Raw genomic sequence first — 54,335 nt, forward strand, 5'->3', positions numbered from 1 at the left:
AATACGGTCAGCCGAGAGATACCGTTCAACCAGCACCTCGTGGCAGCCATCCGACCCAGCAACCGCGCATGCGACAGATAACTAATACTGGGGCTTCGCATTTCCAGATGACACCTAATGTCCCCTACCTGTCGTACACCGGTTTTGTCAGCTCCGCGGACCACAGACAAACCGCTCATCCGTAGACGTCAGCGGTCATCCGCATCCGTTGACAAAACAAATTTGTCTACAGGCGAAAAAAGTCGGCTCGATTTTCTGGGAGATATGTCATTGTAGAGAGTTCCGGTATCACAGCGATTGCCGTCGCTCCTCCGGAACTCTCTACGGGGACTTGATTAGTCTACGTGCTGTGCACGCAAACGTCAACGAATCCGTCGAGAAACACGCGTTTTTCGGGGACGACGACGATGCCATTCGACTCTCAAAACTACCTCCGCGGACTGAAGCACATCTCGCCGAACGTCGCGTCGTCGGCCGCCTCGGTCCTGCACGCCATCGACCTCAATCAGAACATCGGCCGGCACCACATCACGCTGTCCGGCGACATCTCACAGCCGCTACAGAGAGCCGTTGCCGTTGCGCAGGCAGCCGCACCGCATCTCGCACCACTCGCCGCCTATATGATTCCTCACCTGCCTGGCAGGCCTCGTGCCGGCGCTGAGATGTCGTCGGCGCAGCAGATGTTCCTCGGTGATGCCATCCTGCAGCCGCTGTTCACGCCGAACTCGCCCGAATGGTGCAATGCCCTGGTTATCGATTGCGACGCTCAGACGGCCGTGGAAGCCCTCCAGCACCTCCCCCCGTACGTGAGACCGACCCTGGTCATCGACGCCGCCAGCGGCCGTTGCAGCGCGATTGTGCAGCTAGAGAGTCCGGTCAGGATGACCAACAACAAGCCCGGCGGGCGGAGAGACCCCCGCGGCACGCTCTGGTATGCCGGCGCGCTGATTGCTGCCGCCCTGGATGGCACACTGCTGCCGCACGTGGCGCTCGTGCGGTCACCGTGGGCGCTGCTGAAGAATGTGCCCGGGCATGAGACCGCGCAGGGATTCTCCGACCCGCAGACCGTACCGGTCGACCTGGCGCACAAGACCATCATCGGCACACCAGACATGTTGTTGACCGAAATTGTTCATCAACTGCATCAAACCTACGGCCATCTCGTTCTCCGCTCACAGGAGTCCGGTAAGCGTCGTCCAGGTCCGCAGGAGCCGGCTGCCGAGGGTACCAACCGCGGCCTGTTTGACCGGCTGCGGGCATGGGCATTCGAGCGGCACGAGATGGACGCGGACACCATCGCCGGCCAGGCTGAGGCCATCAATCATTCGTTCGCCTGGCCGCTGCCGCCGGATGAAGTTGCCTCCGTGGCCGCCAACATCACTGTGTTCATGCAGACTCGGTTCATCCCTGGCGAGCCTGCACGCACAGTGAACCGCGGTGTGATGCAGTTGGCCGGCGACACGGAACACACGCTGAGAGAGAAACAAGCGGCCGGGGCGGACTATGCCGCGTACACGAAGCGCCTGCGGACAGAGCGTCGCATTGCTGACATTGTTTACGACTGGAACCCCGCTGACCGCATTACGCAAGCAGGCCTGGCAGCCGCGCTGGAGATGTCGACGAAGACGATGAAGCGGGCCTGGGGAGCCGGGCTGGAGACACTGGTAGACGAGGTTCCGGAGATGCGGGCGGATGAACCTCACTATTTCCGCGGCCGCCGTTGTTCGGCATGGAACCGGATGGCCCAGAATCCACTGCGCGATATCGTTGCCGCCCACAACTCCTGGGCTGACGAGATTGCCGCCTGCGACGCCTTGGCAGCTCAGTGCCAACTGGCCGCCTCGATGGATGAGATTGAGTCGATGCGCGCCGGCTTGCCCAAGGTCAGCTACAAAGAGAATGAGGTCCAAGAAATGCTGCCGGATGCGGTCCGGAAAGCGCGCGGTGCCGTCCACTCGGCATTTCTGAAGCGGCGCCGGGAGTTGCTATCAGCTGACCCCGTGGCTCGCGAGCAGAACCGCGCCGCAGATATCGAGGTGGAGGATTGGGAGCCGACGCCGGCGCAAGAGGACGAGGAGAGCAGGCTGTTCAGCCTCCGGAACTCGATTCGCATGTCGGTGATGCTCGACCAGATGGTGTAACCGTCAACAAATTGGTGACTGAATTCGGAAGTCTGCAGACAGGTTAACAATTTACGATTTTTAAATACCACATGACGCCGGGACAATGCCGGCATAATGCACACATCTGACCGATATTGTCCCGGCGGGGCCGTACCGTCCCGCAATCCGCCATCCTCACAAGTCGACTGCCAGTTCACAATTACAGAGTATGATATCTGAACACACCAGGAATCAGATTTCGTGATTCCGACAACCTGATTCCAAACCCACCAAACCGTCGTACGAACACACGAGGTAACGGGGTTAGATAACGGGTTCATAAATCCTGCTACCGAGTTTCACCTGCCGCCGCGACATACACCACGCAAACAAATAGGCCGGGGATTCCTCCCCAGCCCATCACGTCATCTCAGTCATTCCCGCTATCAGTCGGCGTACTGCAGCTGCATAGCACCCTGTACCGGCGGCACGCGGACTTCGCCGGCGCGATATCTCCGCATCCAAACCTGACACCGCTCGATGGTTTTCACGCTGACCGTGCCGCGCTTCAATCCCGAGAGCCGGGATTTGTGCCCGAGAGCCGCTCTGGAAACGGTAGTCGGCGGGATTCCCGTGTCGTGCCTGAATCGGTTCAACTCATTGCGGAAGCGGGTAACGGGGTGCAGCGAGGCGCCGGCGTTGTCACAGATGGCCTCGAACTCCAGCCAGCTAATTTCATGTCCGTCGGCATCATACAGCTCGGCCGCCACGTCTTCGATTACGTCGCCGTTGCCCCGCAGCACCGACCAAGCCGACGCATACAGCTGCTCATACAGTCCGAGAATCGTCGCACGCGGCACATGATGACGACCGTTCTCCAGAATCTCGTCGGCGAACCTGCGCGCCGCCGGCAATGAGACCTTGGCGACATTCGAAATCAGGAATGCCGTCGCCGCCACATCATCGAGATTCCTGGTTTCGTCCAGCGCCGCTTCCACAGCATCCATGTCGTCGGCATCCTGGCGGCGCGACATCATCTCACCGATGACCCCGGCCAGCGCGACGTCGCACTGCGGCAGCACGAGCTTCATGATGCGTGATGGCGTGCCGACCGCAGGCATCTGCGAGCGCACCGAGGTGTCGGCGGACACGATAGGCACCGAGAATCCGTGATGGCGCGCGACGAATGCCGCCGCGGCTGCACGGGCGCAGCGAGCCACAAGGTCGCGGTCGGGGGTTGGGAAGGAATCATTTGTCATCGCGTTAACTCCTCGTTTCTGATGACGGGTTTCAATGCCAATATTGTAGCAGAAAACGTGCAAATGACGTCGTAATAGTTATCGATTGTGTGTTGTTTTCTACAATGTTGGCTTTGTTGGCGAGGTCAGTATTCCGGGTTCCAGAACTCGTCATCCTGGTCGTTCCGTCCAGCCTGCATCCACTCGTCGACGTCGTCGTATGAGCCACTCAGAATTTCGGACGCGAACTCGCCGGAATACACGTACTCGAACATTCCATGCGTGGTGTCGATTGGCGCGGCCGCATACGTCAGGCCCATCTCTCGGGAGACAGCATACGAGGCGAATGCCCGAGCCCTGCGCTCGATAGATGAATCGATATATTTCGAGCTGCCGTATGTGAATCCGCGGCGCATTTCGGCATCGAGATTCGCAATCAGGTCATCCCGAATCAGTCGCTCCGCTACGTGCCAGATTTCGTGATACGCGGTGTTGTGGAGGTATTCATACGGCTGCATGCACATGCTGACGACGACAATTGGAGGAACTCCCGGTGCTTGCGCCATAGCCAGGCCGTACAATTCCTCAGACCCAATTTTCCACACTGCCGGGACCGTGATGCACCTCGCCCACGGCACGCATCTGCGGACCGCGGAATGCACCAGCATCGTGCTGGCCTCCAGTTTCCAGGTGTAGCGCCACTCTGAAGCATCCGAGCCAGCGCTGTAGACGCCATCTGTGCGCTTCTTCAGAATCATGCTGGCTTGGCTGATATCGAGAAATCTAAGGCGGTTGCCCCCGGCGTGAGTGAGTCGCCCGCAGTTTTCAGGCAACCACATGTGCCAGTGCGGCAGCTGCCCGGTGATGCCAAGATTCGTCAGATGTTGTGCGGGATGGCGATGCCGGGCTTTCCCGATGTCTACCACCGACTGCTGGGCTCCGCGGCTTGGTTTCGTGAACCAGTTTCTCATCATTTCCTCCTGTTGCCCGGGTAGGGTGCTTGATGTCTTTGTTCTCCGTTGATGCTGTGAGATGCTACGCCGCCTGCGCGACCCGCATCGGCCGGAATCCGAACCTGTTCGCCGGCATGTCATTCGCCGGCACGGTGTCGTGCACGCTGTATGAATTCGGCGTGTGCTCGAAATGGTCCAGGCGCGCAATCTCGTCGAACTGCGCCCGGGCTTCGTCGATTCCGGCTCGTGCCGATTTGTCATCGATTCTGCCGGCGTAGCGATGTTCGATGATGATTTCGAGTACCCGGCTGGCATCTGATTTCGTGTAGCGCGGTTCGCTGGACCGCAGGATGCGCAGTGTGAATCCGGTCAGCAGGCTGCGCGGGTCGACGTCCTTGGTGCTGACTAACAGCAGCCAGTCGCCTGAGCACATGCGTGTTTTCTGAATGATATCGGGCATTGTTACCTCCGTTGTTTTTGTTGGCCGGTCCTCCCGGCGTGGTGGTGATGATGCCGGCGGAGTGGTTACCGCCGGCATCGGGTTCAGTTCAGATGATGGGCGAGGCCGCCTTCGTCAGAATTTTCATTGTAAAAGACAACGTCGTTTCCGAAAGTCCGCAGACATACGGCGCCATCTTCGGAATCGAGAATGTCTGACAGCGCCATCCATTCACTCCGGTCCAAGATGAGCTCCCCGCCCACCAAGCCGTGTCCTGCCTGCAGATTCTCCAGCTTTCGTACGGCTGAAGACAGGGCATCGGAGATGTCGGGGTCGAAGAATCCGAGCAGCTGAAGGTCCAGCGCCGCCGGTCGAGAAGTGGTGTTCATGGTGGTCATTGTCGTATCTCCTGTTGGCCGGTCCGTGCCGGCGGTTGCGAAAGCATCGTTGCTTCCTTGATTTCAATATACTCGATTTCAAGCAAGATAGTTCAAAGAGAATGCGACTTTTCGTAGTTTGCATGAAATGTTGACGCTGACATGCATGTATTTGTCGGATTCCGGCTTTCATATTAACATCGATGTTAACATGACGACCTTTCGGTCGAGCGTTCGCATTGCAAATACCGGCACCTGCGGACTATGATGTGCCCACAGGACGCGCCACCATGATTGACAAAACCGCCATCAAAGCCATCCAGCATTACATCACCATCTCCGGCGACGCGGCCTACACACTACAAGAATTGCGCGATATCGCCGGCGCCGACGCCAAGCCGGCCATCGACACGCTGATTCGCCGCCAGGTCCTGGGTCGCCTGGGCCAGGGACTGTATGTGCCGATGAAGCCGGGCGTGTTTCGACCCGGGCCCGTGCCGGCATTCGCATTCGAGCAATCCTGCGCCTGCGTGCTCAGGAAAATGGGAATCGAGTTCCGGCCGGGCCGCGCCATCAGGGATTACAATGCCGGCAGGTCGACACAGGTGCCGGCTCGCGTGATTTTTGAGGTCCGGGGCATCCGGATGCCGCAGATGCAGTTCGGCAAGCAGGTGCTGCTATACGACAACAAAATGTACTCGAAAGCCAAGCTACAGCGCTTTGCGGCTGTTGACCCGTGGCCATGCGATGGTGAACTGTCGGCCGACCAGGCGACCCAGCGGCTGCGTGATTACATGCGTGCGGTGCCGGACAGCATCTATCTGCGTGCTGATTTCGAACGCCTGGCCGCGACCCAGACCTCGGCCGCCATCAGGGCCATCACCGCTGCCAACCTGGTCGCCGAAATCGGCAACGGCATCTACGCGCGGCTGGAATCCTCGGCCGACGGATATCAGCTCGCGGCCGGCGGTCTGTATCGAACCGCCGCCCGCGCACTGGACCGGCTCGATATTGAATGGCGGCCAGGGTTGGCGTGGCGGCGATATCAGTCAGGCGTCGGGCCGAAGCCGCCGGTGCCGTGTTTCGAGGTCCGTGGTCGGAGGCGTCCAAGGCTGCAGTATGCCGGGGTCGCGGTGGAATACGATAATGAGGGAATGACGGCGGCGGAGCTAAGGGTGGTCGGCAGGGAGGACCCGTGGCCGGGAAATGGGTGGCCGGCGAGATGACGAGCTCCAGAAATCGATTCTGAGCGTGGTCGAAGGCTTTTCAGGTCATCTGGGACCTTGGGCGGCTATCGGCGCTGTACAGGCCTGTATGGCGATTTGGCGGCATATGAGCCGGGAGGCGGTATCAGGGCACCGCATTTCATCCCGACGTTGGGCTCGATGACGGCATCCTGACCGCCCGGAGCGGCGCGTATGTCAGTTATTTCTTACATCGCGCGGCTTCAAATGCCGCTTCCAGGCACCTGAGCACGCCAAGTGCCGGTATCGGCGTCCTGTGTGAGCTCGACGGCGAGACGGGGATTGAAATCTGGGTTCTCCAGCTTGGCGCCTTTCATCTCGTAGCCCGCCGGATTTCCCAGCAGCAGGCAGCCGCCGGGGTCCCGAACTTGGTGCGAGACATGGGTGTGACCGGAAATCCAGAGCGCCGGCTGCAGGGCAATCAGGTCATCAAGATTCGAGGCGAATCCTGCAGTAACCGGGTCTCGCAGGTATTGCGGTGCCACGCAGCGCAGAGATGGCTGATGGTGTGTCAGCACCACGGTCGGGCCGGCGTGCGGGGTCTGCAGTTGGCTCTCGATGAACTCGCGACTGGTGCTGTGTCGACGAGCCGTCTCGCCCGGGGTCAGTCGGTCCCGCCAGTCGACGGGGTCGGCTCGCCGGATGAGCCTGTAATCGTTCAAGCTGCGCTCAACGATTCCGGAATCTACGCGAGCATTGCCGAAAATCGCAAAATCCGTCCACAGCGTCGCGCCGACGATGCGCACGTCGGTGCCGCGGACGGTGACGATGACCGCGTCATCTTCCAGCACATGAATTCGAGATTCCGGCGTCGATAGCTCATCGGCTTGCCTGCGCATTGCTGCGATGCCGTCGTCGATGGATTTTTTGGTGCCGTAATGCTCGTGATTGCCGCCGATGATGACGATGTCCGGGCTCGCGAACAGGCGGCGGGCCTGGGCGACCGCTTTCGAGGCCTTATCGGTGTCGCCGGCGATGACCACGATGTCGGCCCAGGATTGATTGTCCTCGAATCCGCGGTGTGAGGGGCCGAATTCGAGGTGCAGGTCTGATGTGACTTGGAGCGTGACGGGTTGCGAGGACATGGTGGTATCGTATCAAAAACGCGACTCGCGTTCTATAGTCAGCAGATTCACGAAATCGATAGTCAGCCGACACTCTCCGCCGCCAGATACCCTGCCACCCGCTCCAGCCCCGCCGGCTCCATCATCACGTCCAGGGCCGACATCCCTGCGAAAGCCTCATTTTCCCGCCGCACCCACGCATATCCCCGCGCTGGCTCAGAGAACGTCATCCGCAGCGACCGGTGAATCGATAACAGCAAGCCGAGCGACCGCGCGTCGACCGGCTGCAGCTCGACCCGGCCAGCACGCCATTCCGCCAGCGTGTCCATCCCGACCCCGAGGACCGTGCACTGCTGTGAATCCGACAACTGCCAGCGTTCCAGCAGTGCCAGCACGGCTCTCACCGCGGCCGCAGATTCGGCGTCGGTCGGCTTGGTGGTGCTGGCGGCGGGTGTGCTCATGGCGGCATGATAGCCGAGGCGGCGATGAGAACAGAAGGGGAATCTGTAAGGGGCGGCCTGGCGGCTAGACGGTTGTGATTGCTGAGTTATACGCAAAATGGCCAGTTTGGGTATAACTGCGAACTGGCGCTGGCGTGTGTTACCAAATGGCCGGTTTGGTAACACGGGTGGAGGCTGGGATGGCTGAGGCGTTCTCGTAGATTCGTATACCCGTCCGGGCATATTTTGCGATATACCCGTTCGGACTTAGGATTGAGAGGCGAGCGTGGCCGAATTTCGGACGATGATGGAGCTTGGCATGCTGCTGAGAGAGGCGCGGCGCTCGAAAAAGCTGACACAGACTCACCTCGCACAGCGCCTGCGGTCGACGCAAAAATGGATTTCTGCCATCGAAAACGGCAAGGAGTCCGCAGAAATTGGCCCGGTTCTCAGACTTGCTCGCGAGCTCGGGTTAACGCTGGCGTGCTCTGGCGACGGCATCATCGAGCGCTATGTGAATCACGCTTTGCCGCCTGTGCCGCCGGTCGATGTTGAGTCGCTGCTGAGTGAATGCGGGATGGAGATGGGTAGTGATGACTGAGCGTGAGCGCAACGGCGGGGACGATGTGCCGGCGGAGCCGCTGGTGGCAGGTGGTGACCAGGCGGCGGATGAGACGCTGGAAGCTGAGCTGGAGCGTGCTCTGCGGGAGAACGAGGCGGCGTTCAGGGAGCTGGCGCGGCGGTAAATCGGCCTAGCGCTCATACTCCTTGCCGCCGGTCGAGAGGTCGTAAAGCACTTTACTGTAGGGCAGGCGCAGTAAAATCGGATTCGTCTTTACAATTGCGGCAAGGACCACTCCCCGGCAGAACAGCGAAACACCAGCTTTCGAGCGGTCGCAAACCGCGTCAGCGCTATCGATGAAATTCAGATTTGCACTCCGACGCCAGATAACAACAGTCCGGCCGTCTGGTACGGAGCCAATCGGCTGGACCACGATTATCCCGAGCTGGGTGTAGGCCGCGACCAGCAGGGTTAGGACAATGATACCAATGATGACCAGCTTAGCTGGATTTCCCTTTCTGGGAGATTCACTGGAAGCGGTCCTATCAGAGTCGGTCATCGATTCCTGACCCTAAAAGGACTCGATAAAAATGCTACCGGCTAAAAATGCTTTGCCCCGGGCGACATGCCGTGAGGCAGAGGTGGCACCGGGGCTTACGAAGCTAAAATAGCTTGTACGAACCATTGGTTCAATCCTGCAGGTGGTACAAAATTCGTGCCCAGGAAAATACGACGGAAAATTTTACCAGTGGGATTTACCCCCGAACGCCTGCAGGCCCTCGAAGATACGCTGTCATCGACGAGACTCGCTCATTGGCAGGATTTGGTACCCAATCAGAGTCTGCAGCAGTGGCGCGCTCGGGCGCAGATAAGGATTCCTGCCGGTCGTGAAGCGGCAGTTTTGCTGCATCAGTGGAACACAGCTCTGTCGATGGCCTTCATGGCTTCCCTACAGATTTTCGAGCTGGCGCTGCGAAACAAAATTCATGCAGCGATGACCCATCATGCCGGCCGACCCGATTGGTGGCATCCGGCGGCGCAGCACCTGGAGCCTGATAACGCCAGACAGCTTGAGAAGGCGATTGATAAACTGGCTCAGGTCAAAAAGAAACCAACGACAGACCGAATCGTCGCCGAGCTAACGCTGGGATTCTGGGTATCTCTCACCGGACCTGGATATGACAACTCACGGGTGCCCAACCTTCTCTATTGGCGAAATTGTCTCAGTCGGCTTTTCACCCCGTCACTCCAAAAACCGCTGGACAGAGCGGCAGTAAACGCTGACCTGAACCGCATTCGGCGCTTACGAAATAACGTGGCGCATCATGAGCCCATCGTTACCAAGGACCTTAAAGGTGAGTATGCTAACATTCTAAGGTTCGCACGCCTTCTGTGTCCGGAAACCGCGGCCTGGATGGACGAGACGAGTCTCGTTCCCGGCCTCCTGAACGCCGACTGGCTCAGCGTCCTGGCCTGCTCGGGCAAGATGATAGGTCGCAATCCGTAGCGACGACGCAGCCGCTGATTGAGCACCTATATATAGGTACCGCCTCCCCGCCAGCGCCTCCCCTGCCCTGCCGCAGCACCCATACACGACCCCGCATACCCGGCTTGGCACCAGCCGCCGGATGCATCAAAATGATGCCTACAGCCCACGCCTCGTTGACTGAATCAACAAAGCGCGGGCTGTGACAGTTTCAACGAATGCGCGGTCTAAGTCACTGAGATAGCTGCACATAACGATTGGCGTCGGGGCTCTCCCAGGCAGCGGATTTTGATTCCGCCATGCGGAGGTTCGAATCCTCCCGCCCCAGCCAGATCGCCCGGTTCCGGGCGCCGGGCAGGGTGATCAGACCGCCTTCTTGAGGTTCGGGCTCGCCTTGAAGCGGACCGTCTTGCCCGCCTTCACCTTCACCGGCTCGCCGGTGCGCGGGTTGAGCGCCTTGCGGGCCTTGGTCTTCTTGACCGTGAAGGTGCCAAAGGACGGCAGCGTGAATCCGCCTTCCTTCTTCAGCTCACGCACGATGGCAGCAATCAGGTCGGTGGCAGCCTGGTTGGCTGCGACGCCGGTGCAGTCGATCGAATCTTGGATCACGGCAGCAATGAATGCCTTGCTCATCGTTTGATGTCACTCCTGTGGAAGATGCCCTGCGTCGCGACTCGGTCATGCCCGTCCCGGCGAAGGTCTGATGCCTGCTTAGCGGGTTGACGCAGGCTTCGCTACAGTCTTTGTGCACTGCAGCGCGAGAAAATGCTGACGAGCCCGGCAAAGTATCGGCCGCTTGCCAAAGACCGCGCTGCCGCTTCATCTGTTGGCCGACATGAGCCGCAACGTCGTCCTTTACGCCCAGTACCATCCGCATGGACACCTGCTGCCGCATGCGCGGGCGTCAATCTCGGCCCTGCTCGACGCCGGCTGCATCGTTCATGCCGGCTGCGCGGCCGATGCCGTGACTGGTGTTCCGGCCGATCGGGAAGCCCGGGGTGAGCTCGAGCGACGCGGCGCGGTGTTTCACCAAAGACGCAACGCAGGACTTGATTTCGGCTCCTGGCAGGAGCTGTTGCGGCTCGGCTGCGCGCGGGGGGCGGGACGTGTGCTGCTGGTCAATGACAGCACGCTCGGGCCGTTGCGGCCGATCGCACCGATCCTGGATGCGATGCGTCCCCACCCCGCCTGGGGCATGGTGGCCTCACGACAGATCAGGCCACATCTGCAATCATGGTTCGTGTGCCTCGATGCGGCCCTGCTCGAGACGACGCCGCTGACGCGGATCTTCGCTCAGGATTTCGCGTCGATGAGCCGCGAGGAAATCATCCTGCATGGCGAGATCGGTCTGTCGGCCGCCCTCGAGGCGGCACGCGTGACACCAGCCGCGCGCTGGACGGGAGGGCGCCGACATCTCGGTCGGTTGATGCCGCCGACCAATCCGGCCCATGTCGACTGGAGGCGGATGCTGCGCAGGGTGCCGTTCGTCAAGATCGAGCTGCTGCGCGACGATCCCTCGCATCTGGCACCCCCCGCCGCGTGGCATCGCGTGCTGCGTGCGTTCGACTATCCGCTGGAATGGGCAGAGGCGGCGATCGCCGCCGTACCGGCGCGGCGCCAGCCGGTTCGACTGAACTGGCGCGGGCGGGCGGTCCATCGCCTGCTGCGCTGACGGGCGCGCGCATGGCCGATCCTGCCGCAGCCCACCGTGGCCGCGTTCAGTTGCCGCCGTTCACCAGCGTGAAGGACGTGGCATCGAGGCTGGTGACGCCGGTGAAGGTGATGGTGGTGTTGTCCGACAGCGTGATCGTCGTGCCCGACGAAGAGTGTGTCTGCGAGGCAAGCGCCTGCGCCACGGCCCCGCCGCCATAGCCCTTCAGAAAGACGTGATTTCCGGCCGAACTGCCGAAATCGGTGATCAGGTCACGCACGCCGCCGCCGACTTGGCCGGCGGTGAAGATGAAGTTGTTGGCCCCGGCCCCGCCGGTGACGGTGGCCGAGCCCGACTGGAACACGAAGGTGTCGGCGCCGGCCCCACCGACCAGGCTCGCGCTGCCCGAGCCGGTGGCGAACGCCACGCCGGCGAGCGCGGTGCCGGCATCGACCGTCTCGGAACCGCCGCCGAGAGCGACGAGATTGCCGGCGGTGGCCGTGGTGTAGGTGATCGAGGCGCCGGCGGCGCCGAAGATGGCCGCCGTGCCGCTCGCCCCGCCATCGACGGTCGTGGCACCGCTGCCGGAGATGAAGTTCAGACGTGACGCACCGCTGGCGATCAGCTTCTCGTTGCCGGTACCGCCATAGACGGTGATCGTCGCATTGACGGCAGTGATGGTGTCATTGCCGTCGCCGCCGGTGACCGTCGACGGGCCGGACAGGGTGTAGCTGCCGCCATAGCCGGTCATCAGCACCGTCGATGCGCCGGACGCCCCGACATATTGCGTGTTGACGCCCAGATCGTAGAAGGCCGTGCTGCCGCTGCCGCCATAGACCTGCACCGAGGACCCGCGGCTTGCCACCACTGCGTTCCCGGAGCCGCCCATGAGCGTGTCGCTGCTGCCGCTGAGGAACACCGTATCGTTGCCGGTGCCCAGGCTGACCCTGTTGGAGCCCCCGCCGGGATAGAGGACGTCGTTGCCGGACCCTGCAGCGATGTTGTCGTTGCCGTTGCCCGTGGCGACCTGCCAGTCGCCGCCGCCGACGGTGGGCGCGAAGAAACTGTTGTCGCCGCCGCCGGCGATGAACACGCCGCCCGTCGAGGCGGTGACCAGCGAGGTCCCGCCCTGCCCGGCCATGACGGTGACGGGATGATCCGGCATCAGGGTGACCTGGGCGGTATTGTTCGAGATGAAGACGTTCGAAGTGCCCGAGGCGACGGAATAGGCACCGGTGACGCTGGGCGCGAAGAGATTGTTGCCGCGCAGGTTGTTGATCGCCGTCGCATAGTCGAGCGCCAGCGCGAGATTGGCGGTCCCCACGACGGTCACCGGCAATGTCGTGCCGGAGGCGCCCGTGACCGTGATGATCGCCATGACCTGTCCTTTTGACAGAATTCAGCCTGCGCCATGACCGGGACCGACGGCAGATGAGGCCGATCCCGCTATGGCGGTCTTTGCCGTTAACCCTTTGTTAACGACCTGGCAAGAGCTTTCGTTCAAGTAACGGTCGAGAAGTCTTGAAGAAAAATCACAAGAGGGCAACTTATCTTTATTTTGGGACGTTCCGGACGCAACTGACCGGACCCCATGCCGGTCAAACACACCAGGTCCGCGAACGCTGCGTCAGACAGCCGTCGCGAGCGAGGGTTGTTGCCGTAACGCAACGGGGCGTGCCACCTTGCACGAAGATCGCCTGGAGGATCGCCATGAGGTCGTTTCATTCCGGACTTACCGCGATGCTCATCGTGGCCGCCGCCGCGCAGGCTGTCGTCGTCGGTGCGGCGCAGGCGGCGGACGATCCGCTGGCTCCGCTGGGCCTCGGCGCGAGACCGGTGCTGCCGACGCCGACGCCGGTGACGGAAACATTGTGGGGGGTGGAGATCACCGACCGCCACCGAGGCTTCGAGAGCCTGTCGCCGCCGGTGGTGGCCTGGATGAAGGACGAGGGCGGCTATACGAGACGTGTGCTCGACGCGATCGGCCCGCTCGCCGAACTGCGCCAGCGCGTGGCGGCCTTCACCGCCAGCTTCGGACTGGTGAAGGACTATGCGAGCGAGGGCGGGCGCGGCTTCTATCTGGAGCGCCGGCCCGGGTCGGACAATTTCGACCTCATGGTGCGCGATGGCGCCGGCGCCCATGCGCTAGTGGACATGACCGCCCTGCGCGCCGCCGCCGGCGACAGGCCAATGGCCATCAACTATTTTCTCGCCTCTCCCGATGGCAACCGTGTGGCCGTCGGCATCTCAGAAGGCGGATCGGAAGCAGCGTCGCTGTCGGTGTACGACACGGCGAGCGGCAGACGCATCGGCGGTCCGATCGACCGGGCACAGTTCGGCCCGACATCGTGGAGCGCGGATTCCGCCACGCTCTATTTCATCCGCCTGAAGGCGCTCGAGCCTTCGGATGCGCCGACGGAGAAATATCGCGACCCGATGCTGCAGTTCTGGTCGCAGGGCACGGCACCGGTCGCGCTTTACGGCTCGAAGGCGAATCGTGGACCGAAGTTCGGCCCTGACGAGACGCCCGTGCTGCTGGCATCGCCCGACCCGGCCGCGAAAGTGGCACTCCTGCTGTCGCAGAACGGGGTGCAGAACGAGATCAAGGCCTGGACAGCTCCCGTCAGCGCGATCGGGAGAGCGGATGCGCACTGGACGAGGCTGCTCGACCGCGCCGACGGCGTGACCACCAGCGACATGCGCGGCTCGACGCTGTTTCTGCTGTCGCACAAGGGCGCGCCGACCTTCCAGGTGCTTCAGGTCGAGGCCGGAGCGCCGCTGTCGTCGGCGACCGTACTGGTCCGTGCACGACCCGACAGGGTGATCGAGAGCCTGCATGCCGCCTCGGACGCGCTCTACGTCACCACTCTGGACGGGGTGTATTCGCATCTGCTGCGTATCCCGACCGGCAGCACGACGATCGAGGAGATCGCGCTGCCGATGCGAGGCCACATCGCCGAGTTCTTCGCCGATCCGCGCCAGCCGGGAGCGACGTTCTCGCTCGAGAACATGATCACCCCCACCACCACCTACCACTTCGATCCCGCGGCGAAGAGCTTCACCGACCTGCATCTCGGCACCGCCGGCGCCTTCGATCCGGCCGCCTTTACCGTCAGCGATCTCAAGGCACGCGCGCATGACGGGGCGGAGGTGCCGTTCAGCGTGGTCCAGCCGAGGGATCCGAGCGGGCCGCGCACGATGATCATCGAGGCCTATGGCTCCTATGGAATTTCGGAGCTGGCGGATTTCTCCGGACGGCGCGCGGTGGCGATGAAGGAAGGCATTTCGTATGGCGTCTGCCACGTGCGCGGCGGCGGCGAGCTGGGCGAGGCGTGGCGTCTGGGCGGCAAGGACTCGCACAAGCCCAACACCTGGCGCGACCTGATCGCCTGCGCCGACGATGCGGTGGCGCGCGGGCTGACGACACCCGACCGGCTGTTCATCATCGGCGGGTCGGCCGGCGGCATCACCATGGGCCGCGCGATGGAGGAGCGGCCGAAACTCTTCGCCGGCGTGCTCGACATGGTGCCGGCGGCCAACACGCTGCGGTCGGAATTCAGCCCCAACGGACCCGACAACATCCCGGAATTCGGCACCATTACCAGCAAGCAGGGCTTCGCGAATCTCTACGAGATGGACTCGGTGGTGCATGTGCGCAAAGGCACGGCCTATCCGGCGATCCTGATCTCAACCGGCCTGAACGATCCGCGCGTCGCTCCCTGGATCCCGGCCAAGTTCGCCGCCAGCCTGATCGAGGCAGGCGGGCCGAACCCGGTCCTGCTGCGTGTCGACACACAGGCCGGTCACGGCATGGGCTCGACACGCGCGCAGGGCGACCTGCTGGCCGCCGACAGCATCGCCTTCGTGTTCTGGCGCGCGGGCCGTCCCGGCTGGCGCCCGCAGGCGCGATGACAGGGTGAAGTTTGCGAACGGTTCTCAAGTATTGCCGCGCGATTGACCGGTTGCAAAGCCGGGCGTAGGAAACCGTAAAGACGGCTAATCAATCGGCCGACGGACGTCATTTTGGGAGGCGTGCAGCGAGATGAGCGACGGCAGGGAAGCGCTATACATCACGCGGTCCAGCGATGGCGCGCTCGTCCGCAGGCCGATGTCTCCGCATCTCCAGGTGTACAAGCTGCCCCTGGCCGGCAAGCTGTCGATCTCCAATCGCATGGCCAGCGTGGCACTGTCCTTCGGCACGCTGCTGATGGTGGTGTGGCTCGTGGCGGCGGCCTCCAGCCCCTACGCCTTCGCCCTGGTGCAGTGGTTCATCGGCTCGCCGCTCGGCCTGCTGCTGGTGTTCGGCTGGTCGGTCGCACTGTGCTATCATTTCTTCGCCGGGCTGCGGCATCTGTTCTGGGATGCCGGTGTCGGCTACTCGATCCCGGCGATCCACCGCGGCAACTGGGTGACCATCGCGCTGACGCTGCTCTCGGTGGCGGCGATCTGGCTGAGCGTGTTCGTGCTCTGGCCGACGCATGTCGCGCCCAACACACCGGGCCCGCAGGCCGAGGCACCCGCCCCGAACCCGGCTCCGGCCCAGTAACGCGCAGCGGCAGGAAAGCATCACGATGAGCACCGACAAGCTGCATATCTCCACCATGCGCAGCCAGCTCGGCCGCGCCCGCGGCCTCGGCTCGGGCAAGGCCGGCACCGTCGAACACTGGAAGATCGAGCGGCTGACGGCGATCGGGCTGATCCCGCTGTCGATCTGGTTCGTGGTCTCGATGCTGCGCCTGCTCGGCGCGCCGCAGTTCATCGTCGTGCTGTGGGTCTCGGAGCCATGGAACACGGTGCTGCTGCTGGCACTGGTGGCGCTGACGTTCCACCACATGCAGCTCGGGCTGCAGGTGGTGATCGACGACTACGTGCACGGCCGCTTCACGCATTTCGCCGCCACCCTCGTCAACAAGGGGGCGGCAATCCTGCTCGGACTGTTCGCGGCGGTCGCGATCCTGAAGATGGCGTTCCTCGGCCCCGCCGTGGCCGCCGCCGTCGCCCACGCGCTGTCGGCACAGTGAAGGCCTGATCGAGAATGAACGCCATCACCCTCCCCTCCTCGCGCGCCTACCAGATCGTCGATCACGCCTATGACGTGGTGGTGGTGGGTGCGGGCGGATCCGGCCTGCGCGCCACCCTCGGCATGGTCGCAGCCGGCCTCAAGACCGCCTGCGTGACCAAGGTGTTTCCCACCCGCAGCCATACCGTCGCCGCCCAGGGCGGCATCGGCGCCTCGCTCGGCAACATGGCCGAGGACAACTGGCGCTGGCACATGTACGACACCGTCAAGGGCTCCGACTGGCTCGGCGACCAGGACGCGATCGAATACATGTGCCGCGAGGCGGTGCCGGCGATCCATGAGCTGGAGCATTTCGGGGTGCCGTTCTCGCGCACCGAGGCCGGCAAGATCTACCAGCGGCCGTTCGGCGGCCACATGAGCAACTATGGCGAGAAGCCGGTGCCGCGCGCCTGTGCGGCCGCCGACCGCACAGGCCATGCGATCCTGCATACGCTGTATCAGCAGAGCCTCAAGCACAACGCCGAGTTCTTCGTCGAATACTACGCGCTCGACCTGCTGATGGACGAGTCCGGCGCCTGCCGCGGGGTGATGGCGTGGAACCTCGAGGACGGCACCATGCACCGGTTCCGGGCGCATACGGTGGTGCTGGCGACGGGCGGCTATGGGCGCGCCTATCTGTCCTGCACCTCGGCCCACACCTGCACCGGCGATGGCGGCGGCATGGCGATGCGCGCCGGCATCCCGACCCAGGACATGGAGTTCGTGCAGTTCCATCCCACGGGGATCTTCCCCGCCGGCTGCCTGCTGACCGAGGGCTGCCGTGGCGAGGGCGGGTATCTGACCAATTCCGAGGGCGAGCGGTTCATGGAGCGCTATGCGCCCACCGCCAAGGACCTCGCCTCGCGCGACGTCGTCTCCCGCTCGATGACCATCGAGATCAATGAAGGCCGTGGCTGTGGCTCCAAGAAGGACCACATCATGATGCATCTCGAGCATCTGGGTGCGGACCTGCTGCACGAGCGGCTGCCGGGCATTTCCGAGACCGCGCGGGTGTTCGCCGGCGTGGACGTGACCAAGGAGCCGGTGCCGGTGCTGCCGACCGTGCATTACAACATGGGCGGCATTCCCACGAACTACCATGGCGAGGTGATCCGCCCGACCGCCGACAACCCCGATGCGATCGTGCCGGGGCTGATGGCGGTGGGTGAGGCGGCCTGCGTGTCGGTGCACGGGGCCAACCGTCTCGGCACCAACTCGCTGCTCGACCTCGTGGTGTTCGGTCGCGCCGCAGCCCACCGGGCCGCGGACGTGGTCAAGCCCGGCACGCCGGTGCCGCCGCTGCCGGATCGCGCCGGCGAGGCCAGCCTCGACCGTCTCGACCGACTGCGCCACGCCTCGGGCGGCACGCGGGTCAGCGAGCTGCGCGATCGTCTCCAGCGCACCATGCAGAGCCACGCGGCGGTATTCCGCACCACCGACAGCCTCAACGAGGGTGTCGCGAAGATCGAGCAGCTCTGGACCGGTCTGCACGATGTGTCGATTTCGGACCGTTCGCTGATATGGAACTCGGACCTGATGGAAGGTCTGGAGTTCGACAACCTGATCGCCAATGGCACGGTGACGATGGTCAGCGCCGCGGCGCGCCAGGAAAGCCGCGGCGCGCATGCGCAGGACGATTTCCCGGACCGCGACGACGCGAACTGGATGAAGCACAGCGTGTCCGCGCTTGGCGACGAGGGCCGCGTGGAACTCACCTACCGGCCGGTGCATCTCTACACCCTGACCGACGAGGTCGAGGTGTTTCCGCCCAAGAAACGCGTCTATTGAGACCAGGGGAGCGGTATCATGGTTGAATTCACCCTCCCGCGCGGCAGCAAGGTCGGCAAGGGACGTCATTTCCCCGCACCGAAAGGTGCGAAGCGGACCAAGGTGTTCGAGATCTATCGCTGGAGCCCGGACGACGACAAGAATCCGGTGCTCGACACCTACGAGATCGATCTCGACCATGTCGGACCGATGGTGCTGGACGCGCTGATCCACATCAAGAACGACATCGACCCGACGCTGACCTTCCGCCGCTCCTGCCGCGAGGGCATCTGCGGGTCGTGCGCGATGAACATCGACGGCACCAACACGCTGGCGTGCCTCAAGCCGACCGATGAGATCAGCGGCCGTGCGAAGGTCTATCCGCTGCCGCACATGCCGGTGGTCAAGGATCTGGTGCCGGATCTCAACGGTGCGTATGCGCAGTTGCGTTCGATCGAGCCGTGGCTGCAATCCGACACGCCGCCACCGCCGGATGGCGAGCGGTTGCAGAGCATCGAGGAGCGCCGCAAGCTGGACGGGATGTGGGAGTGCATCCTGTGCTTCTGCTGCACCACCTCCTGCCCGTCCTACTGGTGGAACGGCGACCGCTATCTCGGCCCGGCGACGTTGCTGGCCGCCTATCGCTTCATTGCCGACAGCCGCGACGAGGAGGCCGGCGCGCGTCTCGACGCGCTGGAGGATCCGCTGAAGCTGTATGCGTGCCGCACGATCATGAACTGCACGCAGACCTGCCCGAAGGGCCTCAATCCGGCCGAGGCGATTGGGAAGATCAAGCAGATGCAGCTCGAACGCAAAGGCTGAGCCCCGAGGCGCCGTAAATCCGCCGTGGCGGCCACCCGACGGCGATCGCCTGCGCTTCGGTGCTCACGGCCATCAAGGCCGCTCCGCTCCGATGCTCGACGATCACCGCCGGGCGGTGCCGCTTCGCGTCACCTCTGACTCGCCACAACGGATTTCCGACACCTCAGCCCAGTGCTGCGAAGCAAACCGTTCAAAGTCTTTTTGCTTCTTTTTCTTCAGAAAAAGAAGGTATGAGCGCTGCCATGTTTGCCGGCGACCTGCGTATCGATCCGTCCGTCCCTGCCCGTCGACGGGCCTGGCGGGACAGTCTGTTCGTCGATCATGCGATCTTCCGCCTCGTCTGGACCAATGTCGCCGAAGTGGTGCCGGGGAAGATCTATCGGGCCAATCATCCCACGCCGGCGCGTCTGGCGCGGCTGGCGCGTCGTCTCGGGCTGCGCACGCTGGTCAATCTGCGCGGGCATCGGCAGTGCGGTTCGGATGCGCTGAGCCGGGCGGCGGCGGAGCGGCTGGGGCTGGTGCATATCGACATGGCGTTCGAGAGCCGCGGCGCGCCGCATCGCGAACGCATCCTGCGGTTTGCCGACCACTATCGCAGCCTCGCCTTTCCGATGCTGATGCATTGCAAGTCGGGCGCGGACCGGGCCGGTCTGGCGTCGGGGCTGGTGGTGATGTTCGAAGGCGGCACCGCAGAGGCGGCGCTGTCCCAGCTCTCGTGGCGCTACGGCCATTTCTCGCGCTCGCGCACCGGCATCCTGGACGCGTTCTTCCGCCGCTACCGCGACACCGCCGAGGGCCGGTTGCCGTTTCTGGACTGGGTGGCCACGGAATATGATGAAGCGGCACTCAAACGCGACTTCGTCGCCGCCGGCGGCCTGTCCAACTTCGTCACCGACACCGTCCTGCGCCGCGAGTAGCATAAAGCTCCCGCTGCCGCCGATTGCGTCTGGAATGGTCAGATGGCGCGAGGCTTCCGAACACCGAAGTGGAGCGGCCTGCGGGCCGTGAGCTCCGGCGCGCAGGAAACGCGCGCCAGATGGCCGTTCCAGGCGCAATCCTGCCTAACCGGCGATGCCTTTGACGAGGGCGATCACATGCTGCCGCATGGCCGGATCGGCAATGCGGGCGAAGGAGGCGAGCAACTCGCCGGTTTCGGCAGCCCCTGCGTGCTGGGCGTTGGACGGGCCGCCGAAGGCCTGCTGGCTCTCGGCAAAACCGCGGGTCACGCGCGTGGAGGCAAGAGAGGCAAGCGAGGCCGCGTAGCCGGCACCGTAACGCGCGCCACCGAGCTCGGGGTCGAGATCGTCGTAGAAGAACCCGACCGGGACATCGAGCACGCGAGCGATGTCGAACAGGCGGGAGGCGCTGACCCGATTGACGCCGCGCTCGTATTTCTGGACCTGCTGGAAGGTCAGCCCAAGCGCCTCGCCGAGACGCTCCTGCGACATGCCGAGCAGCATGCGGCGGAGCTTGATGCGATTGCCGACATGAACGTCCACCGCACCCGCGCGCGGGCCACGGCTGTTGCTTTCCTCGCCGCCATTTTCGGAAAGCTGCGCCATCCAAACTCCGATCCATGATGGGGCCATGCGGCGCCGTTCAAGGCTGGCCGGCGATGGTACCGCACAGCCATCAGTTAGATCAGAGTTAACGGCGCAACCATTAGGTTGTCAAGTTTTTGAGACAACTTTCTGAACTGGATTTTGCATCGCTCAACAATCACCCGGTCGGTGTGGGCCGCCGCGGCCGATTCTGACCAGACCGAGGGCGATGCACAGCACGGCAAGACCGAGCGGGATGCGCAGCCCGAACCGCGCGAACAGGGTCGGCGGCAGCGCGGGCGGCAGCGGGGCGACGAGGGTTCCGGCGACACCCCAGCCCAGCCGGGCGGTCTGGCGGCCATAGGCGTCGAACACCGCCGAGATCCCGGTATTGGCGTCCCGGGCCAGCGGCAGGCCCTCCTCGACGGCGCGCATGCGTGCGCTGGCGAGATGCTGGCGCGGACCGGCCGAATCGCCATACCAGGCATCGTTGGTCAGGTTGAGCAGCCAGGCCGGACGATCCCCTGGCTGGGTCACGGCGCCAGGGAAGATGACCTCGTAGCAGACCAGTGGCCCGACCGGCGGAATGCCCGGCAGATCGAGCGTCCGCGGGCCGGGGCCAGCGGCGAAGCCGCCGCCGGGAACGATCTGCACCGGCAACCCGCGCGGCTGATACTCCCCGAACGGGACCAGATGTGCCTTGTCGTAGATGCCGCTCACGTTGCCGTCGGAATCGAGGGCGATCACCGAGTTCCGCGGCCTGTCATGGTCGTCGAAGCGCACCGAACCGATCAGCATCGCCCGCGCCCCGCGTGCTGCCTCCGCGATCATGAAGCGGGCCCGCGAATCGGTGTCCAGCAGGCCGGGGAAGGCGGTCTCAGGCCAGGCCACGATGACCGGGCCATGGACCGCAGGCAGACCGGCCATCGCCCGGCGGGTGAGATCCAGGTAGTGGCGGAAGATGCCGACCATCGCGGTGCGGTCGAGCTTGGCACTCTCACCGATATTGCCCTGCACCAGCACCATGAGCGGCGCGGAGCCGCCGGCCGGCCGCTCGGCGGACAGCCGCCAGGTGCCGGCGCCGGCCCAGAGCAGCCCGACCGCGGCCATCGCGGCCAGGCCGCGCCATCTGAGCAGCGGCAGGCAGGCCAGCAGCACGGTCACGAGGCTGAGGCCGTCAGTGCCGATCCAGGCGGCGGGCTGGATCATGACGTCGCCGGCCCGTCCCGGCCATTCCCATGTGCTGCCGAGCAGGTTCCACGGAAAGCCGGTGAAGATCACGCCGCGGACCAGATCGGCGAGCCCCCAGACCCCGCCGAACACCAGGATGTGGACCAGACCCGATGGCGTGCGCAGGCTGGCGACGGCGAGACAGGGCAGCATGACCGCGATCGCCAGCGGTACCGCCGCCAGCGGCGAGGCGAAGGGCACCAGCCACCAGAACTGGTCGGCGCGCAGCAGGATGGCGTTGGTGAGCCAGTAGAGCCCGGCCGTGTTGAGGCCCATGCCGAACCAGAACCCGCATCGCGCGGCGCGCACCAGTCGGGCGCGCAGGCTCGGCTCGTCCTCGCCCCTGACCAGCAGCAGCAACAGCGGCAGAGCCAGCCCCAGCACCGGCACCGCATGGACCGGCGGCAAAGCAAGGGCGGACACCGCCCCGGCCAGCAGCGCGACCCCATCGGCGCGCCAGCCACGCAGCCGCGCCAGAACGGGCACAGGCGTCATCACGCAGGAGGCCGGTGGTTCAGCCGAGCGCGTCGCGGAGCTGCCGCTCGTAATGACGGTAGTATTTGTCGGTGATGAGGTCGGTCTTGACCACCACGGCGACGTCGGTGGTGTTGAACTGCGGATCCACCACCGCGCCGTCGCCGACGAAACCGCCGAGGCGCAGATAGCCCTTGATCAGCGGCGGCAGGGACTGCATCGCGCGCTGGGCGTCGAAGGTCCCGAACTCGAGCCGGTTCATCTCCACGAACCGGCCCGGAACGGCGCGCAGGCGCAGCCCCGGCGGGGCGAGATGGGCATGGTAGAGGTAGGAGAGCTGCACCGCCAGCGCGTCCGGATCGGTGCCGGGCAGGCTGGCGCAGCCGAACATCACGTCGATGCGGTGGCGGAAGACATAGGCCGCGACCCCGCGCCACATGAGCTGCATCGCCGCGCGGCCGCGATAGGTGGGATCGATGCAGGAGCGGCCGAGCTCGAGGATTTGGCTGGAAAACTCGGTGATCTGGCCGATATCGTATTCGCCGGCGGTGTAGAACCGGCCGACCTGGTCGGCGGCGGATTTGCGCAGCAGCCGATAGGTGCCGACGATCCCCTTCGGGCCGCTGCCGCGCTCGTGGTCGATGACCAGCAGATGATCGGCGACCTCGTCGAACTCGTCGAAATCCCGATGCTGGGCGGCCATCGACCCGCTCGGCTGGGCGCCCATGTCCTCGTAGAACACCTTGTAGCGCAACGCCTGGGCGGCGCGCAGCTCGGCTTTGGAGGCGGCGATGCGGACGCCGAGCTGGCCGACACGCAGCTCGCCGAACCCCGGACCGAGGCCGCCGGTCTCGAGCTCGGGCGCCGGCTCGGCGCCGAGCTCGGCAGGAGGTCGGAACCCGGCTCCCTTGCGCAGCGGCGCGGGCGGAACCCCGATCTTGCGGGTGACGGTCATCTCAACGCGCTCCCGTGATCCGCGGCCCTGAAGCTCGTCCGATGGCGTGCGGTCGGCCGACGCTGTCGGCCTGGGTCGTGGTCGGGTGAGACAGCGTCTTGTTCCTCGTCTGGCTGCCGGAGGCGGCGGTCGGCGGGTCGGCCTGCGTGTCGTCGTCACGATGGTGGGAATGGGGTTCGTCGTCGGCGAGGTCCGCCTGCGCCTGCCCCGCCTTGCGGCCGAACAGTTCGAGGCGATGCGAGACGAGGTCGAAGCCGAGGCGGGCAGCGATCTCGCGCATCAGCGCCTCGGTGCGCCGATCCTCGAACTCGATCACCCTGCCGGTATCGACGTCGATCAGATGGTAGTGCCTGCCGTGCTCCGTCGCTTCGTAGCGGGCACGGCCGCCACCGAAATCACGCCGCTCGAGAATGCCCTTCTCCTCGAACAGGCGCACGGTTCTATACACCGTGGCGATCGAGATATGCGAGTCGAGTTGCGTCGCGCGGCGATACAGCTCCTCGACATCGGGATGGTCCTCGGCCTCGGACAGCACCCGGGCGATGACGCGGCGCTGCCCGGTCATCTTCAGTCCGCGTTCGATACACAGACGCTCGATTCGAGTCGTCTCGCCCCTGCGCTCAGCGATCCGGTCAGCAGCCATGCATGCGGCGTAGCCGATTGGCCGGGCGATTGTCCAATCGGATGCGAAATCGTCGCGCAACTGGGCAGTGCCGTGGCAGGATGCAGCGCATGGACCCGCTGCTCGACCTGACCGCCGAACGCTGCCCGATGACCTTCGTGCGCGTCCGCCTGGCCCTCGATTCGCTGCCCGCGCCGGCGACGCTGCATGTACGGCTGCGCGATCCCCAGGCGGTCGGCAACGTCACCCGCAGCGCCACCGCGCTCGGCTGCACGGTCTCGGCAGCCGCACCGCGGGACGATGGCGACGCCGTCCTGACCATCCGCAAGCCGATCAGCAGCCGGCAGACAGGCTGAGCACCATCACCAGCGCATCGTCTCCATCGGGGTAATAGCGACGGCGACGGCCGACCTCGACGAAGCCGCAGCCCCTGTAGAGCGCGATCGCCGGCCCGTTCCCCGCCGCGACCTCGATGAACAGCCGCGCCGCCCCGGCCGCCAGCGCCCCGGCGGCGGCCTGTCGCAACAGCGCGCCCCCCCTGCCCTGCCGGCGCGCCTCCGGCACCACGCCGAGCGTGAGGATTTCCGCCTCGTCCGCGGCGATTCGGAGCAGGACCAGCCCGGTCTCATCATGCGAGACAACACAACCTGGGGTTGCAATGAGTTTCCGGAGCGAATCCGCGCCCCAGGCCTCGGGAGGCGGAAAGCAGCGCGCATGCAGCCCGGCCAGATGCAGGGCCAGCGCCGCGGGGGTCGTCATGGCGCGCGCGGACCGGGCGCGGTGACCCGCGGCGGATCGACATACAGCGGCAGCGCAACACGTGGCGGCAGCACTCCCGACACGCGCCGCCGGGCCGCGGCCAGGATGTCGGCGGGCGTGGGCGCGCGGGCGCCGACCTCGAGGCTGAACAGGGGGGCGAGCGCCTCGGCCCCGTCACCGGCCAGACGCGCGGGCGCGGCACGGCCGGCCAGGCAGACGGAGGGCGCGGCGAGATCGACACCGAACGGCGCCTCGGCCCCGCACTCGACGAAAGCGCGGCCGCGCCGGGCCATCGTCACCACCCACAATGCCGGGTCGAGATCGATGCCGCAGGCCTCGCCGACACTGACCGCGACCGGCGCAGGCGCGCCACCGGCATGCAGCCCATGCGCCAGCGCCAGCGTCGCGCGCAGCCCGGTGAAGCTGCCCGGCCCGATCACGCAGGCGATGCCGGCAAGCCGGTGCGCGGCCTGTGGCAGGGCCCCGGCGCCCGCCGCGTCGAACAGCGCCGGTAGCAGCGCCGGCAGCGCGGCAGCGCCCCCCGGCCCCGTCCGCTCCACGCCGGCCAGCAGCGCGCCATCGGCGTCCAGAAGCGCCGCGACAGCCCGCGCGCCACTGGCGCCGGAAGCGCCGGACGCAGCATCGAGGACCAGCCAGCATCCCATGCTCACAGCAGCCGGCAGGCCTCGCTCCAGTCGAGCCTCGGCGCGCGCTCGGGCGGCGGCCCGGAGGCGTGTCCCAGGCTGACCAGGAAATGGCTGCGCCACCCCTCGCCGGCGAGGAGCTGCGCATCGACGAGGTGGTTGTCGAACCCGGACATCGGCAGCACGTCCAGCCCGAGCGCGCGGGCGGCGAGGATCAGATACGCCCCCTGGAGGGCGGCATTGCGCTGCGCGGTCTCCTCGGCGAGGACCGGGTCGGCGGCAAACCAGCCGCGCGCATCGCCCTGCGGATACAGTTTCGGCAGATGCTCGTAGAACATCGGATCCCAGGCGACGATCACGGTGACGGGGGCGGTGCGCACGCGCTCGACATTGCCCGGTGACAGCGCGCCAAGAAGGCGCGCGCGTGCGTCCTGGGTGGTAAGGAACATCAGCCGCGCCGGCGCACAGTTGGCCGAGGTGGGGCCGAGCCTGACCGCGTCGTAGAGGCGACGCAGCAGGGCTTCGGGCACGGGCCGGTCGGACCAGGCGCGCGGTGTATGGGCGTCGTCGAACAGCCGCGCCAGCATGGCCTCGGCGTCGGCCGTGATGTCCGCGACCTCGTCGGCCACCGCGCCGGACATGTCAGGCGTCGACCTGCTCGACCGACTGCACCTCGGGAACGTAGTGGCGCAGCATATTCTCCACCCCGTGCTTGAGCGTCGCGCGTGAGGACGGGCAGCCGCTGCACGCGCCCTGCATGGTCAGCCGCACGATGCCGTCGCGGTAGCCGCGGAACACGATGTCGCCACCATCGCCGGCAACCGCCGGGCGCACGCGGGTGTCGAGCAGTTCCTTGATCTGGGCCACGATCTCGGCGTCCTCGGGGGCGATCTCCTCGTCCGCGCCCGCCGGAGCCTCACCATGGAACACCGGCGCACCGGAGACGAAGTGGTCGACCAACGCGCCGATCACCTTGCCGCGCAGCATCGGCCAGTCGGCATCCTCGGTCTTGGTGACGGCAACGAAATCGGCACCCAGATAGACCCGCGCCACCCCATCGATCGCGAACAGCGCCTCGGCCAGCGGACTCGAGTGCGCGGAGTCGGGCGCGTCGTAATCGGCGCTGGCGCTGCCGGCGACGTCGCGGCCGGGCAGGAACTTCAGCGTAGCGGGATTGGGGGTGTCTTCGGTCTGGATGAACATGCTCGGGACTTCCTGTGCGCGGAGCCCTTCATGTGGCAAGCGCGGGGGCGTCGGCAAGGGCGCATCGTCATCGCGACGCGCCCGCGCGTGTCACGAATTGCCACGCGCGCGGCTGCACGGTTGACAGACGCGGCCCGGGCGGGCCTTGCATGGGGCCCGCCCCGCCCGGAGACCGACCCCTTGCGCCGCCTGACGACCCCCGTGCTGCTGCTGCTTGCAGCACTCTGCCCCGCGCCCGCCGCCGAGGCGGCACCGATCGCCTTCGTGCTGAATTCGGCCGATGCGACGATCAGCGAGTTCGACTATCTCACCCGACGCGAGATCCGCCGCCTGCCGGTGCTGCGCGAGCCGCACCATCTCGCCCTGACGCCGGATGGCCAGCACCTGGCGGTCGGCGATACCAGCGGCAACGCGCTGTTCTTCCTCGATCCGGTCACCGGCGAGATGCAGAACCACATCACCATCTCCGATCCATACCAGCTCTTCTTCAGCCCGAACGGCCGGTATCTCACCGTCGCCGGCCTCGCCCGCGACCAGATCGACATCTACGACGCGCACAGCTACCAACTCCTGCACCGGATCGTCGCGAAATCGATGCCGAGCCACGCCAACTACGCGCCCGATTCCTCGGTGGTCTATGTCAGCCTCCAGCAGAGCGGGCGGCTGATGGCGATCGAGACCGCGACCGGTCGGGTGATCTGGAACGTGCCCGTCGGCAGCACACCGGCCGGCGTGCTGTTCCATAATGGGCAGATCCTGGTCGGCGTGATGGGGACCGACTACGTCGCGGTGGCCGATCCGGCCGACGGGCACACGATCCGCCAGATCCATCTCCAGCCGGGGCCACACAACATCTTCCTCGATCCGGGCGGGCGGCATGTCTATGTCACCGCGCGCGTGTCGGGCTATATCGACCAGCTCGACCCGACCACGCTCGCGCTGCAGCACAGTTTCCGCGTCCCCGGCGGCCCGGACGACATCGTCTTCGCCCCGGACGGCAAGATGTGGGCGACGCTGCGCTGGCGCCAGCACGTCGCGGTCATCGATCCGGTCAGCGGCGAGTACACCACCATCGCGACCGGGCGTTCGCCGCACGGCATCTGGCTCAACAACGACATCCCCCGGCACTGATCCCCAATTCCGCGGAGAGACCGAGAATGAGGCGAGCGATGCGTTGCCTGCTGCCGCTGCCCTTTGCGGTCCTGCTGGCGGGATGCGCGGACGGCGTACAGCCCGCCAATGAGGTCGATCGCGCCCACTCGAAACCGCCCGTCTATCCGAAGCAGGAACAGCATGACGGGGTGATGGGCATGTTCGTGGGTTTCTGCAACGTCGCGCCGAGCGGTGCCAGCACCTGCCACCTCGCCTGGGGCTCGAACCCCGCCTTCGCCGAGGCCGGACGTGCGTTCCTCGCCCAGGTGCGTTTCACCGCCGGCACCGGCGATCCGCACCGGCGCATGCAGGTGCGCTTCATCACCCCCGCCCAGCGCCGGCTTGCCGTCGTCACCGCGCCGGACGAGGTGGTGATGCGCGGCAAGGCGGGCAGCGCGCTGGAGACGGTGCGCTACAACTGCCTCGTCGGCCTCGACGCCTTCGTGCATGACTGCGCAGCACCCGTGACCGACACCCCCGATGCGATCGCCCCGGCCCGGATCGCGCTGGCGCATCTGCCGCTGGGCCCGGATTTCGACGGCGAGACCGCCATCGCCCGCCGGCGCGACATCACGGTGAAGATCGTCCCGCCGGGGATGGACGCCGACAATCCGTTCAACTGACCGGGACCGCCAGAACCAGATGACCACCCGACCGACCGGCCGCCTCGCGCGCGGCACAGCCGCCGCCCTGCTCGTGCTGCTCGCCGCCGGATCGTCCGGCGGCTGTGCCGCGCGCGGGGCGGCCGGGGTGACCAACGTGATCCCGATCCCGCTGCGCGAGGGCATCGCGACGGTGGCGCATTTCGCCCCTGACGGGCGCCGGGCGGAGGTGGTGGTGGCCCGCATGCCAGGTGCCGGCGCGCCGTCGCTGATGGCGCTGCTGCCGCGCGAGGGCAGTGGCGCGCGTGATGACGGCTGGGACGTGGTCACCATTGCCGAGCCGACCGGAGGCATCTCAGGCGTGTTCAATCCCGGCCGGGGAGCGGCGGTCTATGCGCGGGCCAAGATCCGCGGCGTGCCGGCCACCCTGCTGCTGGCCGCCCAGCCGGCGGCCGACGACCCGCAGCCCTGGGGCCAGCCGCGCCGGATGGACGTGCTGGTCTACCAGCTCGAGACCGGCGCGCGGTCGGCCTCCTTCACCCTGCTCGACCGTCGCACCAGCACCGCCCGCTACTGCGACGCCGCCGATGCGCTGGCGGCGCAGTTCTCCATCGCCCTGCCAGGCGGCGCCGGGCTGTGCGGCCGCGCTGGCTGATTTGTGATTTCCCCGGCCCGGGGCCTCGCGTGCAAGACTCGAGACGTCGGTCGGGAGCGCATGGGATGCTGGGTCGTCTGATACTGGCGGGTGCAATGGGCGCACTGGCGATGCCGATGGCCACGATCCCCGCGGCCAGGGCGCAGGCGGACCGGCTCGATGCCCAAGCACTGGCCGACGACGCGGGCCAGCAGCTCGCCATCCATTCCTACCCCGGCGGCGGGACCGTCGAGACGATCGAGACCTGCTATGCCTCCGCCCGACGCCCGGACGAGATGAGGAAATGCATCGCGCTCGACGAAGTGTCCGATCTGGCCAACTGGTATATCAACATCAAGCGCGGCGATCGCAGCCATTCGGCGTTCTGGAGCGATGCGGCGCTGGCCGGGCGCATGACACCGGCCCGAGTGACATTCGCCTTCGGCTCGGAGCAGGTCGCCGACGACTGGACGACGCGCTATCTGCTGCTGGCCTATGACCGGGCGGTGCACAGCCCGGCGGCGTTCGGCCCGCTGCACGGCCACATTTTCACCCGTGCTCCGGCGATGTAGTGTCGTCTCTCAGCCGCGCCGGCGTGCTGCGGCTCGAGCCGCTTCCCACGCTGCGTCGCGGGCCGCCTTCTCGGCGCGGACGCGCTCGATCTCGGCGGCGATGCGGGCCTCTTCCTCGGCCTGCATGCGGGCGAGTTCCTCCGCCTCGCGCCGCGCGGTCTCCTCGGCGCGCTGGCGCTTGCGCTCGGCCTCGCGCAGTTCGCGCGCCTCGGCTACGGCGCGACGCTCGGCGGCGATGCGCAGCACTTCCGGATCGTCGGCGGCCGGACGGGCCTTGAATTTCGCCAGCATCGCCTCGCGGGCCGCGGCTGCGGCGGACTGGCGATCGGTATATTTGAAGCCCTTGAAGCCGCTCATCATTATCCTTCAGGCGTAGCAGACGCGCGGCTGACTGCCACGACCGCGCCCGCGGGGCAACCCATACGGACGCGGTCCTGCCATGCGGATCGCCTGGTGTGGTTCATTTCCGGGATGCGAGGATCTGGTCGAGCCGGTCCTGCGCGCCGTCGATGCGCTCGAGATGCGGGTAGCGCAGGCCGCCATGATAATCGAGACTCACCGTGCGGTAGCGCTCGCCCGCCTTGACCAGCAGCGTCAGCGCCTGGCCGGGGGCACCCTTGTCGGGCTTGGCCGCGGTGATCGCCGCCGACAGGCGCTCGGGCGTGTAGGCGACGCCGTTGACCGCCAGCAGCGTCGCGTCGCGCGCCAGCCCCGCCTTCCAGGCCGGGCCGCCCCAGGCGACATCGGTCAGATGGGCATCGTTGTCGAGCCTGAGCCCGATCGAATAGCTGTAATCATGCAGCTTGCGCTCGTCCTGGTATGCCTTGAGGTAAGGCGTGGGGGTCTCGGTGTAGACCAGCTTCCACCCCCCCTGGGCGAGACCGTCGAGCGGCGCGCCGGGGCCGACGCGATCCAGCCGCGCGCGCAGGAACGACGCCCAGTCATAAGGCTGCACGGCATTGAGGGCCGCGACCACGTCCTCGAACTTGTACGGCGCGGTCACGTACGAACCGCTGTCGACGCCGAAGAACCGCGCCGCGAAATCGTCGAGCGAGTGCCTGTCGCCCGACAGCTTGCGGATCAGCGTGTCGGCATCGAGCCAGATGAGCTGGCCTTCGGAATAATAGTCCTCGCTGCGCTGCCACGAGGTCCAGGACAGCGGCGCGCGCTGCGCGATGATCGGATCGTTGGTGGTGTCCTGCACGGGGCGCCACAGCCGGCCGGCACGGTTGTCGTAGGCCGCGGCGACCGCGGCGATGGCGTCGCGGGCCTGGTCGGCGGTGATCAGCCCCGCCCGTGCGGCAAGGACATAGCCCCAGTACTGGGTCTGACCCTCATAGACCCAGAGCAGCGAATCGCGCTCGGGGACGTCGAAGTTCGGCGCCCACAGATCGGCCGGGCGGCGGAACTTGCCGTTCCAGCTATGGGTATACTCATGCGCCAGCAGGTCGCGCATCGGGAAGGTCTTGTCCCACTCGGTGAAATAGCCGGGCGGGCCGGAATTCTCGCTCGACTGGTGGTGCTCGAGGCCGATGCCGCCGAGCTGCTTGGTCAGCGCGAGCAGGAAGTCGTAATGCGCATAGTGGTGGGAACCGAACAGCAGATAGGCCTGTGTGACCAGCGCGCGATGGGCCGCGATCTGGGCCGGGGTGGCATCGAGGCTGTCGGGCGTATCTGCGAACAGGTCGAGACTGACCGGGGCGTTGCTGCCCGAGGGGGTCAGGTCGATCTTGCGGTAGTATCTGCCGGCGAACAGCGGCGAGTCGACCAGGGTGGCGAAATCCACCGTCTGGAAGGCGATCGGGGCGAGGCGCGCCCCGTCATCGCGCTGCGCCTTGAGCGGACGCAGCGCGGTGCCGTAGCCCCAGCCCTCCGGCAGGACCACGCGGGCATCGACCTTGATGTCGCGGGAGAAATAACCGGCCGGATACAGGGCTGTGGCGTTCCATTGCAGGTTCAGCAGGTCGGGCGTCATCACCACCCGGCCCTCCTCCCTGGTGATCGGCGAGAGGAACTGGAATTTCGCCTCCAGGCTCTTCGCGCCTTTCGGCACCGGCACGTGGAAGGCATAGACATCCACCGTGTCGCGCGCCCACGCCAGGGGCTTGCCCTCCGCACTGACCACCAGGCCGCCGAACTGGTCGATCGGGCCGCTCGGCGAGTGATTGCCGGGCAGCCATTTCGGATACAGCAGCACCATGTCGCCGCCCGAGCGGGCGATCTCGTCGGGCACCGGGATGGTCTCGGTGACCGAGAACACATGCCGGTCGAGATCGGTCGCGTTCACCTCCAGCCCGAGCGTGCCGGGATAGGCGATGTCGCGCGGGGCGGGGATCGCGGGCGGCATCGCCAGCGGCTGCGGCAGCGCCTGGCCGGCGGCGGGCGCGGGGACCTGTGCGCGGGCCGCGGCACCGGAGGCGAGGCCGATCAGGCTGACGGAGGCGAGCCATGCGGAAAGGCGGATCGCGGGGCGGGGTCGGCGCATGGTCGGATATCCTGTCTCGGTTCGGCGATGCGACGCCCCCTACGCCGCCCGCGCCGGGCTGACAAGCCATCGCGAGGTTGCAATCAAGCCATGCGCCACACACAGGACCTCACCCTGCCCGTCCCCGCCGTGCTGGCCGTGGTGGTCGCGGGCGACAGGCTGTTGCTGGTGCGTCGGGCGAAGGCGCCGGATGCCGGAAGATGGGGCTTTCCCGGCGGACGGATCGAGCCGGGCGAGACCCTCGCCGATGCCACCGTGCGCGAACTGCGCGAGGAAACCGGGCTCGCCGCACGCGCCGGCGCGGTGCTCGACGCGATCGACGTGATCGGTCCGGGGCATCATTTCGTGCTGGTCGCCCTGCTCTGCACCGAACCTCGCGGCACCGCCTGCGCCGCCGACGATGCGCTGGAGCTCGGCTGGTTCACACCCGACGAGATCGCCGCCCTGCCCGAGGCGGCGCGCAGCGCGGGGGTGCTGGCGCTCGCATGCCGGGCGTTGGAAGCTGCCAGCCGACGCACCAAACAGGGCCCGCTCCGATGACCAGCTATCTCTACGAGACCTATGACGTGTTCACCGACACGCGTTTCGGCGGCAATCCGCTCGCCGTGCTGCCGGATGCGCGCGGGCTCGACACCGCGCTGTGCCAGGCGATCGCCGCCGAATTCAACTACAGCGAGACCACCTTCGTCTTTCCGCCATCCGACCCGGCCAACACCGCCCTTGTGCGCATCTTCACCCCGCACGGCGAACTGCCCTTCGCCGGCCACCCCAATATCGGCACCGCCATCGCGCTGGCCCGCGGCGGGCGCGACCGGGGCGGCGTGCTGCGCTTCGAGGAGGCGGCCGGGCTGGTGGTGCTGGAGGTGATGCGCAACCCGCAGGGCGAGGCGGTGGCGGCTCGGCTGGAGGCACCGCAGAAGCTGCGCACGGGGGCGCACTTCGACACCGCGATCATCGCCCGCGCCGCGGGCCTGGCCACGGCCGACGTGCGCACCGCGCTGCATCCGCCAATTACCGCCGGGGTGGGCGTGGATTTCGTCATCGCCGAGGTCGACGGCGAGGCGCTGACCCGCGCGACGAGCAATGCGGCCGCCCACGCGGCGATCGACCGGCGCTTCCACCTCTGTCTCTACGCCCGCACCGGCGACGCGACCGCGCGCATGCGGATGTTCGCGCCCAATGACGGCATCGCCGAGGATCCGGCCACGGGTTCGGCGGCCGTGGCACTCGCCGCCCTGCTCTGCGAACGAACGCAGGCCGACCGAATCGAGCTGGCGATCAGCCAGGGGGTCGAAATGGGGCGACCGAGCCGGCTGGAGGCGGAGGCGTGGCGCCACGGCGACGAGGTACGCGCAGCCGTGGCGGGAGGCTGCGTCGCGGTGATGCGGGGCGAGCTGGACCTATAGAAAGGACCACAGGGCGCGTGGCCGTCGGCGGCAAGAGCGACAGACGAATTCCGCTTGTGTTGAGAATGATTATCATTCCTACTATTTGGAGTGGATGACGCAGGAGGGAGTGGATGAACGAGGCATCGCCGGCGGGAACGCTGGGGGCTTATGCGACGCGCGAGGCGGAACGCTACGGCATCGAATGCCTGCTCAACTGCGTGCTGCGCGAGGTCGCGCTGCCGCGCGGCGAGGCGCGGCTCGATTATCGCGGCGGCGACCGGCCGGAGGCGCTGCGCACGATGACGGTGCTGCGGATGCGGGTCGGACGGGGGCGCCTGGTGATCGCCGTCGCACAGGCCAGCCGGCTCGGACGCTGCCATTTCGCCTCCGCCCCCTTCCACCGCCCCGGCCCGGGTGCGAGGTGGCAGCCGCTCGGCCTCGATGCGCTCACCCAGGCGCTGGCGCCGCAGATCGCCACACTGGTCGCCGACAGCCGCGACAGTCTCGAGCTGTTCCTCCGGCGCCTGCACGTGCTGCCGGCGCCGCTGCGCTCGTCCGCCGATGCGCTGCGCGATTCCGAGCAGTTCCAGCTCTGGGGCGACGCGATGGACCCCGCCCCCAAGGCGCGCGGCAGGGTCGATCCCACCGCGCTGGCCTATGGCTCGCCGGAAACCGGCTCGGCCCTGCAGTTGCAGTGGTTCGCGGTTGATCCGGGGCTGATCCGCTGGCTCGGGCCGGAGCGCGGCGAGATGCTGGACTGCATCGCCGGCCTGCCTGACCTCTACCCCTGCCATCCCTGGGCGGCAGCGCGCCTGCAGGAAAACCCGGCCTTCCGACAGTTGCTGGCCAGCGGCCGCATCGCCCCCGCCGGCCTGCGCGGGCTGCCGCTCTATCCGACCGGTTCGGTGCGCACGCTGTATCATCCCGCCCTGCCGGCGATGCTGAGGATGTCGGTGCCGGCACGCATCGACGGCGAGAACGGCTGGCAGGCATGGAGCGAGCTCGAACGCAGCGTGCGGCTGTCGCATCTGCTCGGCCGCGTGCTCGACACGTCGGAGGCAGAGCCGGGCGGGCAGACGCTGCTGCTGCTGCGCGAGCCCTCCGCCAGCACGCTCGCCCTCGATTCCCCGGGCGCGGGGCAGGTACTCGCCGACGGGTTCGGCATCGTCTACCCGATGCAGATCCCGGTCGCGCTGCGTGACCGGCTGCGCCCGCGCGTCGCCTCGTCGCTGTTCACCTGGTCGCGCAACGAGCTCGGCCGCCCCGCCTCGATCCGCGCCATCGCGCTGACCGTCGAGAAACTTACCTTGCCGACGACGGAGGCGGCCGTGCTGTGGCTGTCGCGCTATGTCCGGCTGCTGGCGGGCGGGGTGATGCGGGCCTGGCTGGCGCATGGCGTCGCTCTCGCGCCCCGGCTGCCCGACGTGCTGATCGGCAGCGACGCCGTCGGGCTGCCGGCGCGGCTGTGGCTGCGCGGGACGGAGCGGGTGCGCCTGCTGCGCCGTCGCTGGGCGGGCGAATGGCGGCAGGGCCGCGTGCTGTGCGACGAGGAGGAGGGCTGGAGGCACCTGGTCGATGCGCTGCTGGTCGGCAACATCGCCGAGGCGGTCTTCCATCTCGCACTGGCCACCGGCGTCGACGAGGCGGCACTCTGGGGTGTGGTCCGATGCGAGTTCCGGCACCTGCGTGACCGACTTGGTGGCGACCGGCTCGCCGCCCTGTGCGACGGCGAGGCGTGGCCGACACGGCGAAGACTGGGCCCGGGAGAGGTGCTGCTGCCGTCTGCCTTCGTTGGGCTACCGGAAGAAGTGGAAACGTCGCGGGCGTTTGGCTAGGCTGCTGCCGGAACAGGAGATGCCATGGCACGCAGGCCCGACTACACCGCATGGATCGTGCTCGGCACGGTGGCGGGGCTGCTGCTGGTCGGTTTCTTCGTCTTTCCGGCCGTGCAGCACTATGTCGCGCACGAGGACTGCATCGGCCACGGCGCGACGAACTGCGAATAGTGCGTCACGCGCCCCGCCAGCGGAACACCGGGAACGCCCAGCCGCGCGCGATCGCGGTCAGCCGCAGGCCGAGCCCGGCCACCATCGCCGCCACCACGGTGATGTCATGCGGGACGCCGAATCGCAGGGCGCCGAGATAGAGCATGCCCACAGCGAGCGACACCGAGGCATAAATCTCGCTGCGAAACAGCAGCGGCACCTCGTTGCAAAGGATATCGCGCAGCACGCCGCCGAAGCAGCCGGTGATCATGCCACTGACCACCGCGACGGCCACCGACAGCCCCATCGCGCGGGCCAGATCGCAGCCGATCAAGGTAAACACCACCAGCCCGACCGCGTCGAGCAGCAGGAAGGTGCGATGCAGCCGCGCGACATGGCGCGCGATCAGCACCGTACCCAGCGCCGCCCCGCCGGTGAGGAGCAGCAGCGACGGATGCGCCACCCAGGACAGCGGATGCCGGCCGAGCAAAATGTCGCGACACGAACCGCCGCCCAGCGCGGTGATCGAGCCCAGCATGGCGACGCCGAACCAGTCCATGTCGCGACGCCCGGCGGCCAGCGCGGCACTCATCGCCTCGGCGACCAGCGCCATCAGATAGAGGCCGTGGAGCATGCCGGTGTGCGGGGCGCGTCCTCAGCCGGGTGCCCAGCCGGCAAGCTTGTCGGCGACCGCCTGATCCGACATCGAGCGCGCATCGGCCAGCGCGCGGGTATCGTCGGGGTTGAGGATCTTGCCCTCCGGCGTCACCGCGATCACCGCCGGGACGCCCTTGGCCGCACCGCCATACTTGGCTTCGAGGTCCATGTTGCGGTCGTAGCGGCCGACATCGACCTTCACCACGACGAAATGCTGCTCGATCCATGGGGCGAGCGCCGGATTGGCCATCACGCCCGCGAGGATGCGGCAGTCCGGGCACCAGTTGCCCCCGAAATCGATCAGCACGGTCTTATGCTCGGCCTTCGCCCTGGCGAACGCCGTATCGACCGCCTTGTGGGCGTCGGCGGTGGTGTCATACGGCGCGGTGACCGGCTTGCTCTGCCCGGCCGGCACCTGCGGCGCGGTGACCGCGGCGCGCGCGGCCGGGGCGGCGGCGAGGCCGAAAGCGATGATGGAGGCTGCAGCAAGGCGCATAAGGGTATCTCCCGTCACGAGGGCATCGTTCCACGCCTATGTGGCACCGAGGTCCAGGGTCGACAACCGCGACGCAGCGCACCCTTGCCAAGCGGGCCTGCGACGGGCGAGGTGTGCAGCCATGACGCATGTCCTTGCTTCCGAACGCCCGGCCCGCTTCCGTTCCTTCCTGGTGGTGCTGCTGATCGAGCTGTGGGAACGCTTCGGCTATTACGGCATGCAGGCCGTGCTGCTGCTCTACATGGTGCAGCGGCTCGGCTTCCCGGACAGCCGCTCCAGCCTGCTGTGGGGCGCGTTCGCCGCCCTGACCTATGCCTCGCCGGCGATCGGCGGCTGGGTCGGCGACCAGATCCTCGGCTCCAGGCGGACCATGCTCGCCGGTGCGGCGACGCTGATGGTCGGCTACGCGCTGCTGGCCGCACCCCAGAGCGGCACCGGGCAGCTCTATGCCGCGATGGCGGTGATCGCGGTCGGCAACGGGCTGTTCAAGTCCAACGCCTCCAACCTCGTGCGCCGCATCTATGCCGATGACGATGCGCAGCTCGATGCAGCGTTCACGCTCTACTACATGGCGGTCAATGTCGGCTCGACGGTGTCGATCCTGCTCTGCCCGTGGCTGAAGGACGCGTTCGGCTGGCCGGCCGCATTCGGCGTCTGCGCCCTCGGCCTGGCCCTCGGGCTGCTGAACTACGGCCTGATGCATCGCCGCCTCGCCCATATCGGCTCGGAGCCCGACGCACGCCCGCTGTCGGTGCGGCACGTGGGTCTGGTCGCCCTCGGCGCGCTGGCGGCGATGGTGGCGGTCGCCTTCGTGCTGCAGCACCCCGCCGTGGCCCGGGCCTGCGTCTATCTCGCCGGACTGGTCGTGGTGGCCATCTGGGCGATCTTCTTTCGCCGGGCCGCCCCGCGCGAACGCGCCGGGCTCGCGGTGCTCTACATCCTCACCTTCGAGACGATGCTGTATTTCATCTTCTACCAGCAGCAGGCGACCTCGCTGACGCTGTTCGCGCTGCGCAACGTCTCGGGCGACTTCACCCTGTTCGGCACTACGCTGTGGCATTTCTCCGCCGGCCAGTTCCAGGCGCTGAACCCGATCTGGATCATGCTCGCCTCGCCGCCGCTCGCCTGGACCTATACCCGCCTCGCCCGCGGCGGCCACACCGTGACGCTCGCCACCAAGTTCGCCATCGGCATGGCGCTGGTGACCTGCGGGTTCCTGATCTGGTGGCTGTCGTGCCTGTGGAGCCGTACGCCTCTGGTCTCGCCCTGGGTGATGGTCGCCGGGTATGGCGCGATCTCGGTCGGCGAGCTGATGGTCAGCGGGCTCGGCCTCGCCGCCGCCGCCCGCTACGCACCGGCACGGGTCAGCGCCTTCATGATGGGCGCCTATTTCACCGCGGTCGGCATCTCGATGTATCTCGGCTCATGGGTCGCCACCCTCGCCTCGGTGCCGCAGACCGACGTCCCCGATCCGGCCGCCACCCTGCCGATCTATGGCGCGCTGTTCGAGCACCTGTTCTGGTTCGGCGTGGTGTGCACTGCCATCTGTATCGTTCTGCTGCCGCTGACCCGCGTGCTCGACCGCCGCTTCCTGATCCGGCCGGAGGCCGACTTTGCTCCGGCCCCGTTGCCCGACGCCGCCTGATCACCGCATGATCGTCGCATCCGTTCGCCCAAAGGAACCCTCTTCATGACGCCCATCCCCCTCCGCGCCCTGATGCTCGGCAGCCTGCTCGCCACAGCCCCGCTCGCTCACGCCGCCCCGACCGCCGTGCCGGCCGAGGACGCCCCGCTCAAGCTCAAGGCCCTCGCCGTCAGCGGCAATGCGATCGTGCCCACCGAAGAGCTGATGGCGGCGATCCCGTTCCATACCGGCGATACCGTCACCCGCGCCGAGATCGCGCAGGGTGCGGACGATGTCGGCGGCGTCTACAAGAAGCACAATGTCGGTGCCGAGCTCGGCACGAGGGCCACCTATCTCGGCAACACGGTGAAGGTGACCTACGTCATCTCCAACGAAAGCGCGGCACCGCCGCCGACGAAGGCGCAGCTCATCGTCGATTCGGTGTCCATCACCGGCAACAAGCAGGTGCCGAGCGACAAGCTCAACGCGGCCATCAAGCTCCACGCCGGCGCTCCCGTCACCAACGAGGACCTCTCCGCCGACGTCAAGGCGATCCAGCAGGTCTACAAGGACGCCGATGTCGGCATGTCCCTGCAGCCCGACGTCACCTACCCGCAGCCCGGCCACGTCGTCATCGTCTACAAGATCACCGAGAAGTAGTCTCGGCTTGGGGGGCGCTGCCCCCCCTAACCCCCCGGCAGGGGGCTCGGCCCCCTGCACCCGCGAATCATCAGACAGGGGGACAGCGTCCCCGTGTCAGGGCTGCACCTTTGGTGGGCTGTAGTGGCCGGCCGGGTCGATGAGGGTGACGTAGGGACCGGTCCAGTCCGCATCGAAGATGCGCGCCAGGGTCTGCGCCGGTCCGGCACCGTGGATGAGGACCGAGGCATCGACGGTGTTGGCGAAATAGGACCATTCCCAGTTGCCGGTGCCGATCATGGCGTCGGTCTCGTCGGTGACGGCGTATTTGGCATGTTCGACGCGCGCGTAGGGGATGAAGCCGGTGGGGTTCTGCGGAACGGTGGAGAACTTGACAGTGATGTTGGGCATCAGTGCCAGGGATTTGAGATAGGCCTGCATCGGCTCGTGCAGTGCCCAGTCGGCGACGATGATGCGCACCTGAACGCCGCGCGCGGCGGCATCGCGGATCGCGCTGTCGATCTCCGGCCACCAGCCCTTCGCACCGTAGCCCTTGAGGGCACTCAGCGTCATCACCTGGAGGCGGAAGACCGATCTTGCCTTGCCGATCAGCGCCACCAGGCTGGTCTGCTCGTCGCTCAGCGCGGCGGGGGTGAGGCTCGGTGGACTGAAGGCGGGAAAGACCGAGACGGGGCCATCGGCGGCGGCTAGTTCGACCGGATGCAAGGCGGTGACAGGAGCAAAGCCCAGCGCATTGTCCCGGGCGGCAGCGATCTGTGCGTGATCGGGGCGTTTCGCGGCCGCCCAGTCGAAATCGAACGCTGCGGTGAAGGTCTCACCGAACTTCGTGTCGTCGATCGCCGCGCCGACCTCGTGAATCTGCTCGAGGGCCCGCCAGTCCCAGTTCTGGCTGCCGACGAAGACACGGGCATGATCGACAATCATGTATTTGGCGTGCAGCACACCGCCGGTGAGATCGCGCATCGGCAGGATGGCGATCTCCAGGTTGGGGACGCCCTCGAGCAAAGCGAGATTGCCCTTGGTCTCGCGCATGAAGGTCTGGTCGAGCAGGATGCGGACATGCACGCCGGAGCGCGCGCGCTCCGCGATCGCCTTGAGCACCGGCGTCAGCGTCGAGCCGGGATGGTCGGTGATGTAGAAGGCGGCAATGTCGATTGTCCTGCGCGCGCCCGCGATCATCGACATCCAGACCGGCTGCGTGCGCAGCGTGTCGCGCGCGCCGAAGGACGTGCCTTTCGGTACGCTCTCGACGATCTGGAACGCCGGGGCGGCGCTCGCCTGCGCGCAGAGCAGCAGCGAGGCGAGACAGGCCGCCTCAATGCGCATCGACGGCGCCTTCCTTCTGCGACGGCGCCTCGGTGCGGTGGATGAAATCGGCGACGTTGTCGTGCAGCTGCTTCAGCGAGGGCAGGTTCGCATAGACCATGTGGCCGGATTCATACTGCTTGTATTCGATATTGGCCTGCAGGCGCTGCGGCATCGGCAGATGCGACATCTCGAACAGCCCGGCATAGAACGGGGTGGCGAGATCGTAGTAGCCGCCGTTGAGCATCACCTTCATCGTCGGGTTGCCCTTCATCGCCCAGGCGAGATCGGCCATCACGTTGACGGTTCCGGGTTGCGGCTGGCTGGCGGTGGGCGGCTGATGCTTGAAGTCCCAGTCCTTGAACACGTCGATCTCCGGCAGGTACGTCCGGTCCTGGCCGAAATGCAGCGTATTGCGGACATAGGCGTTGAAAGCGGAGACATAGGCGCTGCTGATCGCGTTCGACTGCGGATCGTATTCCACCTCGCGGTCGAGCGGGTCCATCACCGGTCCGGAGAAACGCGTATCCAGCCGCCCGGTCGCGGTCTCGGTATCAATCTGGAGCTCGTGCTCGAACTCGCCGCCATTGACGCGCAGATTGGCGCGCTTGAGATACTCGACCGGCAGACCGGTGAACTCATGCAGCTTCGCGGCAATCGCGTCTTTCTTCGCGGGATCGAGATTCGCACCTGCGAGCAGGGCCTGCGTGTAGTCGCCCATCGCGAAGCTCTCGACCTGCGCAAGGAGATCCTTCAGTGCGATGGTCTGGTTGGGCAGCCGGTGGTGATACCAGGCGGTGGCGGCGTAGGTCGGCAAGGCGAGCGCATAGATGGTGTCGTTGCCGGGATTGTCCTGCGGATCATCATCGTTGAAGTCGAAATTGAGGATCTGCGACAGCAGGATCACGCCGTTGAGATCGATGTTCTTTTCGCTCTGCAGCAGATAGGCGAGTTGCGCCGAGCGGGTGGTGCCGTAGCTTTCACCAAACAGGTATTTGGGCGAGTTCCAGCGATTGTACTGCGACAGGAACGCCTCGATGAAATTGGCGAAGGCATGCGCGTCCTCGTCGGTGCCCCAGAACGCCTTCTTCGCCTCCTTGCCGGAGAGCTGTCCGAAACCGGTGCCGGGCGCGTCGATGAATACCAGGTCGGAGGCGTCGAGCAGGCTTTCGTCGTTGTCGACCAGGCTGTAGGGCGCCGCCGGCGTGTGCGAATGATCGAAGGTGGAGACGCGCTTCGGGCCGAATGCGCCCATATGCAGCCACACCGTCGAGGAACCGGGCCCACCATTGTAGATGAAGGTGATCGGGCGCTTCGAGGCGTCGGCGCCCTTGGCGAAATAGGCGACATAGGACATCGCGGCGAGCGCGTCCTTCCTGTCGTCGCCCTTGCCGTCTCCGTCATTGACGATGTTGGGCTGCCAGCCATCGGGATGCACGACCAGCGTGCCGACCACCGCATGATAGGCCACCGGCTTGCCGCCGACGGTGACGCTGCCGTCGGAGCCGGCGGATTGCGCCACCAGCTTTTCCTTCGGCGCGTCGGTGGTGGTCTTGACGTCGGTATGGGTGGTCTTGGAGTCGTCCGCCCGCAGCGGCGCGGCGGTGAACATGGTCGCGGCCAGCAGGGTGGCGGCGAGGCGGATGGATGTCATGCGGGCTCCGTTGCCTTGATACGAGACGACAATGGGGCGCGATCATGGCGGCAAGCGGCGGCGCTGACCAGAGGATGTTATGGTGTAACGCTGAGTGACGGGTCGTGCCGGGGCGCGAGCCAGGCATAGGCGAGGAAGGCGCTCGCGAAGCCGACATAATAGCCGATATCCGCCCCACCGAGCAGCCGCGCCACCGGACCGGTATAGACCTCGGAGCTGGCGAACAGCGCGATGGTGGCGATGGTGGTGACGACGAAGATGCTCGCCCCGAGCGTCCAGGCGCGATCGGCGCGCGCATCGGTGTGCAGGCTGGCCGGCGGGCGCAGATACCAGTCGGCCAGCACCAGCGCGCTCCATGGCGCGATCCAGTACATCGTCAGCACCAGATAGCGGGCGTAGAAATCGGCATACGAGCCTGCCCCGGCCACGGCGAGGACATAGCCGAGTGCGGCGGTCAGCAGGGCGGCGATTGTGCGCGGCAGGCGCAGTCCGGCGGAGATCAGGCTGTAGGCGGCGGTATTGTCGTTGACCGAATTGCCGGTGATCGACGACAGCGCGATCACCGCCAGCACCGCCCAGCCGAGCCAGCCTGCCTGGTCGCGCAGCGCGTCGATCACACCCAGCGGCGAGCCCTCGCCGAGCGAGCCGGCGGTCAGCAGCCCGAGGATCTGGAACGGCGCTGACGAACACAGCAGCCCGGCCAGGGCGAGGCGGATGATGTGCGCCGGTGGCGTGCTGGCGGGCAGGTAGCGCGTGTAGTCCGACGAATACGACACCCAGGAGAGGTTGAAGCTGGCGATCACCGCGGTGGCCAGCACGATGTTGGGCCAACTCGCCTGCGGAGCGTAATTGGCGCCGAATCCGCCACGGGCGACCGACAGAACGCCGATGCCGATGAAGGCGAGCAACAGCGGCCCGCCGAGGAACTTCTGCAACCCCTGCACCAGGTCATGGCCATAGATGCTGGCCGCCATCTGGCACAGGGCGAGCACGCCGAGAGCGGCCCAGAACGGCATCGGGACCCCGAACAGCAGCAGCAGCGAGCCGAGGGCCGCGGCGGCGGGGACATTGTTCACCGCGTCCCAGCCGACGCAGTAGATCCAGTTCAGCAACGACGGCAGGCGCAGGCCGCGATCGCCGAGCACGCGGCGCGACGCCTCCATCTGGGTGAGACCGGTGCGCGGCCCGATCACCGCGGCGAGTGCGACCGGCAGCGCGCCGAGGATGTTGCCGACCAGGATCGCCGCGATGCCGGTCAGCGGGCCGAGGCCGAGATGCACCAGCAGCACCCCCGACACCCAGCCTCCAGGACCGAGATTGGGCGAGAAATGGCTCCAGAACACCCGGTCGACCGGCATGGTCTGCCGCGCGGGCGGCACGCCCTCGGTGACATTGGCCGGACCCGATGCCTCCAGCAGCGCCATCTTCCGTCCCCGCCCCCTGCCTGTCGCCGATACGGGCAGAGTGTGGCGCGGGACCATGTCGCGCAACAGGGGCGACGCTTCCGGCAGGACGCGTTCTGCGGCACAATGGCCCGGTACAGACGATGGCCGGAGGGCAGATGACCGATCCAGACCGCCCCTCCCGCACGCGGGACGAGCACCCGCCTGGGCGGCGCGCCCTGCTCCAGGCAGGCGCAGCACTCGGGCTGGCCGGCGGGCTCGATCGTCCGGCACGGGCCGAGCCGACACCCGCAGCCCCCCCCGCGAAGCCGGCGGGCGCGCATCCCGTCGCCCGCAAGGTGGCGAAGGTGGCCGTCACCCTGTCGGTCAACGGACAGAAGCACGCGCTCAGCCTCGATCCGCGCACCACCCTGCTCGATGCGCTGCGCGAGACGCTGCGGCTGACCGGCACCAAGAAAGGCTGCGATCACGGCCAGTGCGGCGCCTGCACGGTGCTGCTCGACGGGGTGCGGATCAATGCCTGTCTGACCCTGGCGGTGATGCACGACAACATACCGATCACCACCATCGAGGGCGTCGGCGGCCCCGATCATCTGCATGCGCTGCAACAGCATTTCATCGATCACGACGCCTTCCAGTGCGGCTATTGCACGCCGGGGCAGATCTGCTCGGCGCTGGGTATGCTCGGCGAACTGAAATCGGGCGCGGCCAGCCATGTCAGCGCGAAACTCGACGGTCCGCACGAGGCAAGTGCCGCGGAATTGCGTGAACGCATGAGCGGCAATCTGTGCCGATGTGCCGCCTATCCGAACATCATCGCCGCGATCACGGATTTTGCGGGCAAGGCGGCATGAGGGCGTTCGACTACCAGCGTGCGCGCAAGCCCGAGGACGCCCTGTCGGCGAATGCGGCGCGCTACATCGCCGGCGGCACCAACCTGCTCGACCTGATGAAGCTGGAGATCGAGCGGCCGGAGCGGCTGGTCGATCTCAACGCGCTGGCGCTCGACAGGATCGAGGACCTTCCCGACGGCAGGCTGCGCATCGGCGCTCTGGTGCGCAATGCGACCCTGGCCGCGCATCCGCTGGTGGTCGCGCGCTATCCAGTGCTCAGCCGCGCGCTGCTGGCCGGTGCGTCGCCGCAACTGCGCAATCGCGCCACCACCGGTGGCAATCTGCTGCAGCGCACGCGCTGCCCGTATTTCTATGATCCCGCGCAGAACTGCAACAAACGTGATCCGGGGGCGGGCTGTTCGGCGCGCGGGGGCCTGACCCGCAATCTCGGCATCCTCGGCATCAGCGAGGCGTGCCTGGCAACCCATCCCTCCGACATGGCGGTGGCGATGCGCGCGCTCGATGCGGTGGTGGAGACACGCCTGCCGGGCGCGCCGGGGGAGACGCTCGGGCGCTCGATCCCGATCGCGCAGTTCCATCTTCTGCCGGGCAGCACGCCGCAGATCGAGACCATCCTGCAACCCGGCGAACTGATCACCGCCGTGGTGCTGCCGCAGCCGCTCGACGGCGCGCAGCGTTATCGCAAGGTGCGTGATCGGGCCTCCTATGCGTTCGCGCTGGTCTCCGTCGCGGTGACGCTGAAGATGAAGCAGCAGAGTGTCGCGCGCGTCAGCCTCGCCCTCGGCGGGGTGGCGCCGAAACCATGGCGCATCGAGGAGGCGGAGAGCAGGCTGGTCGGCCAGCAGCTCAGCGACGACGCGCTCAAGACGTTCTGCGACGCGCTGCTGTCCGGCGCACAGGGAAGTGCGACCGGCAACGCCGCCGATCCACACCGGCTCGACAACGCCAACGACTTCAAGATCCCGCTGGCACGGCGGATGATGATCGCCACCCTGCGCGACGCGGCGAAAGAGGCCTGAACCGATGGAGATGACCGCGCCCGTCGGCCGCAATGCGATCGACATCAACGCCGGCGGCCTGATTGGCAAGAAGCTGCCGCGTGTCGAGGGTCCGCTGAAGGTCAGTGGCCGCGCACCCTATGCCTATGAGGTGCATCCCGACGGAGTCGAAGGCGTGCTCTACGGCTATCCGGTGCCCGCCCCGATCGGGCTGGGCAGCATCGGCAGCATCGACACCGATGCGGCGACAGCATCCCCCGGCGTGATTGCGGTGCTGACGCACGACAACATGCCGCAGGGCTATGCCAGCGGTCCGGCGCTGGCGGCCGCGCTGAAGGAGAACCGGCTGGTCAATCCGATTCTCGCCAGCCATGTCATCGATCATTACGGACAGCCCGTCGCCTGCGTGGTTGCCGAGACCTTCGAGCAGGCGGTGGCGGCGGCGGCACTGGTCAAGGTGGAGTGCTCTGCCGACGCATCCCCGCATTTCGACCTGCGCACCGAGCAATACGACGCGCCGAAGCCCGCCGGCGGCCCGCCCCCGGACAGCCGCAAGGGCGATTTCGACCGCGCCTTCGGCAGCTGCGCGCTGCGTATCGACGAGAGCTACAGCACGCCCGCACAGAGCCAGGCGATGATGGAGCCTCCGGCGACGCTGGCGATCTGGCATGATGCCAACAGCCGCGATGCGAAGGCACCGCGCCTGACACTGCACACCTCGCATCAGATCGTGGACTGGGCGCAGGAAGCGGTGGCAGCCCTGTTCGGCCTCGACCGCGAGGCGGTGGAAATCCTCTCGCCCTATGTCGGCGGCGGCTTCGGCGCCAAGCTCCAGGTGCTGCCGGATGCGATCCTCGCCGCCGCCTGCGCGAAGGTCACCGGTCGGCCGGTGAAGATCGCGCTGCCGCGGCCGCAGATCTTCAACGCCACCTCGCATCGCTCCGCCACCATCCAGTGGGTGCAGCTCGGCGCCGACCGCCATGGCGTGCTCAAGGCGGTGGCGCACCGCTGCTGGAGCGGCAACCTGCCCGACCGCACCTTCTACGAGCAGGCGGCGGCGCAGACGCGGCATCTCTATGCCACGCCGAACCTGCTGATCGAGCAACGCAATGCGGCGCTGAACCTCACCCTGGCCGCCTCGATGCGCGCGCCGGGCGAGGCGGTCGGGCTGCTGGCGCTGGAATCGGCGATGGACCAGCTCGCCGAGCTCGGCCAGATCGATCCGATCGAGCTGCGGTTGCGCAACGAGCCGAAGACGGACCCGGAGACCGGCAAGCCTTTTTCCGAACGCCGGCTGGTGGAATGCCTCAAGCTGGGCGCGGATAAATTCGGCTGGAGCAAACGCACCGCACCCGGACAGCGCAGCGAGGGGGCGTGGATGATCGGCATGGGCATGGCCTGCGCGATCCGCACCAACCTCAATCGGCCGAGCGGCGCGAAAGTGACGCTGTCGGGGGATGGCAGGCTGCTGGTGCAGACCTCGATGACCGACATCGGCACCGGCACCTATACGATCCTCACCCAGATCGCCGCCGAGATGCTCGGGCTCGATCCGTCGATGGTCACGGTGGCGCTCGGCGACACCGATTTTCCGGCCAGCTCCGGCTCGGGCGGGTCGTGGGGGGCGGGCAGCAGCGGCTCGGCGGTCTATGACGCCTGCATGAACCTGCGCGCGCGCCTCGCGCACGAGGCCCGTATTCCCGCCGACCGCGCGGTCTTCGCCCGCGGCCGCATCGGTGACGGCCGCCGCCGCTCACAGCCGCTGCGCGCCCTGGTACGGCGTGGTGCGCTGGTCGCGACCGGCTCGATCAGCTTCGGCAGCTTCTCCGAGCAGTATTACGAGGCCGCCTATGGCGCGCATTTCGCCGAGGTGGGCATCGATCGCGACAGCGGAGAGATCAGGCTGCGGCGCATGCTCGGCGTGTTCGACATCGGCCGCGTGCTCAACCATGCGACCGCCCGCTCCCAGCTCATCGGCGGCATGACGCTCGGCGTCGGGGCCGCGCTCAGCGAGAACCTCGTCGCGGACACACGTTCCGGCGCCTTCATCAACCACGATTTCGCCGAGTATCTGATCCCCGTTCAGGCCGATATCGGCGAGATCGACGCGATCATGCTCGATGCGGTCGACGACAAGACCAATCCGCTCAAATCCAAGGGCGCGGGCGAGATCGGCGTCTGTGGCGCGGGGGCCGCGGTGGCGAACGCGATCCACAACGCCTGTGGCGCGCGGGTGCGCGACTACCCGATCACGCTCGACAAGATCATGGACCATCTGGGGTGATCGCGACGGCGCTGATCTCGACCCCCGACGAGCTCGCAGCACTCGATACCGCACTCCGCAGCGGGCCGAGTGCGACCGCAGTGCTTGCAAGCTGGTGTGCGGCGCGCGGCTTGGCCGGACGTATGCATGTCGAGCGCCTGGACGTCGCCGGCGCTCCCTCGCCGGCCGAGCCGAGCGGGCTGCTGCCGACCGCGGGTCCGCGTTACCGACGCATCAGGATGTTCTGTGGCGACATCGCGGTGTCGGAAGCCGAGAACTGGTACGACGAGACGGCGCTCGACCCGGCGATGCAGGTCGCGCTGGCCCGGACCGATACGCCGTTCGGGATCGCCGTGGCCGGGCTGCGGTTCCAGCGCCGGCTGATCGCGGCCCAGCTCGATGCGCGGGGACTGGAGCATCGCGCAGCACTCTACCGGTCCGGCCACGAAGCGCCGTTCTGCGTGGTGGTGGAGCGCTACGGGTGCGCAGCGCCCGGCGAGACGGTGGCCTGACATCGGGTCCGGACGCTGGCACGGCCCGGAAACGACCTTTTAATCTTTCTGCCTCATGCTGCCTGGCATGAACGATGATGCTCATGGCCGTGCATTGCTGAGCGCAGGCGAGTGGTCCGCAGCGCAGGCCTATTGGTCGGCACGGCGACCGGCAGACAGCACCGCGCTGGCCAACCTGGCCGCCGCCTGGCATGGCAGTGGCCGTCACGACCTCGCCGTGCTGACCGCGCAGGCGGCGATCCGCGCCGATGAGCGGGACTGGGCGGGCTGGGGCGCGCTCGGCAACGCGCTCGCCGGGCACGGCGAGTTCGATGCCGCGATCGCCGCCTTCGCACAGGCCGTGCGCCGCGCGCCGAACCATGCCACCCTGCTCGCCAATCTCGCCGTCACCTGCCGCGACGCCGGGCAACCAGAACTGGCGATCCAGGCGCTCGACCAGGCGATCGCGCTGGAGCCCGGCAATGCACAGTTCCTGACCGATCGCGCCGTCGCCCTGCTCAGCGCGGGACGTCTGCGCGACGGTTTCGAGGCGTTCGAGCAGCGCTGGCAGCTCGACGACATGCCGGCAGCCCCCTTTGCAGTGCCGTCGTGGCGGGGCGAGAACCCCGCCGGGCTGCGCATCGGGCTGTTCGAGGAGGGCGGGTTCGGCGACACGCTGCAATTCGTCCGCTACGCCCCGCTGCTCGCCGAACGCGGCGCAAGGGTCGTGCTGTACGTCCGCCCACCCCTGCGGCGGCTGCTGTCGCAGCTTCCGGGCATCGAGCATGTGGTGTCGGACGATGCGACGCAGACGCAGATCGGGCCGCTGGACCGGCAATGCTCGCTCATGAGCCTGCCGGCCGCGTTCGGCACCGATCTGCATTCGGTCCCGTCCGCATCCTGGCTGCACGCCGAGCCGGCATCGCGCAGCACCTGGGCAGACCGGCTGGACGCGCTGTGCGACGATGGGCTGCGGATCGGACTGGTCTGGGCGGGACAATGCCGCGCCCAGCCGCATCAGGCCGCGATGGATCGCAGGCGCTCGATGCCGTTGGCGGCCATGGCGGCTCTGGCCGGCCCGGGGCGACGCCTGATCAGCCTGCAGATCGGCCCGGAGGCGGCCCAGCCTCCGCCACCGGGCATGGAGCTTGTGGACCTCACCTCGCAGATCGGCGATTTCGCCGACACCGCGGCCCTGGTCGCCAATCTCGACGTCGTGGTCGCAGTCGATACCTCCACCGCGCATCTGGCGGCCTCGATGGGAGTGAAGGTTCTGCTGCTGTCGCGCTACGACCAGTGCTGGCGCTGGCTGGCCGGGCGCGAGACGTCGCCGTGGTATCCGTCGCTGCAGATCCTGCGGCAGGACCGGCCGGGCGACTGGTCGGGGCCGATCGCGCGGGCGGATCGCGCGCTGTCGGCGTTACGCCCGCGCCTGCGCGCCGATCGGCTCAGCGTGGAGGATGCGCTTGCATGAAATCGGCGATCCGATCGCAGGCCTCGGCGATGCGCGCTTCCTCGGACGCAAAGCACAGCCGCAGGCACCCTTCGCCCTCCGGTCCGAAGGCGATGCCGGGGGCGAGGCCGACGCGAGCCTCGACCAGCAGGCGCCTGGCGAGATCGAGCGAATCGGTGCAGCCGGCGACGGAAAAGAAGCAGTACATACCCCCCTCCGCGCGCGGCGCCGCAATGCCGTCTATCGCGCCTAGCCGGTCGCAGGCGAGATCGCGCAGATCGCGATAGCGCCCCACCATCGCGCGCACCGGCGCGGGGCCGGCATCGAGTGCCGCAATCCCGGCCTGCTGCACGAAGGCGGGGGCGCAGGAGGTATTGTATTCGATCACCCGCGCTAGATGCGGCATCAACGACGGCGGAGCGACGATCCAGCCGAGCCGGTAGCCGGTCATCGACCACGCCTTGGAGAAGGAATTGACCGAGATCAGCCGGTCCTGCGTGTCGGCGATGGCGAGAAATGAGGGTGCGGCGTCGGCAGCGAAATACAGCCGCTCGTAGACATCGTCGGCGATGATCCAGATGCCCAGGCGCCGGCAGTGATCGAGAATGGCGCGTTGCGCATCGGCATCGATACACCAGCCGGTCGGATTGGCCGGCGCGTTGATCAGCACCATACGCGTGCCTGGGCGCAGGGCTGCGAGCAGTCGGTCGAGGTCGAGCGACCACAGGCCATCGCGCAGATGCAGCGGCACCGTCTCGACACTGGCGCCAAGCAGGGAGGGGATCTGGGTGAGGTTGGGCCAGCTCGGGGCGATCATCACCACCCGGTCGCCGGGCTCGACCATCATCTGGCAGGCCAGCATCACCGCGCTCACCCCCGACGAGGTGACGCCGACCCGTTCCGGCGTGACCGGTCGGCCCAATGCCAGGAGTTCGCGCGCGATCGCCTCGCGCAGGGCGGGCAGACCCAGATTGGGCGTGTAGAACACCTCCGCACGCTCCAGCGCCGCCCGGGCCGCCTCGGCGATATACGTCGCAGCGGGCGCCTGCGCCTCGCCGAACCAGAGCGGGATCGGCGGTCGCCCGTCATCGGGCAAGGTGGCGGCGAGCTCCGACACCTCGCGGATCGCCGAACCTCGCAGCCCTGCCACGGCCGCGCGCGGCAATGCGGCGAACCCGGCCGATGACATCGTTCTCAGACCTCTTTCAGACGCGGCATCAGCTCGACGAAATTGCACGGTACATGCCGCGAATCGAGCTGCCAGACCAGGATGTCGTCCCAGCCATCCTTCACTGCGCCGGTGCTGCCGGGCAGCGCGAACAGATAGGTGCCGCCGGCGACCCCGGCGAGCGCGCGCGACTGGATGGTGGAGGTGCCGATCTTGGCATAGCTGAGCATGCGGAACAGTTCGCCGAACCCCTCGATGCGTTTCTCGATCACCGCCTCGAACGCCTCTGGCGTGACGTCGCGCCCCGTGACTCCGGTGCCGCCATTGGTGATCACCACATCGACCATCGGGTCGGCGATCCAGGCGCGCAGCCGATCGGCAATGGCGTCGCGGTCATCGGGCAGCAGGGCGCGGTCGGCAAGCACGTGACCGGCCGCCTCGAGCCGGGCAATCAGCGCCGCGCCGGACGTGTCCGTCTCGAACGTGCGGCTGTCGGAGACGGTGAGCACGGCGATGCGCACCGGCAGGAAGGGGCGCGAATGGTCCAGTCGGTGGGCAAAATCGAACATGCCGCTACTAGGCCCGATCGGATGCTGCGGATCAACCGGGCAACGCAACCGCCTTGGCGAACAGGCCCGGCAGGCCGGTGGGCGACGCCGCATCACTCCAGACTGGAGTCGCGACGAGATCGACCGCCGCCTCCAGTCCGATCCGGCCGTCGAACACCTGCAGATCGAGCGCGAAATGGGTGAAGACGTGTCGCACGGTGCCGATCTCGCGGCAGTCATTCACCCCGGCTGGCGGGGCGGCATCCGGGCGCTCGGCGGTCCAGGCCGGGCCCGGCAGGCCGAGCATGCCGCCCAGCAGGCCGCGCGGCGGGCGCCGTTCGAGCAGCAGCCGCCCAGCCGGATCGCGCAGCCGCCAGGCGATGCCGAAACGCTGCGGGCGCGCCACCTTGGGCGCGCGCAGCGGCAGTTCAGCAGCGATGCCCTGCGCCTGTGCCGCGCAGGCGTCGCGCCAGGGGCACAGCGCGCAGGCGGGGCTCCGCGGCGTGCAGATCGTGGCGCCGAGATCGAACAGCGCCTGGGCGAAGTCCGACGCCCGTGCCTGCGCCTCTGCCCCCGTGTTCAACGTCTGCGCGAGCGCGGCGAGACGCGGCCTCGCCCCCGGCACCGGCTCGGCGACCGCGAACAGGCGCGCGGCCACGCGCTCGACATTGCCGTCCACCGGCACCACCGGCGCGCCGAAGGCGATCGCCGCCACGGCGCGGGCGGTATAAGGGCCGATGCCCGGCAGGGCTTCAAGCCCGGCGATGGTGTCTGGAAAGCCGCCACGCGCCGCAACCAGTTTCGCGCAGGCATGCAGGTTCCGGGCCCGGCTGTAATAGCCCAGTCCCGCCCAGGCGGCGAAGACGTCGGCCTCGCCAGCCCGGGCCAGCGCGTCTATGGTGGGAAACGCGGCCAGAAATCGCGCGTAATACGGCTTCACGGCGGCCACGGTGGTCTGCTGGAGCATGATCTCGCTCAGCCAGACGCGGTACGGGTCGGCGGTCTCGCCTGGCAGCACGCGCCAGGGCAGGACACGGCGATGGCGGTCATACCAGCGCAGCAGCGCACGATCGGATGGGGTGGTCACGGGCGGTCTATGGGCGAAGGCGACACGACCGGCAAGCAGGGCCGCGGCACTCGGCCCGTGGAGGCGGCGACAGAGGTGGAAGCCCCGCGGCTGTTCCGAGCCGCCTCGGTGCGCGAACTGCTGCCGGCGATCACGAGACCCGCATACCGTCGTCGCTCGCCGGCCACCGCCGGACTGGTCGAAGCCTGGCCGCGCATCGCCGGGACGGAGCTGGCCGCGGTCAGCGCGCCGCGGCGCTGTGCGGGGGGCACGCTGAGCGTGGCCTGCGCCGGCCCGGCGGCGATGGAACTCCAGCATCGCGGCGAGCAACTCATCGAGCGTGCCAACCGCATCCTCGGCCCGGGCGCGGTGCAGCGGCTGCGAATCGTGCAGGAACCCCTGCCTCCGGCCACACCGCAGGCGCCGAAGGTGCGGCCGGCGCCGGCGCCGATCAGCCTGCCGGACCTGCCCGAGGGACCGCTGCGCGCCGCCCTCGAACGGCTGGGCGGGCATCTGGTCGCCGGCACCGACAGGTCGGAGCCGCGGCGATGAGGCCTGGCGACGAGGCTTCCCGCAGCGTCACCGCGATCATTACCGGTGCGTCTTCGGGGATCGGGCGCTGCACGGCGGCGCTGTTCGCGGCACGCGGCTGGCGGGTCGGGCTGATCGCACGCGGTCTCGAGGGATTGGAGGCGACCGCCGCCGAGATCCGCGCCGCTGGCGGGATGTGCGCGATCGCGGTGGCCGACGTCACGGACCGCGACGCGCTGACCCAAGCCGCCGGACGGCTGGCGGAAGCGCTGGGCCGGCCGGGGGTATGGGTGAACGCGGCCGGCAATGGAGTGTATGGGCTGTTTGCCGAGACCCCGGCCGATTTCCACGACCGGGTCACCGAGGTGACCTATGGCGGCACGGTCAATGGTTGCCGGGTGGCGCTCGGACTGATGGCGGCAGACCGGCCGGGGGCGATCGTCAATCTGTGCTCTGGGGTGGCGCTGCATGCACTGCCGCTGATGAGCGCCTATTCGGGGGCCAAGGCGGCGGTGCGCGCCTTCACCCAGGCCCTGCATGTCGAACTGCGCCTGTCACGGGCGCAGCTGCGCGTGGCGAGCGTGATCCCGCCGGCAGCGAATACGCCATTCTTCGCCCATGCGCCGAGCCTGATGGGTGCGCCCGCCCGCCCCGCGCCACCGATCTATGCGCCGGAGGTCATCGCGCGCGCCATCTATCTCGCAGCCCTCGGGCGCAACCCTGAACGTCTGGTCACCGGCACCATCTGGGGTTTCGCGGCGGTCTGCCGCGCCTCGACGCGACTGGCGGCGTTCCTGATGACCCGGCTGGGGTTCGAGGGCCAGCTCGCGCGCGAGACGGTCGAGGTCGAGCCCAACCTGTTCGCCCCCGCACGTCGCACGATCGGCCGCACGGGCGAATTCAGCGCGACGGCGCGGCGGCGCAGCTTCCAGCTCGCCTGCGCCGAGTTCGTGCAGTTCCGCCTGGGTCTGGGCCTCAATCGCGCACTCGTGCCGCCAGCGCCGACCAGACCCGCCCCGCCAGCGCTGCATCCTCTGCCCGCCGGTTCGGCCGCACGATCGTCCGACGCTTGAGGTAGCAGCCGCTCACGCCGCGCATCTCGGGTGCGGTGGCTGCCCAGACAGGGGTGTCGGCGCCCTCCTCCGGACTGAGGGCGAAGCGCGTCACCACACGCCAGCCCCAGCCGGCGTGCCCCGGATCGCGCACCAGGTCGGTGGCGACGAAGCCAGGATGCACGACATTGACGGTGATGCCGGTGCCGGCCAGGGCACGGGCCTGGTGGAAGGCGGCGATCATCACCGCGAGCTTGGACCGCGCATAGGCCCGGCTCATCCCCCAGCCGCGCTCGAGCTCGAGATCGTCGGGGTCGATGCCGACATGATCCGAGGTCGAGGAACCGGTGACCACCACGCGCGCCTCGCCACGCCGGGCCACGGCCGCACGAAGACTGGGCAGCAAGGCCTCGGTCAGCACCATCGGTGCAAGCGTGTTGGTGGCCAGCACCGTCTCGATGCCCTCGGCGGTGAGACTGCGCCGGGCGGTGAAGGTGCCGGCATTGTGCATCAGCACGTCGATCGGCCGCCCGGCGAGACTTTCGGCGAATGCCCGGGCCTGGGCGAGCTCGGCAAGATCGACACTGCGGGTCTCGATCCGCGCCCCGGGGAACTCGCCGGCGATCCAGTCCCGCGTGGCGGACAGCTTCGTCGTCGAGCGC

General features: G+C 67.2%; 57 protein-coding genes and 1 pseudogene (1 of these 58 running past the window's edge). 30 read left to right on the forward strand and 28 right to left on the reverse strand.

What is annotated here, in order from left to right; genetic code table 11:
• Nucleotides 1-407 precede the first annotated feature (407 nt).
• The gene (locus FHR90_RS11815) at nucleotides 408-2,141 is read left to right on the forward strand and encodes a hypothetical protein (protein WP_176621915.1); all 1,734 of its coding nucleotides are present in this window, start codon (nucleotides 408-410) and stop codon (nucleotides 2,139-2,141) included.
• Between the two features lie 407 nt (nucleotides 2,142-2,548).
• On the opposite strand, the gene FHR90_RS11820 is transcribed toward FHR90_RS11815, so the two are convergent.
• From FHR90_RS11820 to FHR90_RS11835, 4 genes are all read right to left on the reverse strand, one after another.
• Nucleotides 2,549-3,361 carry a hypothetical protein gene (locus tag FHR90_RS11820; protein WP_176621914.1) on the reverse strand — a complete coding sequence of 271 codons (813 nt, stop codon included), beginning with the start codon at nucleotides 3,359-3,361 and terminating at the stop codon, nucleotides 2,549-2,551.
• A gap of 125 nt (nucleotides 3,362-3,486) precedes the next feature.
• Nucleotides 3,487-4,311, reverse strand: a complete 825-nt coding sequence (locus FHR90_RS11825; RefSeq protein WP_176621913.1) for a hypothetical protein — start codon at nucleotides 4,309-4,311, stop codon at nucleotides 3,487-3,489.
• Between the two features lie 64 nt (nucleotides 4,312-4,375).
• Nucleotides 4,376-4,753: a hypothetical protein gene (locus tag FHR90_RS11830; protein ID WP_176621912.1), complete on the reverse strand. Its 378-nt coding sequence runs from the start codon at nucleotides 4,751-4,753 to the stop codon at nucleotides 4,376-4,378.
• Nucleotides 4,754-4,836: 83 nt separating this feature from the next.
• On the reverse strand, nucleotides 4,837-5,130 hold the full coding sequence (locus FHR90_RS11835) for a hypothetical protein (protein ID WP_176621911.1): 294 nt from the start codon (nucleotides 5,128-5,130) through the stop codon (nucleotides 4,837-4,839).
• Nucleotides 5,131-5,399: 269 nt separating this feature from the next.
• Between FHR90_RS11835 and FHR90_RS11840 the strand changes: the two genes are divergently transcribed.
• Nucleotides 5,400-6,335, forward strand: a complete 936-nt coding sequence (locus FHR90_RS11840) for a hypothetical protein (RefSeq protein WP_176621910.1) — start codon at nucleotides 5,400-5,402, stop codon at nucleotides 6,333-6,335.
• A gap of 221 nt (nucleotides 6,336-6,556) precedes the next feature.
• On the opposite strand, the gene FHR90_RS11845 is transcribed toward FHR90_RS11840, so the two are convergent.
• Together FHR90_RS11845 and FHR90_RS11850 are read right to left on the reverse strand one after the other, a co-directional pair.
• On the reverse strand, nucleotides 6,557-7,438 hold the full coding sequence (locus FHR90_RS11845; protein ID WP_176621909.1) for a metallophosphoesterase: 882 nt from the start codon (nucleotides 7,436-7,438) through the stop codon (nucleotides 6,557-6,559).
• A 62-nt stretch (nucleotides 7,439-7,500) separates the two neighbouring features.
• Nucleotides 7,501-7,878: an MbcA/ParS/Xre antitoxin family protein gene (locus FHR90_RS11850; protein WP_176621908.1), complete on the reverse strand. Its 378-nt coding sequence runs from the start codon at nucleotides 7,876-7,878 to the stop codon at nucleotides 7,501-7,503.
• A 265-nt stretch (nucleotides 7,879-8,143) separates the two neighbouring features.
• Between FHR90_RS11850 and FHR90_RS11855 the strand changes: the two genes are divergently transcribed.
• On the forward strand, nucleotides 8,144-8,458 hold the full coding sequence (locus tag FHR90_RS11855) for a helix-turn-helix domain-containing protein (RefSeq protein ID WP_176621907.1): 315 nt from the start codon (nucleotides 8,144-8,146) through the stop codon (nucleotides 8,456-8,458).
• Entirely contained in the window at nucleotides 8,451-8,603 is a 153-nt protein-coding gene (locus tag FHR90_RS11860; RefSeq protein WP_176621906.1) for a hypothetical protein, read from the forward strand. Before FHR90_RS11855 ends, FHR90_RS11860 begins: the two co-directional genes overlap by 8 nt.
• A 6-nt stretch (nucleotides 8,604-8,609) precedes the next feature.
• Here the strand turns inward: FHR90_RS11860 and FHR90_RS11865 are convergent, their stop codons facing one another.
• Nucleotides 8,610-8,978 carry a hypothetical protein gene (locus tag FHR90_RS11865; protein ID WP_176621905.1) on the reverse strand — a complete coding sequence of 123 codons (369 nt, stop codon included), beginning with the start codon at nucleotides 8,976-8,978 and terminating at the stop codon, nucleotides 8,610-8,612.
• A gap of 189 nt (nucleotides 8,979-9,167) precedes the next feature.
• Between FHR90_RS11865 and FHR90_RS11870 the strand changes: the two genes are divergently transcribed.
• Entirely contained in the window at nucleotides 9,168-9,926 is a 759-nt protein-coding gene (locus tag FHR90_RS11870) for a hypothetical protein (protein WP_176621904.1), read from the forward strand.
• A 342-nt stretch (nucleotides 9,927-10,268) separates the two neighbouring features.
• On the opposite strand, the gene FHR90_RS11875 is transcribed toward FHR90_RS11870, so the two are convergent.
• Nucleotides 10,269-10,538, reverse strand: coding sequence for an HU family DNA-binding protein (locus FHR90_RS11875; RefSeq protein ID WP_176621903.1), 270 nt, complete (start codon nucleotides 10,536-10,538; stop codon nucleotides 10,269-10,271).
• A 163-nt stretch (nucleotides 10,539-10,701) separates the two neighbouring features.
• Between FHR90_RS11875 and FHR90_RS11880 the strand changes: the two genes are divergently transcribed.
• Nucleotides 10,702-11,577, forward strand: coding sequence for a hypothetical protein (locus FHR90_RS11880; RefSeq protein WP_183275299.1), 876 nt, complete (start codon nucleotides 10,702-10,704; stop codon nucleotides 11,575-11,577).
• Between the two features lie 46 nt (nucleotides 11,578-11,623).
• Here the strand turns inward: FHR90_RS11880 and FHR90_RS11885 are convergent, their stop codons facing one another.
• Nucleotides 11,624-12,934 carry a beta strand repeat-containing protein gene (locus tag FHR90_RS11885; RefSeq protein WP_176621901.1) on the reverse strand — a complete coding sequence of 437 codons (1,311 nt, stop codon included), beginning with the start codon at nucleotides 12,932-12,934 and terminating at the stop codon, nucleotides 11,624-11,626.
• Between the two features lie 332 nt (nucleotides 12,935-13,266).
• Between FHR90_RS11885 and FHR90_RS11890 the strand changes: the two genes are divergently transcribed.
• The 6 genes from FHR90_RS11890 to FHR90_RS11915 all read left to right on the forward strand — a co-directional run bounded on the left by FHR90_RS11890 (nucleotide 13,267) and on the right by FHR90_RS11915 (nucleotide 20,121).
• Nucleotides 13,267-15,468 carry a prolyl oligopeptidase family serine peptidase gene (locus FHR90_RS11890; protein ID WP_176621900.1) on the forward strand — a complete coding sequence of 734 codons (2,202 nt, stop codon included), beginning with the start codon at nucleotides 13,267-13,269 and terminating at the stop codon, nucleotides 15,466-15,468.
• A 196-nt stretch (nucleotides 15,469-15,664) separates the two neighbouring features.
• The gene (gene sdhC / locus FHR90_RS11895; protein WP_246330239.1) at nucleotides 15,665-16,102 is read left to right on the forward strand and encodes a succinate dehydrogenase, cytochrome b556 subunit; all 438 of its coding nucleotides are present in this window, start codon (nucleotides 15,665-15,667) and stop codon (nucleotides 16,100-16,102) included.
• 25 nt (nucleotides 16,103-16,127) lie between these two features.
• Entirely contained in the window at nucleotides 16,128-16,577 is a 450-nt protein-coding gene (gene sdhD, locus FHR90_RS11900) for a succinate dehydrogenase, hydrophobic membrane anchor protein (RefSeq protein ID WP_176621898.1), read from the forward strand.
• A 14-nt stretch (nucleotides 16,578-16,591) separates the two neighbouring features.
• Entirely contained in the window at nucleotides 16,592-18,403 is a 1,812-nt protein-coding gene (gene sdhA, locus FHR90_RS11905; RefSeq protein WP_183275300.1) for a succinate dehydrogenase flavoprotein subunit, read from the forward strand.
• Between the two features lie 18 nt (nucleotides 18,404-18,421).
• Complete coding sequence (locus FHR90_RS11910; protein ID WP_176625073.1) at nucleotides 18,422-19,204, forward strand: succinate dehydrogenase iron-sulfur subunit; 783 nt, start codon at nucleotides 18,422-18,424, stop codon at nucleotides 19,202-19,204.
• A 242-nt stretch (nucleotides 19,205-19,446) separates the two neighbouring features.
• A complete protein-coding gene (locus FHR90_RS11915; protein WP_176625075.1) occupies nucleotides 19,447-20,121 on the forward strand; it encodes a tyrosine-protein phosphatase in 675 nt (224 codons plus the stop codon).
• A gap of 144 nt (nucleotides 20,122-20,265) precedes the next feature.
• On the opposite strand, the gene FHR90_RS11920 is transcribed toward FHR90_RS11915, so the two are convergent.
• The 4 genes and pseudogenes from FHR90_RS11920 to FHR90_RS11935 form a co-directional block, all read right to left on the reverse strand.
• Entirely contained in the window at nucleotides 20,266-20,766 is a 501-nt protein-coding gene (locus FHR90_RS11920; protein ID WP_176625071.1) for a helix-turn-helix domain-containing protein, read from the reverse strand.
• Nucleotides 20,767-20,916: 150 nt separating this feature from the next.
• Nucleotides 20,917-22,470: an apolipoprotein N-acyltransferase gene (gene lnt / locus FHR90_RS11925; RefSeq protein WP_183275301.1), complete on the reverse strand. Its 1,554-nt coding sequence runs from the start codon at nucleotides 22,468-22,470 to the stop codon at nucleotides 20,917-20,919.
• 19 nt (nucleotides 22,471-22,489) lie between these two features.
• Complete coding sequence (locus tag FHR90_RS11930) at nucleotides 22,490-23,404, reverse strand: GNAT family N-acetyltransferase (protein ID WP_183275302.1); 915 nt, start codon at nucleotides 23,402-23,404, stop codon at nucleotides 22,490-22,492.
• A 211-nt stretch (nucleotides 23,405-23,615) separates the two neighbouring features.
• Nucleotides 23,616-24,047, reverse strand: a pseudogene (locus FHR90_RS11935) (Fur family transcriptional regulator); the annotation flags it as partial.
• A gap of 89 nt (nucleotides 24,048-24,136) precedes the next feature.
• Here FHR90_RS11935 and FHR90_RS11940 point away from each other — a divergent pair.
• Nucleotides 24,137-24,382 (forward strand): sulfurtransferase TusA family protein, encoded by a 246-nt coding sequence (locus FHR90_RS11940; protein ID WP_246330234.1) that lies wholly within the window; start codon nucleotides 24,137-24,139, stop codon nucleotides 24,380-24,382.
• Here the strand turns inward: FHR90_RS11940 and FHR90_RS11945 are convergent.
• The 4 genes from FHR90_RS11945 to FHR90_RS11960 are packed head-to-tail and all read right to left on the reverse strand — an operon-like array spanning nucleotide 24,360 to nucleotide 26,632.
• Nucleotides 24,360-24,785 (reverse strand): GNAT family N-acetyltransferase, encoded by a 426-nt coding sequence (locus FHR90_RS11945; RefSeq protein WP_183275303.1) that lies wholly within the window; start codon nucleotides 24,783-24,785, stop codon nucleotides 24,360-24,362. The two genes, FHR90_RS11940 and FHR90_RS11945, sit on opposite strands and share 23 nt — an antisense overlap.
• Nucleotides 24,782-25,450, reverse strand: a complete 669-nt coding sequence (locus tag FHR90_RS11950; protein ID WP_183275304.1) for a tRNA (adenosine(37)-N6)-threonylcarbamoyltransferase complex dimerization subunit type 1 TsaB — start codon at nucleotides 25,448-25,450, stop codon at nucleotides 24,782-24,784. Before FHR90_RS11950 ends, FHR90_RS11945 begins: the two co-directional genes overlap by 4 nt.
• 2 nt (nucleotides 25,451-25,452) lie before the next feature.
• Entirely contained in the window at nucleotides 25,453-26,070 is a 618-nt protein-coding gene (locus tag FHR90_RS11955) for a malonic semialdehyde reductase (protein WP_176625496.1), read from the reverse strand.
• Between the two features lies 1 nt (nucleotide 26,071).
• Nucleotides 26,072-26,632 carry a NifU family protein gene (locus FHR90_RS11960; protein WP_176625498.1) on the reverse strand — a complete coding sequence of 187 codons (561 nt, stop codon included), beginning with the start codon at nucleotides 26,630-26,632 and terminating at the stop codon, nucleotides 26,072-26,074.
• A gap of 180 nt (nucleotides 26,633-26,812) precedes the next feature.
• Here FHR90_RS11960 and FHR90_RS11965 point away from each other — a divergent pair, with 180 nt between their 5' ends.
• From FHR90_RS11965 to FHR90_RS11980, 4 genes are all read left to right on the forward strand, one after another.
• Nucleotides 26,813-27,763, forward strand: a complete 951-nt coding sequence (locus FHR90_RS11965; protein WP_246330235.1) for a YncE family protein — start codon at nucleotides 26,813-26,815, stop codon at nucleotides 27,761-27,763.
• Nucleotides 27,764-27,801: 38 nt separating this feature from the next.
• Entirely contained in the window at nucleotides 27,802-28,407 is a 606-nt protein-coding gene (locus FHR90_RS11970) for a hypothetical protein (RefSeq protein WP_176625502.1), read from the forward strand.
• A gap of 19 nt (nucleotides 28,408-28,426) precedes the next feature.
• On the forward strand, nucleotides 28,427-29,041 hold the full coding sequence (locus tag FHR90_RS11975) for a hypothetical protein (protein WP_183275305.1): 615 nt from the start codon (nucleotides 28,427-28,429) through the stop codon (nucleotides 29,039-29,041).
• Nucleotides 29,042-29,106: 65 nt separating this feature from the next.
• Nucleotides 29,107-29,592 (forward strand): hypothetical protein, encoded by a 486-nt coding sequence (locus FHR90_RS11980; protein WP_176627021.1) that lies wholly within the window; start codon nucleotides 29,107-29,109, stop codon nucleotides 29,590-29,592.
• 9 nt (nucleotides 29,593-29,601) lie between these two features.
• Here the strand turns inward: FHR90_RS11980 and FHR90_RS11985 are convergent, their stop codons facing one another.
• Together FHR90_RS11985 and FHR90_RS11990 are read right to left on the reverse strand one after the other, a co-directional pair.
• Complete coding sequence (locus tag FHR90_RS11985) at nucleotides 29,602-29,949, reverse strand: DUF6481 family protein (RefSeq protein WP_183275306.1); 348 nt, start codon at nucleotides 29,947-29,949, stop codon at nucleotides 29,602-29,604.
• A gap of 103 nt (nucleotides 29,950-30,052) precedes the next feature.
• Nucleotides 30,053-32,077 carry a M61 family metallopeptidase gene (locus FHR90_RS11990; protein WP_183275307.1) on the reverse strand — a complete coding sequence of 675 codons (2,025 nt, stop codon included), beginning with the start codon at nucleotides 32,075-32,077 and terminating at the stop codon, nucleotides 30,053-30,055.
• Nucleotides 32,078-32,167: 90 nt separating this feature from the next.
• Here FHR90_RS11990 and FHR90_RS11995 point away from each other — a divergent pair, with 90 nt between their 5' ends.
• The 4 genes from FHR90_RS11995 to FHR90_RS12010 all read left to right on the forward strand — a co-directional run bounded on the left by FHR90_RS11995 (nucleotide 32,168) and on the right by FHR90_RS12010 (nucleotide 35,471).
• Nucleotides 32,168-32,617, forward strand: coding sequence for an NUDIX hydrolase (locus FHR90_RS11995; RefSeq protein ID WP_176626963.1), 450 nt, complete (start codon nucleotides 32,168-32,170; stop codon nucleotides 32,615-32,617).
• Nucleotides 32,614-33,483, forward strand: a complete 870-nt coding sequence (locus FHR90_RS12000; protein ID WP_183275308.1) for a PhzF family phenazine biosynthesis protein — start codon at nucleotides 32,614-32,616, stop codon at nucleotides 33,481-33,483. The genes FHR90_RS11995 and FHR90_RS12000 overlap by 4 nt, the downstream gene beginning before the upstream one ends.
• Before the next feature lie 113 nt (nucleotides 33,484-33,596).
• Nucleotides 33,597-35,300 carry an IucA/IucC family protein gene (locus FHR90_RS12005; protein WP_183275309.1) on the forward strand — a complete coding sequence of 568 codons (1,704 nt, stop codon included), beginning with the start codon at nucleotides 33,597-33,599 and terminating at the stop codon, nucleotides 35,298-35,300.
• Between the two features lie 24 nt (nucleotides 35,301-35,324).
• A complete protein-coding gene (locus FHR90_RS12010) occupies nucleotides 35,325-35,471 on the forward strand; it encodes a hypothetical protein (RefSeq protein ID WP_176626424.1) in 147 nt (48 codons plus the stop codon).
• A gap of 4 nt (nucleotides 35,472-35,475) precedes the next feature.
• Here FHR90_RS12010 and FHR90_RS12015 read toward each other — a convergent pair whose 3' ends face one another.
• Nucleotides 35,476-36,084, reverse strand: a complete 609-nt coding sequence (locus FHR90_RS12015; RefSeq protein ID WP_176626426.1) for a trimeric intracellular cation channel family protein — start codon at nucleotides 36,082-36,084, stop codon at nucleotides 35,476-35,478.
• Between the two features lie 21 nt (nucleotides 36,085-36,105).
• The gene (locus tag FHR90_RS12020; protein WP_183275310.1) at nucleotides 36,106-36,603 is read right to left on the reverse strand and encodes a thioredoxin family protein; all 498 of its coding nucleotides are present in this window, start codon (nucleotides 36,601-36,603) and stop codon (nucleotides 36,106-36,108) included.
• Nucleotides 36,604-36,724: 121 nt separating this feature from the next.
• Here FHR90_RS12020 and FHR90_RS12025 point away from each other — a divergent pair, with 121 nt between their 5' ends.
• Nucleotides 36,725-38,248, forward strand: coding sequence for a peptide MFS transporter (locus tag FHR90_RS12025; RefSeq protein WP_176623694.1), 1,524 nt, complete (start codon nucleotides 36,725-36,727; stop codon nucleotides 38,246-38,248).
• Between the two features lie 45 nt (nucleotides 38,249-38,293).
• Nucleotides 38,294-38,887 carry a POTRA domain-containing protein gene (locus FHR90_RS12030; protein ID WP_176623696.1) on the forward strand — a complete coding sequence of 198 codons (594 nt, stop codon included), beginning with the start codon at nucleotides 38,294-38,296 and terminating at the stop codon, nucleotides 38,885-38,887.
• Between the two features lie 96 nt (nucleotides 38,888-38,983).
• Here FHR90_RS12030 and FHR90_RS12035 read toward each other — a convergent pair whose 3' ends face one another.
• The 3 genes from FHR90_RS12035 to FHR90_RS12045 all read right to left on the reverse strand — a co-directional run bounded on the left by FHR90_RS12035 (nucleotide 38,984) and on the right by FHR90_RS12045 (nucleotide 43,270).
• On the reverse strand, nucleotides 38,984-40,213 hold the full coding sequence (locus FHR90_RS12035) for a phospholipase D-like domain-containing protein (protein WP_176623698.1): 1,230 nt from the start codon (nucleotides 40,211-40,213) through the stop codon (nucleotides 38,984-38,986).
• A complete protein-coding gene (locus FHR90_RS12040; RefSeq protein WP_176623701.1) occupies nucleotides 40,203-41,846 on the reverse strand; it encodes a S10 family peptidase in 1,644 nt (547 codons plus the stop codon). Before FHR90_RS12040 ends, FHR90_RS12035 begins: the two co-directional genes overlap by 11 nt.
• Before the next feature lie 77 nt (nucleotides 41,847-41,923).
• On the reverse strand, nucleotides 41,924-43,270 hold the full coding sequence (locus FHR90_RS12045; RefSeq protein WP_176623703.1) for a purine-cytosine permease family protein: 1,347 nt from the start codon (nucleotides 43,268-43,270) through the stop codon (nucleotides 41,924-41,926).
• A 137-nt stretch (nucleotides 43,271-43,407) separates the two neighbouring features.
• Between FHR90_RS12045 and FHR90_RS12050 the strand changes: the two genes are divergently transcribed.
• The 5 genes from FHR90_RS12050 (at nucleotide 43,408) to FHR90_RS12070 (ending at nucleotide 49,329) form a co-directional block, all read left to right on the forward strand.
• Nucleotides 43,408-44,103, forward strand: coding sequence for a 2Fe-2S iron-sulfur cluster-binding protein (locus FHR90_RS12050; protein WP_183275311.1), 696 nt, complete (start codon nucleotides 43,408-43,410; stop codon nucleotides 44,101-44,103).
• A complete protein-coding gene (locus FHR90_RS12055) occupies nucleotides 44,100-45,122 on the forward strand; it encodes an FAD binding domain-containing protein (protein WP_176624645.1) in 1,023 nt (340 codons plus the stop codon). Before FHR90_RS12050 ends, FHR90_RS12055 begins: the two co-directional genes overlap by 4 nt.
• A gap of 10 nt (nucleotides 45,123-45,132) precedes the next feature.
• Nucleotides 45,133-47,385, forward strand: coding sequence for a xanthine dehydrogenase family protein molybdopterin-binding subunit (locus tag FHR90_RS12060; protein ID WP_218062075.1), 2,253 nt, complete (start codon nucleotides 45,133-45,135; stop codon nucleotides 47,383-47,385).
• A complete protein-coding gene (locus tag FHR90_RS12065) occupies nucleotides 47,382-47,876 on the forward strand; it encodes a hypothetical protein (RefSeq protein ID WP_176624649.1) in 495 nt (164 codons plus the stop codon). Before FHR90_RS12060 ends, FHR90_RS12065 begins: the two co-directional genes overlap by 4 nt.
• A gap of 67 nt (nucleotides 47,877-47,943) precedes the next feature.
• Nucleotides 47,944-49,329, forward strand: coding sequence for a tetratricopeptide repeat protein (locus tag FHR90_RS12070; protein ID WP_183275312.1), 1,386 nt, complete (start codon nucleotides 47,944-47,946; stop codon nucleotides 49,327-49,329).
• On the opposite strand, the gene FHR90_RS12075 is transcribed toward FHR90_RS12070, so the two are convergent.
• The 3 genes from FHR90_RS12075 to FHR90_RS12085 are packed head-to-tail and all read right to left on the reverse strand — an operon-like array spanning nucleotide 49,304 to nucleotide 52,111.
• The gene (locus FHR90_RS12075) at nucleotides 49,304-50,497 is read right to left on the reverse strand and encodes a pyridoxal phosphate-dependent aminotransferase (RefSeq protein WP_176625478.1); all 1,194 of its coding nucleotides are present in this window, start codon (nucleotides 50,495-50,497) and stop codon (nucleotides 49,304-49,306) included. The genes FHR90_RS12070 and FHR90_RS12075 overlap by 26 nt on opposite strands.
• A gap of 5 nt (nucleotides 50,498-50,502) precedes the next feature.
• Nucleotides 50,503-51,045 carry a molybdenum cofactor biosynthesis protein B gene (gene moaB, locus FHR90_RS12080; protein WP_176625476.1) on the reverse strand — a complete coding sequence of 181 codons (543 nt, stop codon included), beginning with the start codon at nucleotides 51,043-51,045 and terminating at the stop codon, nucleotides 50,503-50,505.
• Between the two features lie 31 nt (nucleotides 51,046-51,076).
• Nucleotides 51,077-52,111 carry an NUDIX domain-containing protein gene (locus FHR90_RS12085; RefSeq protein WP_183275314.1) on the reverse strand — a complete coding sequence of 345 codons (1,035 nt, stop codon included), beginning with the start codon at nucleotides 52,109-52,111 and terminating at the stop codon, nucleotides 51,077-51,079.
• A gap of 9 nt (nucleotides 52,112-52,120) precedes the next feature.
• On the opposite strand from FHR90_RS12085, the gene FHR90_RS12090 reads away from it, so the two are divergent.
• Together FHR90_RS12090 and FHR90_RS12095 are read left to right on the forward strand one after the other, a co-directional pair.
• Nucleotides 52,121-52,642 (forward strand): DUF721 domain-containing protein, encoded by a 522-nt coding sequence (locus FHR90_RS12090; RefSeq protein WP_183275315.1) that lies wholly within the window; start codon nucleotides 52,121-52,123, stop codon nucleotides 52,640-52,642.
• Nucleotides 52,639-53,694, forward strand: a complete 1,056-nt coding sequence (locus tag FHR90_RS12095) for an SDR family oxidoreductase (protein ID WP_176625422.1) — start codon at nucleotides 52,639-52,641, stop codon at nucleotides 53,692-53,694. Before FHR90_RS12090 ends, FHR90_RS12095 begins: the two co-directional genes overlap by 4 nt.
• On the opposite strand, the gene FHR90_RS12100 is transcribed toward FHR90_RS12095, so the two are convergent.
• Nucleotides 53,597-54,335: the 3' portion of an SDR family NAD(P)-dependent oxidoreductase gene (locus tag FHR90_RS12100; RefSeq protein ID WP_176625424.1), read on the reverse strand. The gene runs 122 nt beyond the window's last position; the window shows 739 of its 861 coding nt (coding positions 123-861); its start codon lies beyond the right edge, outside the window; the stop codon is at nucleotides 53,597-53,599. The two genes, FHR90_RS12095 and FHR90_RS12100, sit on opposite strands and share 98 nt — an antisense overlap.

This window comes from Endobacter medicaginis (genome assembly GCF_014192375.1).
Taxonomy (GTDB): domain Bacteria; phylum Pseudomonadota; class Alphaproteobacteria; order Acetobacterales; family Acetobacteraceae; genus Endobacter; species Endobacter medicaginis.

Excerpts from the sequence above, each read along its gene's own strand:
- sdhD (WP_176621898.1), top strand. The coding sequence starts at position 16,128 with ATGAGCACCGACAAGCTGCATATCTCCACCATGCGCAGCCAGCTCGGC.
- FHR90_RS11980 (WP_176627021.1), top strand. The coding sequence starts at position 29,107 with ATGCTGGGTCGTCTGATACTGGCGGGTGCAATGGGCGCACTGGCGATG.
- FHR90_RS11845 (WP_176621909.1), bottom strand. The coding sequence starts at position 7,438 with ATGTCCTCGCAACCCGTCACGCTCCAAGTCACATCAGACCTGCACCTC.
- FHR90_RS11830 (WP_176621912.1), bottom strand. The coding sequence starts at position 4,753 with ATGCCCGATATCATTCAGAAAACACGCATGTGCTCAGGCGACTGGCTG.
- FHR90_RS11815 (WP_176621915.1), top strand. The coding sequence starts at position 408 with ATGCCATTCGACTCTCAAAACTACCTCCGCGGACTGAAGCACATCTCG.
- FHR90_RS12060 (WP_218062075.1), top strand. The coding sequence starts at position 45,133 with ATGACCGCGCCCGTCGGCCGCAATGCGATCGACATCAACGCCGGCGGC.
- FHR90_RS11875 (WP_176621903.1), bottom strand. The coding sequence starts at position 10,538 with ATGAGCAAGGCATTCATTGCTGCCGTGATCCAAGATTCGATCGACTGC.
- FHR90_RS11985 (WP_183275306.1), bottom strand. The coding sequence starts at position 29,949 with ATGAGCGGCTTCAAGGGCTTCAAATATACCGATCGCCAGTCCGCCGCA.
- FHR90_RS12000 (WP_183275308.1), top strand. The coding sequence starts at position 32,614 with ATGACCAGCTATCTCTACGAGACCTATGACGTGTTCACCGACACGCGT.
- FHR90_RS12075 (WP_176625478.1), bottom strand. The coding sequence starts at position 50,497 with ATGTCATCGGCCGGGTTCGCCGCATTGCCGCGCGCGGCCGTGGCAGGG.
- FHR90_RS11820 (WP_176621914.1), bottom strand. The coding sequence starts at position 3,361 with ATGACAAATGATTCCTTCCCAACCCCCGACCGCGACCTTGTGGCTCGC.
- sdhC (WP_246330239.1), top strand. The coding sequence starts at position 15,665 with ATGTCTCCGCATCTCCAGGTGTACAAGCTGCCCCTGGCCGGCAAGCTG.
- moaB (WP_176625476.1), bottom strand. The coding sequence starts at position 51,045 with ATGTTCGATTTTGCCCACCGACTGGACCATTCGCGCCCCTTCCTGCCG.
- FHR90_RS12090 (WP_183275315.1), top strand. The coding sequence starts at position 52,121 with ATGGGCGAAGGCGACACGACCGGCAAGCAGGGCCGCGGCACTCGGCCC.
- FHR90_RS12025 (WP_176623694.1), top strand. The coding sequence starts at position 36,725 with ATGACGCATGTCCTTGCTTCCGAACGCCCGGCCCGCTTCCGTTCCTTC.
- FHR90_RS11975 (WP_183275305.1), top strand. The coding sequence starts at position 28,427 with ATGACCACCCGACCGACCGGCCGCCTCGCGCGCGGCACAGCCGCCGCC.
- FHR90_RS11940 (WP_246330234.1), top strand. The coding sequence starts at position 24,137 with ATGGACCCGCTGCTCGACCTGACCGCCGAACGCTGCCCGATGACCTTC.
- FHR90_RS11995 (WP_176626963.1), top strand. The coding sequence starts at position 32,168 with ATGCGCCACACACAGGACCTCACCCTGCCCGTCCCCGCCGTGCTGGCC.
- FHR90_RS12005 (WP_183275309.1), top strand. The coding sequence starts at position 33,597 with ATGAACGAGGCATCGCCGGCGGGAACGCTGGGGGCTTATGCGACGCGC.
- sdhA (WP_183275300.1), top strand. The coding sequence starts at position 16,592 with ATGAACGCCATCACCCTCCCCTCCTCGCGCGCCTACCAGATCGTCGAT.
- FHR90_RS12050 (WP_183275311.1), top strand. The coding sequence starts at position 43,408 with ATGACCGATCCAGACCGCCCCTCCCGCACGCGGGACGAGCACCCGCCT.
- FHR90_RS11950 (WP_183275304.1), bottom strand. The coding sequence starts at position 25,450 with ATGGGATGCTGGCTGGTCCTCGATGCTGCGTCCGGCGCTTCCGGCGCC.
- FHR90_RS11945 (WP_183275303.1), bottom strand. The coding sequence starts at position 24,785 with ATGACGACCCCCGCGGCGCTGGCCCTGCATCTGGCCGGGCTGCATGCG.
- FHR90_RS12030 (WP_176623696.1), top strand. The coding sequence starts at position 38,294 with ATGACGCCCATCCCCCTCCGCGCCCTGATGCTCGGCAGCCTGCTCGCC.
- FHR90_RS11915 (WP_176625075.1), top strand. The coding sequence starts at position 19,447 with ATGTTTGCCGGCGACCTGCGTATCGATCCGTCCGTCCCTGCCCGTCGA.
- FHR90_RS11825 (WP_176621913.1), bottom strand. The coding sequence starts at position 4,311 with ATGAGAAACTGGTTCACGAAACCAAGCCGCGGAGCCCAGCAGTCGGTG.
- FHR90_RS11970 (WP_176625502.1), top strand. The coding sequence starts at position 27,802 with ATGCGTTGCCTGCTGCCGCTGCCCTTTGCGGTCCTGCTGGCGGGATGC.
- FHR90_RS11835 (WP_176621911.1), bottom strand. The coding sequence starts at position 5,130 with ATGACCACCATGAACACCACTTCTCGACCGGCGGCGCTGGACCTTCAG.
- FHR90_RS12040 (WP_176623701.1), bottom strand. The coding sequence starts at position 41,846 with ATGACATCCATCCGCCTCGCCGCCACCCTGCTGGCCGCGACCATGTTC.
- FHR90_RS12010 (WP_176626424.1), top strand. The coding sequence starts at position 35,325 with ATGGCACGCAGGCCCGACTACACCGCATGGATCGTGCTCGGCACGGTG.
- FHR90_RS11930 (WP_183275302.1), bottom strand. The coding sequence starts at position 23,404 with ATGACCGTCACCCGCAAGATCGGGGTTCCGCCCGCGCCGCTGCGCAAG.
- FHR90_RS12070 (WP_183275312.1), top strand. The coding sequence starts at position 47,944 with ATGAACGATGATGCTCATGGCCGTGCATTGCTGAGCGCAGGCGAGTGG.
- FHR90_RS12045 (WP_176623703.1), bottom strand. The coding sequence starts at position 43,270 with ATGGCGCTGCTGGAGGCATCGGGTCCGGCCAATGTCACCGAGGGCGTG.
- FHR90_RS11840 (WP_176621910.1), top strand. The coding sequence starts at position 5,400 with ATGATTGACAAAACCGCCATCAAAGCCATCCAGCATTACATCACCATC.
- FHR90_RS12035 (WP_176623698.1), bottom strand. The coding sequence starts at position 40,213 with ATGCGCATTGAGGCGGCCTGTCTCGCCTCGCTGCTGCTCTGCGCGCAG.
- FHR90_RS12015 (WP_176626426.1), bottom strand. The coding sequence starts at position 36,084 with ATGCTCCACGGCCTCTATCTGATGGCGCTGGTCGCCGAGGCGATGAGT.
- FHR90_RS11865 (WP_176621905.1), bottom strand. The coding sequence starts at position 8,978 with ATGACCGACTCTGATAGGACCGCTTCCAGTGAATCTCCCAGAAAGGGA.
- FHR90_RS12055 (WP_176624645.1), top strand. The coding sequence starts at position 44,100 with ATGAGGGCGTTCGACTACCAGCGTGCGCGCAAGCCCGAGGACGCCCTG.
- FHR90_RS11860 (WP_176621906.1), top strand. The coding sequence starts at position 8,451 with ATGACTGAGCGTGAGCGCAACGGCGGGGACGATGTGCCGGCGGAGCCG.
- FHR90_RS12095 (WP_176625422.1), top strand. The coding sequence starts at position 52,639 with ATGAGGCCTGGCGACGAGGCTTCCCGCAGCGTCACCGCGATCATTACC.
- FHR90_RS11960 (WP_176625498.1), bottom strand. The coding sequence starts at position 26,632 with ATGTTCATCCAGACCGAAGACACCCCCAATCCCGCTACGCTGAAGTTC.
- FHR90_RS11850 (WP_176621908.1), bottom strand. The coding sequence starts at position 7,878 with ATGAGCACACCCGCCGCCAGCACCACCAAGCCGACCGACGCCGAATCT.
- lnt (WP_183275301.1), bottom strand. The coding sequence starts at position 22,470 with ATGACGCCTGTGCCCGTTCTGGCGCGGCTGCGTGGCTGGCGCGCCGAT.
- FHR90_RS11990 (WP_183275307.1), bottom strand. The coding sequence starts at position 32,077 with ATGCGCCGACCCCGCCCCGCGATCCGCCTTTCCGCATGGCTCGCCTCC.
- FHR90_RS11920 (WP_176625071.1), bottom strand. The coding sequence starts at position 20,766 with ATGGCGCAGCTTTCCGAAAATGGCGGCGAGGAAAGCAACAGCCGTGGC.
- FHR90_RS11910 (WP_176625073.1), top strand. The coding sequence starts at position 18,422 with ATGGTTGAATTCACCCTCCCGCGCGGCAGCAAGGTCGGCAAGGGACGT.
- FHR90_RS11955 (WP_176625496.1), bottom strand. The coding sequence starts at position 26,070 with ATGTCCGGCGCGGTGGCCGACGAGGTCGCGGACATCACGGCCGACGCC.
- FHR90_RS12020 (WP_183275310.1), bottom strand. The coding sequence starts at position 36,603 with ATGCGCCTTGCTGCAGCCTCCATCATCGCTTTCGGCCTCGCCGCCGCC.
- FHR90_RS11885 (WP_176621901.1), bottom strand. The coding sequence starts at position 12,934 with ATGGCGATCATCACGGTCACGGGCGCCTCCGGCACGACATTGCCGGTG.
- FHR90_RS11890 (WP_176621900.1), top strand. The coding sequence starts at position 13,267 with ATGAGGTCGTTTCATTCCGGACTTACCGCGATGCTCATCGTGGCCGCC.